The organism is Stenotrophomonas sp. GD03654, assembly GCF_029845105.1.
GTDB lineage: Bacteria > Pseudomonadota > Gammaproteobacteria > Xanthomonadales > Xanthomonadaceae > Stenotrophomonas > Stenotrophomonas africana.
This window is the reverse complement of the sequence record NZ_JAOCLC010000002.1, coordinates 1-56,092: the sequence shown is the minus strand read 5'-3', so window position 1 is coordinate 56,092 and position 56,092 is coordinate 1. Positions and strand designations below refer to the sequence as shown.

The window sequence follows — 56,092 nt, the reverse complement described above, 5'->3', positions numbered from 1 at the left end:
TCGCACCACTGGTGCAGCGCTTGGCCGACCAGTTCACCCTGCATCTGGTCGACCTTCCCGGCCATGGCCACAGCCGCGAGGACACCACGCCGCTGCGCCTGCCGTTCGTGGTCAATGCCATTGCCGCGGCCACGCCACCGGCGGTGTGGTGCGGCTGGTCGATGGGTGGCCTGTTCGCACTGCATGCGGCGGCGACGCTGCCGAAGGTGCGCGGGCTGGCGATGATCGCCGCCACGCCGCGCTTCGTACGTGGCGAGGACTGGCCGCATGCGGTGGAACCGGCCGTGTTCGAGCAGTTCGGTCGCGAGTTGGCCACCGACTTCGCCGGCACCCTGGAACGCTTCCTCGCGCTGGACGTGATGGGCTCGGCGCACGCCCGCGAGGAGCTGCGCACGCTGCGCCAGCGCCTGGTCGAGCGCGGTGCGCCCACCGAACGCGCACTGCTGGAAGGCCTGCGCCTGCTGGAAAGCACCGACCTGCGCGGCGCACTGCCGACCCTGGGCAAACCCAGCCTATGGATCGCCGGCCAGCGTGACCGGCTGGTGTCTCCTGCGGCGATGCAGGCCGCCGCGGCACTCGCCCCGGGCGCGCAGGCGCTGACCATCGCCCACGGCGGCCATGCGCCCTTCCTCGGTCATGCCGACGAAGTGGCCACCGCGCTGCAACACTTCGTTGCCGGCCTGTCACCGGCCGTTGGCGGACAATGAGCGCCTTCCGAATTCCGCAGGACTGACGCATGGATCTGGGTATCAACGGCCGCTGGGCACTGGTCTGCGGCGCAAGCAAGGGGTTGGGCCTGGGTTGCGCGCGTGCGCTGGTGCGTGAGGGCGTCAACGTAGTGATCGTGGCCCGTGGTGACGCTGCGCTGCAGGCTGCCGCCGAAGAGCTGCGCGCACTGGCCGGCGCCGCCGAGGTGCGTGCAGTCGCCGCCGATGTCACCACCGAGACCGGCCGCACGGCGGCACTGGCCGCATGCCCGCAGGTGGACATCCTGGTCAACAACGCCGGTGGTCCGCCGCCCGGTGATTTCCGCAATTTCGAGCGCGACGACTGGATCGCCGCGCTGGACGCCAACATGCTGGCGCCGATCGCGCTGATCCGCGCCACCGTCGACGCGATGATCGAGCGCGGCTTCGGCCGCATCGTCAATATCACCTCGTCGGCAGTAAAGGCCCCGATCGACATCCTGGCGCTGTCCAATGGCGCGCGCAGCGGCCTGACCGGGTTCGTCGCCGGCCTGTCGCGCCGCACCGTGGCCCACAATGTCACGATCAACAACCTGCTGCCCGGCCAGTTCGACACCGACCGCCTGCGCGCCAACTTCGCCCACAGCGCGGGCAAGGACGGCGACGCCGGCGAAGTGGCCGAGCGCCGCCGCCAGCAGATTCCCGCCGGCCGCTTCGGCACGCCGGACGAATTCGGCGCCGCCTGCGCCTTCCTGTGCAGTGCGCAGGCCGGTTACCTCACCGGGCAGAACCTGCTGATCGACGGCGGCGCCTACCCCGGTACGTTCTAAGAGACTTTCGCAATGCCGTCCCACTTCGATGCCCGCCACGTCCGCCGCGCGTTCGCGCGTGCCGCCAGCAGCTACGACGCCGCCTCCGCCCTGCAGCGCGAGGTGCAGTCGCGGCTGATCGAATCGCTGGACTACCTGGAGGCGCGCAAGCCCGAGGTGGTGCTGGACATCGGCGCGGGTACCGGCCATGCCAGTGCGTTGATGAAGAAGCGCTGGCCGAAGGCGCAGGTGATCGCGCTGGACGTGGCGCTTCCGATGCTGGACCAGGCCAAGCGCCAGGCCGGCTGGTGGAAGCCGTTCCAGCGCCTGTGCGGCGACGCCGCTGCGCTGCCGCTGGCCGACAACAGCGTGGACGTGATCTTCAGCAACCTGTGCCTGCAGTGGCTGGACGACCTGCCGGCGGTATTTGCCGGGTTCCGCCGTGTGCTCAAGCCTGGTGGCCTGCTGCTGTGCTCGACCTTCGGCCCGGAGACTCTGGTCGAACTCAACGAGGCGTTCGCGGCCGCCGATGACCGCCCGCACGTGAGCCGCTTCGCGCAGATCGCCCAGTTCGGCGATGCGCTGATGATGGCCGGCTTCCGCGACCCGGTACTGGATCGCGATCTGTTCACCCTGACCTACGACGACCTGCCGTCGCTGATGCGCGAACTGCGTGCGATGGGCGCCACCAATGCGCGGGTGGACCGCCGCCACACCCTGACCGGGCGTAGCCGTTTCGCGGCGGCGGCGGCGGCATACGAGCCGATGCGCCGTGCCGACGGCAAGCTGCCCAGCAGTTGGGAAGTGATCTATGCGCATGCCTGGGCACCGGACCCGGGCGCACCGATCCGCGAAGGCGGACATGACGTGGCCTCGGTGCCGGTGTCGGCGATTCCGATCCGGCGCAAGCAGAGCTGATCGTCCGTTCGCAGGTCATGCGCCGACCAAGGTCGGCAACTACCGATTCATGCACGGAACCCGCTCTGGTAGGTGCCGACCTTGGTCGGCACAGTGCCGGCGGCATCGCGATCTGACAGGTTGTGCCAACCAAGGTTGGCACCCACCAAATGCAGGCCGCCCTCAGGTATTGGCCGGCGAGCTCAGCGGCGGGCGCACCAGGTCTCGGTGGAAGAAATAGATTTCCTGCACCAGGAAGCGCCAGCTGGTGTGGAAGCTGCGGAAGCGCGTGCTGGGCGTGGACGAGGCCAGCGCGTCGATGCCCAGTGCCTTGCTCAGGCGCAGCGCGCGCGCCATGTGCAGCGGGTCGCTGACGATGATCACCCGGTGCAGGTCACGCTGGTCCATCAGCCGCTTGGCTTCGACCAGGTTCTGCACGGTGTTGCGCGAAGCGGTTTCGATCAGGATCGCATCGTCCGGCACGCCATGCTTCAGCGCGTAGCGCCGCGCCACCTGCGATTCGGAGAAGCGCGCGCCGGTGCCGCCATAGCCACCGGTGAATATCAGCAGTGGCGCGTACTGGGCCTCGTACAGATCCAGACCGTGGCGGATGCGTTCTTCGAACACCGGTGACGGTTTGGCGTCGTAGGCCGCTGCACCAAGCACGATGATGGCGTCGGCCTTGGCGGCCTGGTCACGTTCACCGACCCAGACAATCCAGGCGGTCACGCCCAGCAGCCAGATCACCAGCACCACGAACAGCCTCCACAGCCAGCCCAGCAGGCCGGTGCGATGCCGGTTGCGCTCGCGGCTCAAGGCGCGCCCCAGCGCAGTGCGGGCAGGTCGACGTTGCCACCGGACAGGACCAGGCCCACGCGCAGGCCGGCAAAACGCTGCGGCTGCGCCAGTACCGCGGCCAGCACGGTGGCCGAGGACGGCTCGACCACCTGCTTGAGGACTTCCCACAGCAAGCGCATCGCGGCCATCGTCGCCGCGTCATCAACCACGATCACCTCGGCACCGGCCGCGCGCAGCAGTTCGAAATTGGGCGCGCCGATCAGGGTACGCAGTCCATCGCAGATCGTGTCGGGGGTGAACGCCCCCTGGCGCGCGCCTGCGGCCAGTGATCGCGCGGTGTCATCAGCGCCGGCCGGCTCGGCCAGCACCAGCCGGGTCTGCGGGCTGGCATGCTGCAGCGCCAAGGCGGTACCGCTGGCCAGGCCGCCACCGCCCACCGGCACCACCAGCACATCAAACGGGCCGTCGCTGTGCAGCAATTCCAGGGCGGCGGTGCCCTGCCCGGCCATCACTGCCGGGTCGGCATAGGGATGGACGAGAGTCGCGCCGGTATCGACCTGTACCTTGGCGCAGGTGGCCTCACGGTCGGCAATGGTCGGCGGGCAGCGCCAGAGCGTCGCGCCATGGCGGGCAATGTTGGCCAGCTTGGCCGCCACTGCGCCTTCGGGCACCACCACGTGGCAGGGAATGCCACGGGTGCGTGCGGCCAGTGCCAGTGCGGCGCCGTGATTGCCGGAGGAGTGGGTGACCACGCCGGCACTGGCGCGATCGGCCTCCAGTGACCACACCGCGTTGCAGGCACCACGGAACTTGAATGCGCCACCGCGCTGCAGGTGCTCGGCCTTGAACGCCAGGCTCGCGCCGGCCAGCGCATCGAGCGTGCGCGAGCGCAGCACCGGCGTCACGCTGGCGTGCGGGGCGATCCTCGCGGCAGCAAGCAGGACGTCGTCGGCGCGGGGCAACAGTGAATCGCTCATGACGCAAGATTAACGTATGGCTTCGCGCTGGCGACCGGGACAAGGTCATGCCAGCATGTAACCCTACGCCTCCATTCATCCTGGCCGGCGGAATTAAGGGTCGATTCAATGCTGGCGCCCGAAGCTGACTGCACACCCGTCCTCTGGGGGGACCCACCATGAAAACGCGCCTGATGCTTGCCGGTGGCCTGTTGCTGGCCCTGACCGGCTGCACCACCTACGACTATGTCGGCGGCGGCCGCAGCGGCAGCTACTACCACGGTGCGCCGTCGGTGGAATACCGCTACCCGGCCGGTTATCCCTACAACTACGGCCCCTACTACGGTGGCTATGGCGGCTATTACGGCGGCTACGGCAACCCGTATTACTCGCGCCCGATCTACCGCCCGCCGCACAACCACCGCCCACCGCCGCGCCCGGGCAATGGAGGGGAGAACCGTCCGCCACCGCCGTCGCGGCCGTCGTACAACGGGGGTTCGCCATGGCGGAACATGGACTCGATGCGCCGCCCGCCGCAGTCCGGCGTGCGGCCTTCGGCCCCTCCGCCGCAGGCCCGTCCGGCGCCGGCGCCGAGCGCGCCGAGGATGAACGGTTCCCCCTGGCGCAACATGGATCGTGCGACGCAGCGCACAGTTGAGCGCTGAACCATCTTGCATTTCACACGGTCTAAGCCCCAATCTACGCGGACAGTGACGGCCCGCGTCACAAAGTGACAAAAGCGACACGGGTCGCCGCAAAAAGCTCTACGTCGATATCCGACAGGAACATCTGGATCCCCCCTGTTCCGGCCCTGTCGGATGTCGGCACCTCTGAAGGCAAACGGCCCCGCAATGCGGGGCCGTCTGTTTTGTTGGGTCGCCAACCGACGAGGGCCCCGGCTTCAGTAGATCCACGCCATGCGTGGATGGCGCCTTCCCGACAGCCGCAAAAAAAACAGGGCCGGACAGTCCCCCGACTGCCGGCCCTCTGCTCCCCCACCGTGCGCCTGTACCGGCCCCTGTTCCAATTCCGGTCACGGGCGCCTACGGCGCCAGCCACGGTGGGTGCTATTGGGTTATCTGCAAAAATCCTGCCAACTTTAGGGCTGATTTCGACGCCGGCCAGTGGACGCCGACGCCCCGGCCCCGAATGGCGCTAAAATCGCCACCCCGGCGCCGCCCCAGCCGCGCCCGCCCCCAGCTGAACAACCCCCATGAACCCGTCCTTCCATCGTTACGACGTCATCGTCATCGGCGGTGGCCACGCCGGCACCGAAGCCGCGCTGGCCGCGGCCCGCACCGGCGTGCGCACCCTACTGCTGACCCACAACATCGAAACGGTGGGCGCAATGAGCTGCAACCCGGCCATCGGCGGCATCGGCAAGGGCCACCTGGTCAAGGAGATCGACGCCTTGGGCGGTGCGATGGCGCATGCCGCCGACCGCGCCGGTATCCAGTGGCGCACGTTGAACGCCTCCAAGGGCCCGGCCGTGCGCGCCACCCGCTGCCAGGCCGACCGCAACCTGTACCGCATGGCGATCCGCGCCATCGTCGAAGGCCAGGCCAACCTGACCGTGTTCCAGGCGGCGGTGGATGACCTGGTCATCGAGGGCGACCACGTGCGCGGGGTCATCACCCAGACCGGCCTGCGCTTCGACGCGGAAGCCGTGGTGCTCACCGCCGGCACCTTCCTGGCCGGCAAGATCCACGTCGGCCCGACCCAGTACGCCGCCGGCCGCATGGGCGACCCGCCGGCCACCACGCTGGCTGCGCGCCTGCGCGAACGCCCGTTCCAGGTGGATCGCCTGAAGACCGGCACGCCGCCGCGCATCGACGGCCGCTCGCTGGACTACAGCGTGATGGATGAGCAGCCCGGCGATTCGCCGCGGCCGGTGATGTCCTTCCTCGGCTCGGTGGACGAGCATCCGCAGCAGGTCAGCTGCTGGATCACCCACACCACCGAACAGACCCACCAGATCATCCGCGACGCGCTGCACCGCTCACCGCTGTACAGCGGCCAGATCGAAGGCATCGGCCCGCGCTACTGCCCGTCCATCGAGGACAAGGTGGTGCGCTTCGCCGAGAAGGCCAGCCACCAGATCTTCGTGGAACCCGAGGGCCTGGGCATCGTCGAGATCTACCCCAACGGCATCTCCACCTCGCTGCCGTTCGACGTGCAGCTGGAGATGGTGCGCAGCATCCGCGGGTTCGAGAACGCGCACATCACCCGCCCCGGCTATGCGATCGAGTACGACTTCTTCGACCCGCGCGGGCTGAAGGCCTCGCTGGAAACCAAGCTGGTCAACGGCCTGTTCTTCGCCGGCCAGATCAACGGCACCACCGGCTATGAAGAAGCGGCCGCGCAGGGCCTGCTGGCCGGCCTCAACGCCGCGCGCCAGGTGCGCGGGCTGGACGGCTGGTGCCCGCGCCGCGACGAGGCGTACCTGGGCGTGCTGGTCGATGACCTGATCACCCACGGCACCAACGAGCCGTACCGCATGTTCACCAGCCGCGCGGAGTACCGCCTGCAGCTGCGCGAGGACAACGCCGACCAGCGCCTGACCCCGGCCGGCCGCGAGATGGGCCTGGTGGATGACCGCCGCTGGAGCGCGTTCGAGACCAAGCAGGCAGCCGTCGCTGCCGAGCGCGCACGTCTGGGCGCGCTGTGGGCAACCCCGGCCAATGCACTGGGCCGCGAGGTACAGGACATGCTGGGTGTAACGGTCAGCCGCGAAACCAATGTGCTGGACCTGATCAAGCGCCCCGAGCTGGATTACGCGCAGCTGATGCAGGTGCCGTCGCTGGGCCCGGCCGTGGCCGACGCCAAGGTGGCCGAGCAGGTGGAGATCGGCGTGAAGTACGCCGGCTACCTGGACCGCCAGCGCGAGGAGATCGAGCGCCAGCAACGGCATGAAGCCACGCCGATCGCTGAAGCCTTCGACTACGCGACGGTGCGCGGGCTGTCGGCCGAAGCCCTGCAGAAACTGGAGCGCGTACGCCCGCAGACCATCGGCCAGGCGCAGCGGATTCCCGGCATGACGCCGGCAGCGATCTCACTGCTGCTGGTGCATCTGGAGCGCGCACGCCGGGGCCGCGTGGCGTAAGCGGTCGCACCTGCTTCTGGTGGCTGCCGACCTTGGTCGGCACATGAATCTGCCCTGGTGGGTGCCGACGTTGGTCGGCACGAATCATCAGATCGCGACACTCCATGCTTCCGTGCCGACCAAGGTCGGCACCTACCAGAGCAGATCGCGTTACCGCGCGTCGGCGCCGCCGCCCAATACCTTGAACAAGGTCACCCGGTTGCCCGCTTCCTGCTGCTGCAGCGCGATCAGGTCCTGCTGCGCGGCATACAGGCTGCGCTGTGCATCCAGCGACTGCAGGTAGCCATCCAGCCCGGTGCGGTAGCGCGCATCGGCCAGTGTGTAGCTGCGCTGGCTGGCAGCCACCAGCGCGCGTTGGGCGTCCATCTGTGCGGTCAGGTGGTCACGCGTGGCCAGCGCATCGGCCACTTCACTGAAGGCCTGCTGGATCGCTTTCTCGTACTGCGCGATGCCGATGTCCTTGCCGATCTTCGAGGCGTCCAACGAGGCCTTCAGTGCGCCGGCATGGAAGATCGGCGCGGTGATGCTGGGTGCGAACGACCAGCCACGGGTGCCGGCCGAGAACAGCGTCGACAACGCGGTGGAGCTGTGGCCGTAGTTGGCGGTCAGCGTCAGCGTGGGGAAGAACGCAGCGCGCGCGGCACCGATATCGGCATTGGCCGCCTGCAGTGCGTGTTCGGCGGACAACACGTCCGGGCGCTGCAGCAGCACGCTGGACGGAAGGTTGGCCGGCAGCGGCGCCAGTGCCACGCTGCCATCCAGCGCCTGCGTGGTTGGCAGCAGGGCCGGATCCAGCGGCGCCCCTACCAACAGCTGCAATGCATCGCGATCCTGCGCCTGCTGCGTCTGCAGCTTGGCCAGCGCACCGCGCGCGGCGTCCACGCTGGTCTGTACCTGCGACAGGTCCAGGCCCGAGGCCAGGCCCTGTGCATGGCGGGCCTCGGTGCGCTGCAGGGTCTGCTGCTGGCTGTCCAGGGTCTGTTGCGTGAATGCCAACGACTGCCCATCGGCCGCCAACGCGAGCCACGCCGTTGCCACTTCGGCGACCAGGCTGGTGCGTGCGGCACGCTGGTTCTCGGCGCTGGCCAACCAGTTCTGCAGGGCCTCGTTCTTCAGGCTGCGGATGCGCCCGAACAGGTCCAGTTCCCAGCTGCTGATGCCGACCTGCACCGCGTCGGACTCGGTCACCTGGGTGGCACCGGTCTCGCTGTTGGCATCGCTCACCCGCGAGCGGGTGACACTGCCGCTGGCATCCACCGACGGCAGCAGCGCTGCGCGCTGGATGCGGTACTGCGCGCGTTCCTTCTCCACCTGCAGCACCGCCACGCGCAGGTCGCGGTTGTTCTGCAGCGCCAGCGCGATGACCTGCTGCAGGCGCGGTTCCAGGAACACCTCACGCCAGGCCGGCATCGCCACTGCCGGCTCGGCCTGGCCGGCAGCGGCATTGCCGAACTGCGCCGGTACCGGCGCCTCGGGGCGCTGGTAATGAGGCGCCATGCTCACGCAGCCGCCCAGCAGGGTGGTCATCGTCGCGGCCGCCAGGGCGCGCAGCAGCATCGGCTTCATGGGCGTGCCTCCGGGGCAGTGGCGTCGGCCGGCGCGTGGCCCGGGAACATGCGGCGCACCAGCAGGTAGAACAACGGCACGAAGAACATGCCCAGCACCATCGAGGCGACCGTACCGCCGGCCACGCCGGTACCCAGCGAACGGCGCGCGGCCGAACCGGCGCCGGTGGCGAACACCAGCGGCAACACGCCCATCAGGAACGCCAGCGAGGTCATCACGATCGGCCGCAGCCGCAGATAGACCGCCTGCAGGATCGCCTCACGGGTGCTCTTGCCCTGCTGTTCAAGGATGCGCGCGAACTCGACGATCAGGATGCCGTTCTTCGCCGCCAGACCAATCGTGGTCAGCAGGCCGACCTGGAAGTACACATCGTTGTTGAGGCCACGCAGGTTCATCATCAGCACGGCACCGAACACGCCCACCGGCACCGCCAGCATCACCGCGAACGGCACCGCCCAGCTTTCATACAGCGCGGCCAGGCACAGGAACACGAACAGCAGCGAGATGGCGTACAGCATTGGCGCCTGGTTGCCCGACAGCTGTTCCTGGTAGGCCATGTCCGACCAGGCATGGCTGAAGCCTTCCGGCAGTGTGTCGGCCAGCCGCGCGATCTCGGCCATCGCCTCGCCGGAGCTGACGCCCGGCGCCGGCTGTCCGGTGATTTCCATCGCTGATACGCCGTTGTAGCGCTGCAGTGCGGCCGGCGCGCTGGTCCAATGCGTGCTGATCAGCGACGACAGCGGCACCATCTGCCCGGCCTGGTTGCGTACGCTCCAGCGCTCGATGTCCTGCGGCTGCATGCGTGCTTCGGCGGTGCCCTGGATGAACACCTTCTTGATGCGGCCCTTGTAGATGAAGTTGTTGACGAAGTCGCCGCCCAACGCCGCGTTCAAGGTGTCATTGACGTCCTGCGGGTTCACGCCCATGGCCTGCGCCTTGGCGTCGTCCACCTTCACGGCGTATACCGGCGCGTCTTCCAGGCTGGCGTAGCGCACGTTGACCAGCTTCGGGTCCTTGGCGGCTTCCTTCAGCAGCGTGTTGCGCGCGGCCACGGCGGCGGCATGGCCGGCACCGCCTTCGTCCTGCAGCTCCAGGGTGAAGCCACCCGCATCACCCAGCCCGAGGATGGCCGGCGGCGAGGTGATGAATACCTGCGCATCGGGCACGCTGGCCATCGCCCGCGTCAACCGTGCGGCGATGGTAGCGGCATCGTCCTTGCGGTCATCCCAGTCCTTGAGCCGGATGAAGGCCTGGCCAACATTCTGGCCGCTGCCGGTAACACTGAAACCGGCGGTGGCCTGGATCGAGAGCACGCCGTCGTCCTTCACCGCGACGGCACTCAGACGATCCATCACCGCCCGCGTCTGCTCCAGCGTGGAACCGGCCGGCAGCTTCACCAGCGCGTTGAGCATGCCCTGATCCTCATCGGGCAGGAATGCGCCCGGCAGGTGCCACAGCAGCAGGCCGGTGGCCACGCTCAGCACCAGGTAGAACAGCACCCCCAGCGTACGCCGGCCGAGGAAGCCATCCACGCGATGGCGCAGGCCATTGGAGGTGCGCTCGAAGCGGTGGTTGAACCAGATGAAGAACTTGCCCAGCAGGCTCGGCTCGCCCGCGTGGTCGCCATGCGGATGGCCGCCCTTGGGAATCTGGTGCAGGATGCTGCCGCACAGCGCCGGAGTGATGGTCATCGCCACCAGCACCGACAGGATCATCGCAGCGGCGATCGTCACCGAGAACTGGCGATAGATCACGCCGGTGACACCGCTGAAGAACGCCATCGGCAGGAACACCGCGGTCAGCACCAGCACGATGCCGACCAGCGCGCCGGTGATCTGGCCCATCGCCTTCAGCGTGGCCGGCTTCGGTGCCAGCCCTTCGAAGGTCATCACCCGCTCCACGTTCTCCACCACCACGATGGCGTCGTCCACCAGCAGGCCGATGGCCAGCACCAGCGCGAACATGGTCAGGGTGTTGATCGAGTACCCGAACGCGGCCAGCACGCCGAAGGTGCCCAGCAGCACCACCGGCACCGCGATGGTCGGGATCAACGTGGCCCGCCAGTTCTGCAGGAACAGGTACATCACCAGCACCACCAGGATGATGGCTTCGATCAGGGTGATCACCACTTCCTTCAGCGAGATGGTCACGAACGGCGTGGTGGTGAACGCCACGTGGGCGGTATAGCCGTGCGGCCAGTACTTCTGCAGCTGCTGAAGCCGTGCATCGATGGCCTTGGAGACGGCGATCGCGTTGGCACCGGCATTGAGCTCGATGCCCAGCGAGGCCGACGGCTTGCCGTTGAAGGTGCTGATGCTGTCGTAGCTCTCCGGCCCCAGGCCGATCGTCGCCACGTCACCCAGGTGCACCACGCTGCCGTTGGCATCGGCCTTCAGCACCACCTGCGCGAACTGTTCGGGCGTGTGCAGGCGGCTGCGCGCGGTCACCGTGGCGTCGAGCTGCTGGCCCTTCAGCGCCGGCTGGCCACCGAGTTCACCGGCCGACACATCGGTGTTCTGCGCCTGCAGTGCGGTCTCGATGTCCGAGGGCATCAGCGCGTACTGGCGCATCTTTTCCGGATCCAGCCAGATGCGCATGGCGTATTCCTGGCCGATCGGCTGGATGTTGCCGACGCCGCTGACACGGCTGATCTGGTCGTCGATGCGCGCTTCCATGAAGTTGGCAACATCGAAGTTGTCCATGCTGCCGTCTTCGCTGGTGAACGACAGCACCTCGAAGATGGAACCACTGGACTTGGTGATGGTCAGGCCGTTCTGCTGCACCGCCTGCGGCAACGTGGCCATGGCGGCCTGCAGCTGGTTCTGCACCTGTACCTGCGCGGTGTCCGGGTTGGTGCCGGTGGCGAACACCAGGTTCACCTGCGCCGAGCCATCGGAGGCACTGGTGGAGGTCATGTACATCAGGTGGTCCAGGCTCTGCTGGGACTGCTCGATGACCTGGGTGACTGCATTTTCCACGGTCTGCGACGAGGCACCGGTGTAGGTGGCGCGGATGGTGATGGTGGGCGGGGCGATCTGCGGGTAGCGGTCCACCGGCAGGATCAGGATCGCGAGCAGGCCGAGCAGGCTGACCGCGATGGCGATCACCCAGGCGAAGATCGGCCGGTCGATGAAGAAACGAACCATGCGCGGCGGGCCTCAGTGCGACTTTTCGTCGGTGTTGCCGTTCGGGTCGATCGCCGGCATGGCGGCCAGCTGCGCCGTGGTGGCTGCTACTGCCTTCACCTGCTGGCCGAGCGAAACCGCACTGCCGTTGCTGACGATCACCCGCTCGCCGGCCTTCAGGCCCTGCGTGATCTGCCACTGGTTGCCCACCACCTGACCGGTACTGACCCGGCGTTCCACCACGTGGTCCTTGGCATCGAGCAGGCGCAGCAGCGGCTCTCCACGTTCATTGCGCAGCACCGCCTTCTGCGGCACCAGCAGGGCACGCGCGTCGGTGGCCATCGGCAGCACCGCCTTCAGGTACATGCCCGGCAGCAGCAGGCCGTCCGGGTTCGGAATGACCGCGCGCAGCACCACGTTGCCGGTGCCCGGATCGACCGCGCTGCCGACGAACTCCAGCGTGCCTTCATGCGCATAGGTGCTGCCGTCCTCCAGCAGCACCTTCACCTGTGCCTTGCCATCGATGGCCTTCACCAGGCCGGCATCGAGCTGCTTGCGCAGTGCCAGCATCTGCGTGCTGGACTGGGTGACATCCAGATAGATCGGGTCCAACCGCTGAATGGTCGCCAGCGCCGCATCCTGGCCAGCAGCGACCAGCGCACCGGCGGTGACGCTGGAGGTACCGATGCGGCCCTCGATCGGTGCGGTCACCCGGGTGTAATCGAGGTTGATGCGCGCGGCCTGCAATGCGGCGCGCGCGGCGATCACATTGGCCTGCGCCTGCTTCAGCGCCGAGGTGGCATCGTCGGCGTCCTGTTTGCTGGCCGCGTCCATGTCCAGCAGCGTGCGGGTGCGCTCGGCTTTCGGCTGCGCCGACAGCACGGTGGCCTCGGCCTGCGCGAGCTGCCCGCGCGCGGTATCGAAGGCCGCCTGGTACGGTGCCGGATCGACCTGGTACAGCAGCTGGCCGGCCTTGACCTGCTGGCCTTCGGTGAACAACCGCTGGCGGATCAGCCCACCGATCTGCGGCCGCACCTCGGACACCTCGAACGGCACCGCCCGGCCGGGCAGGGTCTGCTGCAGTGCCAGCGGCTGCGCGCTGGCGGTGATGACGCCCACTTCGGGGGTGGCCGGGGCTTCGGTCCTGCCCGCCGAGCAGGCGGCCAGGGCCAGCAGCAGGGGCAGCAACAGCGGACGGGAAGAACGGGACAGCGGGCGCACGAATGACATGGGGGCGTGGGGGGCCTTGCGTTGACCCGTGCACGCTGCCGTGAAACTGTGCAGAGAATATGGAGATTGTGCGACCGGCTCAGCCGGCGCTTGCTTTCGGCGCCACATGCGCCGCTAATGGCCCCCGCGATGGCGAAGATTCGACTCAAATTCGGCCTGACCGCGAAGACCTTCCTCGCGATCTTCACCGCCTGCCTGCTGGTGCTGGCAGTGAACGGCATTGCCAGCCGCGTGGCGTTCCAGACCGGCTTCCTGGACTACCTCAACGACCAGGGCGATCTGCGCATGCAGCGGCTGATGCCACACCTGCAGCGTGAGTACAGCGCGCACGGCGGCTGGGAGCATCTGCGCGGTGACAGTGACCGCTGGGCGCGACTGCTGCGCCCGGACCTGTCCCATGGCCACGAGGGGCCGGTGCCGCCGCTGTCCGACCAGACTGGCGTGCCGTCGCGGCTGGGCCTGTTCGATGCGCAGCACCGCTTCGTGGCCGGCAACCCCGATGCCACCAGCGATGACGAGCCGCATCCGGTGCAGCTGGACGGGCACACCGTCGGCTGGCTGGGCATGGTGCCGTTCCAGACCGTCATCGCCACCAACGACCTGAACTTCTATAACACCCAGGTGCGCGCGTGGTGGGTGATCGGCATCTCGCTGCTGCTGGTGACGGTGTTGCTGGCCTGGCTGGTGTCGCGCGCGCTGCGCCAGCGCCTGGCCAAGCTGGCCGCGGCCACCCACCGGCTCGCCGCCGGTGACTATGCCACCCGCATCGAACGCACCAGCGATGACGAGCTGGATGCACTGGTCAACGACTTCAACCGGATGGCGCAGGCGCTGGACGACACCGAGCGAAACCGCCGCGCCTTCATCGCCGACATCTCGCATGAGCTGCGCACGCCGCTGGCGGTGGTGCGCGCCGAGCTGGAGGCGATCGAGGACGGCATCCGCCCGCTGGACCGCGCCAACCTCGGTGCACTGCAGGGCGAGATACGCCAGCTGGGCAAACTCATCGACGATCTGCACCACCTGTCGATGACCCAGTCCGGCGGCCTGGCCTACCGCTTCGCACCGCTGGACCTGGCGGCGCTGCTGCGCAGCGAGCTCACTGGCATGCGCGTGCGCTTCGCCACGGCGGGGCTGGCATTGGAAGAAAACCTGCCCACTACTCCGCTGCAGGTTTCCGGTGACGAGCGGCGCCTGCAGCAGGTGCTGGCCAACCTGCTGGAGAATGCGCTGCGCTATACCCATACCGGCGGCCGTGTACGTGTGCAGGCAGCGCGTGTATCTGCCGGGGTGCAGCTGATCGTGGAAGACACCGCACCGGGCGTGCCGGCCGACAAGTGTGCATTGCTGTTCGAGCGCTTCTACCGGGTGGAGAGCTCGCGCAACCGGGCCAGCGGTGGCAGCGGGCTGGGTCTGGCCATCAGCCACAACATCATCCTCGCCCACCACGGCCACATCCACGCCGAGCCTTCGGCGCTGGGCGGCCTGCGCGTGGTCATCACCCTGCCGGAGCCTGCATGAGCACGTCCCCCGCCACGTCCGCGAAGATCCTGATCGTCGAGGACGAGCCACGCCTGGCCTCGGTACTGCGCGACTACCTGGCCGCCGCCGGCATGGCCAGCGAATGGGTGGACGATGGTGGTCAGGTGATCGACGCGTTCGCGCGCTACCAGCCCGATCTGGTGCTGCTGGACCTGATGCTGCCGCAGCGCGATGGCGTCGACCTGTGCCGCGAACTGCGTGCCAGCAGTGACGTGCCGGTGATCATGGTCACCGCGCGGGTGGAAGAGATCGATCGCCTGCTCGGTCTGGAGATCGGTGCCGACGACTACATCTGCAAGCCGTTCAGTCCGCGCGAGGTGGTCGCGCGGGTGGTCGCAGTGCTGCGCCGCTACCGCCCGGACCCATCGGCGCGTGCCAACGACGGCCTGCACATCGACGAGCCGGCCGCGCGCGCTACCTGGAACGGCAAGGGGCTGGATCTGACGCCGGTGGAATACCGCCTGCTGCGCACCCTGCTGGCTACGCCAGGCCGGATCTGGGCGCGCGATGAACTGCTCGACCGGCTGTACCTGGACCATCGCGTGGTGGTCGACCGCACCGTCGACAGCCATGTGCGGAACCTGCGCCGCAAGCTGGCCGACGCCGGCATGGAAGGCGAGCCGATCCGTTCGGTCTACGGCATGGGTTACAGCTACGAACCCTGAGCTCCCTGTAGAGCCGAGACCATGCTCGGCTGCGCAGGGAGCCGAGGATGGGCTCGGCTCTACAACGCACCACGCAGGTATCATCGTCGCGAACGCCCTGATTTCCGGAGACATCGATGAACCCGCTGCGCCCCTTCCGCGACAAGATGCCCGTCCTCGGCGAGCGCGTGTACATCGATCCGGCCTGCACCCTCATCGGTGATGTGGAACTGGCCGACGACGTGTCGGTGTGGCCGGGCACGATCATCCGCGGTGACGTCAACTACGTGCGCATCGGCGCACGCACCAACGTGCAGGACGGCACCATCATCCACGTCAGCCACCACAGCCCGTACAACAAGGCCGGCTACCCGACCCTGATCGGCGAAGGCGTGACCGTTGGTCATGGCTGCATCATCCATGCCTGCACCATCGGCGATTACAGCCTGATCGGCATGGGTGCCTGCATCCTCGACGGCGCGCGGGTCGAGCGCCATGGCTTCGTCGGCGCCGGTGCGGTGGTCGGCCCGGGCAAGGTGGTCGGCGAAGGCGAGCTGTGGGTGGGCAACCCGGCCCGCCCGGCGCGCACGCTGAGCGACAAGGAGATCGAGTCGCTGCACTACTCGGCCGACCACTACGTGCGGCTGAAGGACGAGTACCTGGGCTGAACGGCCAACGCCGCCATGCGGCTCTGCTAAAGTCTGGGCCCGACCAGGACCTGTCGAGACCCCCATGCCTGTGGCTGCCTGCCGGAGAGGACTCCGCCGCCCACAACCAAGGCCATCGCACTGATGGCCGCGCCGATGCTCGATACCTACCGCGAGGTGGTGACGCCGGAGGGTGTGCTGCTGCAGTTGCCGGCCGCCGGCCCGCTGCCGCGGGCGATGGCCTGGCTGGTGGATCTCGGTGTGCGCATCGCGGTGCTGGTGCTGATGTCGATCCCGCTGGCACTGCTGGACAAGTTCGGCTCCGGCCTCTACCTGGTGCTGATGTTCCTGGTCTACTGGGCCTACCCGATCATCTGCGAGGCACTGTGGGGCCGTACCCTCGGCAAGCGCGCACTGGGCCTGCGCGTGCTGTCGCGCGATGGCGCACCGGTGGGCTGGATGGCTTCGATCACCCGTAACCTGCTGCGTACCGTGGACATGCTGCCGTTCGGCTATGCATTGGGCCTGATCAGCAGCCTGTTCGACCCGCATGGCCGCCGCCTGGGTGACCTGGTGGCCGGCACCGTGGTGGTGCACGCGCCTGCACTGTACCTGCCGCCGCCACCCACCATCGACAGCGTGCTGGCCCCGCCGCAGGCGCTGCGCCCGGATGAACAGGCGGCGCTGATGGCCTTTGCCGAGCGCGCGCCCCGCTTGTCGGCGGCGCGCCAGCAGGAGCTGGCCGGCATTGCCGAGCCCCTCACCGGCACCCACGGCCAGGTCGCCGTGCTGCGCCTGTATGCCATGGCCAACTGGCTGCTGGGGCGGCGATGAAGCAGGAACAGTTCGTCGCCCGGTACCAGCAGGAATGGCAGGACCTGGAGCACTGGCTGCTGCTGCGCGCCGGTGCTTCGCGCCGCACGCGGCGCAAGGCCAGCGGGCTGGCACTGGACGACACCGCCGTTCCGCAGCGCTACCGCCGCCTGTGTCAGCAGCTGGCGCTGGCCCGTGAGCGCGGCTACAGCCCACAGCTGGTGCAGCGCCTGCAGCAGCTGATGCAGCAGGGCCACAGTGTGCTGTACCGCACGCGGCCAACGCGCTGGCGCGCGGCACTGGAATTCCTGGTGGCCGACTTCCCGCTGCTGGTGCGCAGCCAGGCACGCAGCATGTGGGTGGCACTGCTGATGTTCGCGTTGCCAGCAGTGGCCTGCTTCGTGCTGGTGCAGGTCTATCCGGACCTGATCCACATGCTGATGGACAACCGCCAGATCGCCGAGATGGAGCGCATGTACGACCCCGCGGCCGAGCGCCTGGGGCGCGACAGCGGCACCGACTGGATGATGTTCGGCCACTACGTCATGAACAATATCAGTATCGCCCTGCGCACCTTCGCCAGCGGCCTGCTGGCCGGGCTGGGCACGCTGCTGGTACTGCTGTTCAACGGCGTGACCATCGGTGCGGTGGCCGGCCACCTGCAGCACATCGGCCACGGCAGCCCGTTCTGGCGCTTCGTGGTCGGCCATGGCGCTTTCGAGCTGACTGCGATCGTGATCGCCGGCGGTGCCGGCCTGCAGCTGGGCATGAAGCTGCTGGCCCCCGGCCGGCGCAGCCGCCTGGATGCACTGGTCGACGGTGGCCGCATCGGCGCGCGGCTGTGCCTCGGGGTCGCCTTCATGCTGTTGGTCGCCGCCTTCATCGAAGCCTTCTGGTCATCAATCGCCGAAGTACCCGCATGGGGCAAGTTCAGCGTGGCCGGCGTGCTCTGGGTCGGCGTGCTGTTGTGGCTGTGGCGCGGCGGACGCGGAGGCGGCGATGCGCATTGACCGTCTGGACGTGGTGCTGCGCGCGCGCAGCGGCTGGGAAGCGATGGAGCTGGGCAGTGCCCTCACCCGCCGGCACGCACGTGCGGTATGGGGCAGCTGGCTGCTGGCCAGCGCTCCGCTGTTCGTGATCTTCAATGCACTGGGCTGGTGGCTGGATGCCTTCGGCTGGGCGTGGCTGGCGATGTGGTGGTGCAAGCCACTGTTCGAGCGTGCGCCGCTGTACGTGCTGTCGCGCGGCATCTTCGGCGAACCGGTCGGCACGCTGGCGGCGCTGCGCGCGCAGGGTCACTGGGGCAACAGCGGCTTCTGGGGCTACCTGGGCTGGCGCCGCTTCAGCGTGCTGCGCAGCCTGTGCCTGCCGGTGAACCTGTTGGAAGGCAACACGCCTGGCCAGCGCGGTCCACGCCGACGCGCGGTGGCGGCCGGCGCCGCAGGTGCGGCAATGGTGCTGACACTGACCTGCATGGCGTTCGAAGCGGTGCTGGTGTCAGGCGGGATCGGTGCGGTGTTCATGTTCATGCCGCTGGAGCTGATGTCCGAATCCTGGCGCGCCGCATGGGACATGATCGGCCAGGACACACCCGCATGGGCGCGGGCGGGCTTCAATCTGGCGTGCTGGCTGGCCTCGGTGCTGATCGGACCGTTCTACGTCGGCGCCGGCTTCGGCCTGTACTTGAACCGGCGTACGCAGATGGAAGCGTGGGACGTGGAGATCGCCCTGCGCCGCCTGCGCGATCGCCTGCTGCCGGCGGCGTCGACGCTGGCGCTGCTGCTGTGCCTTGCCCTGCCGCTGGCCTCCGCGCCGGTTCATGCGCAGCAGGCGCAGACGGTCGCTGAGCAGGCCGACGATGCCGAGGTGGACGAGGACAGCGCGGAAGAACCGGCCACTGCAGCCAACGACCCGGCCAATACCCCGGCCATGATCTTCGGCGGTACGCCGGTGGACACCGCCGGTTTCCGTCAGGCAGTGAACCGCGCCTATGAAGACCCGCTGCAGCGCCCGACCCGCCAGGTCACGCGCTGGAAGCCGATCGAGCAGGCCGAGGAAAAGAAGAAGGAAGACAAGCAGCTGCAGCGTGACACCAACAGCAAAGGTGAACGCAAAGCGCGCAAGGATGGCATCGCCTGGCTGGCGCGGCTGGCCGAATGGGGCCTGTGGGGCCTGCTCGGCATCCTGCTGCTGGTGTTGTTGCTGACCGCGCGGCTGTGGCTGCCGTGGCTGCGGGGCAGTGGCCGGCGCAAGGCCGAGGCAGCACCGCAGGTGCTGGAGGAACAGGTGGAACTGCCGGTGGTTCTGCCGCCGGACGTGGCCACCCAGGCCGGCCTGCTGTGGGACCAGGGCCGGCCGCGGCAGGCGCTGGCCCTGCTGTACCGCGCCAGCGTGCGCACGGTGGGCGAGCGCAGCGGTATCGCGCTTCCACCCGGTGCCACCGAAGCGCAATGCCTGCGCGCTTCGCGGCGCATGCCCGAGGCCAGTGACCGCGACCTGTTCGCACGCATCGTGCGCATGTGGCAGTACGCCGCCTACGGTGGCCGCCTGCCCAGTCGTGCCGATTTCGATGCATTGGCCGATACCCTGCGCCAGCAGTTCGGGTGGCAGGCATGAGTCCGCGCCTGTTCTGGTCGCTGCTGCTCGGTGCACTGGTGCTGTTCGGCGTACCGCTGACCATCCTCTACCTGCGCACGCACGAGCGGGTGACCGAGACGATCCGGCTGCCGCCACAGGGCGAGGCCGCCTACAACCCGCTGTATGTACTCGGCCACGCCCTGCGCGCCGATGGCATCCAGGTGCACTCACGGCCGCGTCTGGAACTGCGGCAGATGACGCTGGGGCGCCATGACACGGTGGTGCTGCTGCAGGACAGCAGCGAACTGCCGGTGCCGGCGGTGAAACAGCTGCTGGACTGGGTGGACCAGGGCGGCCACTTGCTGGTGCGTACACCGCCACCGGCCGAGGACGATGCCAGCAGCACGCAGGGCCCCCTGCTGGACCAGTTGGGCGTGGACAGCCTGTTCCAGCGCAGCGACTGCCAGGCCTTCCATGTCGACGACGATCCGGGCCACGTCGAATTCTGTGGTGGGCGCCGCTTCACCCTGGGGTTTGCGGCCAGTGCGCAGGCCGAACGCCGCTGGGGCACGGATCGCGACCTGGTGTTCGCGCGCCTGCACCACGGCCAGGGCAGAGTGAGCGTGCTAGCCGACATGGAGTTCATGCGCGGCGAAGTGGACTCACCGGCGGCGCGCCTGGCCTCTGCCGCAGGCAAGGCCAGCGACGGCCTGCACGATCCTGCCCATCGCGACCTGACCCGCTACCTGCTCGATCCGAACTACGGCAAGGGTGCGGTCTGGCTGGTCTATGCCAGCCGCCCGCCGTCGCTATGGTCGCGCATGTTCTATCAGGGCTGGCCGCTGTGGGCACCGCTGCTGCTGGCCCTGCTGGGTTGGCTGTGGAGCCGCTCGCAGCGCTTCGGCAGCCTGCTGCCGTCACCGGTGCTGGAACGCCGTTCGCTGCTGGAGCACGTGCGCGCCAGTGGCGAACTGCTGCTGCGCTTCGGTCACGGCATACGCCTGTACGAGGCCGTGCTCGCTCTGTTCCTGCACCGCCTGCGCCTGCGCGCACCGATTGCCGCCGCACTGGAGGGTGCGCCACGCGATCAGGCCATCGCCGAGCTGCTGAAGTGGCCGCAGGCCCGCGTCGCCAGCGCGCTCACGCCCCCTCCGCCACACGATTCCTCCGCCCTGCGCGAGCGCATCCGCTTGCTGCTCCAGATGAGATCCCTGCTATGACCGAAGTCCCCGAGCTGCCGGCGGCCGCCAACGCCCGCCTGATTGAACGCGTCGATGCCATCCGCGATGCCATCGGCCACGCCTTCATCGGCCAGGCCGAAGTGCTGGACCAGATCCTGGTGGCCCTGCTGGCCGGTGGCCACGTGCTGATCGAGGGCGTGCCCGGGCTGGGCAAGACCCTGCTGGTGCGCGCACTCGCACAGGCCCTGGATCTGGACTATGGCCGCGTACAGTTCACCCCCGACCTGATGCCCAGCGACGTCAGTGGCCACGCGGTGTACGACCCGAAAAGCGAGAGCTTCAAGATCCGCCGCGGCCCGGTGTTCACCAACCTGCTGCTGGCCGACGAAATCAATCGTGCACCGGCCAAGACCCAGTCGGCACTGCTGGAAGTGATGCAGGAAGGCCAGGTGACCATCGAAGGCAAGGCCTTCACCCTGGCGCCGCCCTTCATGGCGCTGGCCACGCAGAACCCGCTGGAGCAGGAAGGTACCTACCCGCTGCCGGAAGCACAGCTGGACCGCTTCCTGCTGAAGGTGCTGATCGACTACCCGCAGCTGGAGGACGAGAAGCGCATGGTGACCGCGATCACCAGTGGTCGTGCCGCCAGCGATTTCGACCTGAGCCGGGTGCCACGCGTGCTCGGTGCCGGCGAACTGCTGGAGTTGCAGCGTGCCACCGCGGCGATCACCGTCGATGACGAAGTGATCGACTACGCGGTACGCATCGTCGCGGCGACCCGCCAGTGGCCGGGCATCGCGGTCGGCGCTGGCCCGCGCGGCAGCATCGCGCTGGTGCGTGCCTCGCGCGCGCAGGCGGTGCTGGCCGGCCGCGACTTCGTCACGCCGGACGACGTGCGCGACATTGCGCGCCCGGCGCTGCGCCACCGCATTGCGCTGGCCCCGGAACTGCAGATCGAAGGCCAGGACGCCGACGACGTGCTGGGCGCGCTGCTGGCCAAGGTGGAAGCACCGCGCCGATGAGGCCGGCCCCGCTGCTGTTGGCGCTGCTGCTGGCCTGGGCTGCCCTGGGCGGTCTGGTGCTGGGCGGGTTGCTGCCGCGCTGGAGCTGGGCGCTGGCGGCGCTGGCGATTGCCGTGCCGGCGTTGATGGATCTGTGGCGGCAGTCGCGGCGTCCGTCGCCGCAGGTGCAGCGCGAACTGCCCGAAGCGCTGGCACTGGGCGTGCGCCGCGAGGCTGCACTGCGGTTGCAGGCAGACGCGTCGATGACGGTGCAGGTGTTCGACCTGGTGCCCGGCGGTTGGCCGCTGGAATCGCTGCCACAACGCGTGCACCTGCAGGCGGGCACCGCTGCCACCCTGCGCTACCATCTGCAGCCGCTGCAGCGCGGGCATTTCCGCTTCGAGGGCGTGCACCTGCGCATGCGCTCGCCGTGGCGCCTGTGGTGGCAGCAACGCACGCTGCCCCCCGCGCTGGACGTGCGTGTCTATCCGAACTTCGTGCCGCTCACCCGCTTTGCGTTGTTCAGTGCCGACCAGGCCTCGCGGCTGGTCGGTGCGCACGTGAAGCGCCGCCGGGGTGAAGGCACCGACTTCCACCAGATGCGCGAGTACCGCATCGGCGACAGCCGGCGCCAGCTGGACTGGAAGGCCACCGCACGTGCGCGCAAGCTGATCTCGCGCGAATACCAGGACGAGAAGAACCAGCAGCTGCTGCTGATGCTCGACAGTGGCCGGCGCATGCTGGCCAGCGAAGGCCGGCTCTCGCACTTCGACCACGCGTTGAACGCCTCGCTGGTGGTGGCCTACCTGGCGCTGCGCCAGGGCGATGCCGCCGGCCTGTTCGCCGCCGGCGGCGAACGCCGCTGGGTGGCGCCGCAGCGCGGCATGGGCACGGTCGAGCACCTGCTGCGCGCCAGCTACGACCTGCAGCCGCGTGCGGTGGCCACCGATTATCTGGCCGCCGCCACCGAAGTGTCGCTGCGCCAGCGCCGGCGTGCGCTGGTGATGCTGGTCAGCAACGTGCGCGACGAGGACATCGAAGACCTGCTGGCGGCGGTGCGCCTGCTGCAGCGGCGCCACCTGGTATGCGTGGCCAGCCTGCGCGAGCGCGAGCTGGACGGCGCACTGGAGGGCGAAGTGCAGACGCTGGAGGATGCCACCCAGGTCGGTGCAGCAGCGCTGTACCTGCAGCAGCGCGCGAAGGCGCACGACGCGCTGCGCAGCGAAAAGGTCATGGTGCTCGACGTGACCGCCGATGCCCTGCCGGGCGCACTGGTGGAGCGCTACCTGGCGGTGAAGCGCGAAGGGCTGCTTTGATACCAGTGATCGCTCTGGTGGGTGCCAACCTTGGTTGGCACGAAACCCACAGCGCCGACCAAGGTCGGCATCCAGCAACACCGGTTGCCGGCCAGCGGCCGGCATTACCCCTGCAACAACCGCCGCTGCAACCGCTCCACCGCACGCTGCAGCAGCACCCGGTTGCGGGCCAGCTTCATCCACTGCGGCAGGCGCGAAAACATCGAGCCATTGGTGACGCCCGCGCGCTCGCGCAGAGGCGCGGCAGCGTAATCGTGCAGTGCCTGCAGATGGGCCTCGTTGTAGGCCCACAGCACGCCCGCCGCGGTCTTTTCGATCAACCGCAGCGGCATGCCGAAGTGCGGGTCGATCGCCTCATTGCCACGCCACCGCGACAGCGTGACCTCCACCTCGCTGCTGCGTCCGCACTGACTGCAGTCCGCCGCCAGCGTCCGCAACGGCGACGTTGCACGCGCGCGGTGCAGCTCGACGCGGACCCATTTGTGCCCACAGTATCCGCAGGGACGATAGCCGCTGTAGCGCACTGGTCCGACCCAGTCGCCCGCAACACAGCAACCACAGCTGCATCCACTGTCGAGAGATGCGCTGCAGCCCAGGCAGCGGAAACGTCGCGATTCCGACGTCCCCACCACCCAGCCGGGCGTATCGCAGCGATGGCAGCGCACCGCGATCCGGTCCGAATAGCGCCACAGGGCGTGGCCGTCATCCAGATGCCGACCCGGCAGTGGCGCAGGCCGCAGGTCGCGATTGCGCCGCACCGCCATCAGACGTAGATCCGCGTCGGCGCCTCATCGACGATCGCGTGCGGCACGAAGCGCGCACTGTCGCGGGTGATCGCGCTGTCGTCCTCACGGATGCCGATGCCGCAGGCGTGGTCACCGATCACCCAGCTGCCGATCAGCGGGTAGCCGCCTTCGAAGCGGGTGAGCGGATGCGCGCGCTGGATGATCGCCGGGCCGTCGTAGGGACCGTCACTGCGCTGGGTGCTGCCATCGGCCAGATGCATCTCGATGTTCGCGCCTTCGCGCGAGAACAGCGGCTTGCGCACCCAGCCCGACGCCAGCGTGCTGCCGTCATCGAAATGCGCTTCCAGCAGGTTCGGATGGCCCACGTTGCGCTGCCACAGCAGCGGCAGGATGCCCTTGTTGCTCAGCACCGCCTTCCAGGCCGGCTCCAGCAGCTGCACGCCCGAGCCGGGCAGCGCGCGGCCGAATTCCTCGGCCATCAGGTCTTCCAGTGGATACAGCTTGAACAGGGTGCCGATCACCGAATCATCCAGCGCGGTGAAGCGTCCGTCCTTGGACAGGCCGATATCCTCGATGGCGATGGCCTGGCCATGCAGGCCGGCCTGCGAGGCGCAGTCGCGCAGGTAGTCGACCGTGCCGCGGTCTTCTTCGGAACTGCCCACCGCGCTGAAATACAGCGGCGGTGGCAGCTGCGTGGCCAGTTCGCCGAAACGCTCGACCAACGCCTCGTGGATGGCGTTGAACTGGTCGGCATGCTGCGGCAGGCGACCGGCGTTGCGCTGGTCTTCCAGCCACTGCCACTGGAAGAAACTGGCCTCGAACAGCGAGGTCGGCGTGTCGTAGTTCAGTTCGTACAGCTTGGCCGGGCCGGTGCCGTCATAGGCCAGGTCCAGGCGGCCGTAGAGGTGTGGCTGGCGCTGGCGCCAGCTGTCGGCGATCCAGTCGCGGTAGTGCGACGGAATCGCCAGCTGGTCCATCAGCCGTTCGCTGGCGATGACATCGCCGACCAGGTCCAGCGCCATCTGGTGCAGCTCGGTGCTGGGGTCTTCGATGTCCTGCTCGATCTGGCGCAGGGTGAACGCGTAGTACGCGCTTTCATCCCAGTACGGCTGGCCGTCGATGGTGTGGAAGCGGAAACCCGCCTCTTCCGCGCGCGCCCGCCATTGGGCACGCTCGGCAATCCGGATGCGCTGCATGGGTCGATCAGCCGCCGTAGCTGCCGCTGGTGCTGCGGCGCGCGCTGGTGTTGCCGAAGCCACCACGGCTGGCAGTGACCGCACGGTTCGGCTCGCTGGTGACCGGGGCCAGGCCGGCCTTGCCGGCGCCGATGCCGCTGGCGGTGTTCAGGCCGCCGCTGCCGCCCGGAGCCGGGCGCGCCCAGCCGGCGCTCTTGTCCTGGTAGGCCGGCGACGCCGCCGGCGCCTGCGGGGCCAGGCCACCGCGGTTGCTCAGCATCTGCGACATGAAGAAGCCCATCATCATCGGGCCGATGAACGAGGTACCGGCCGAGGTGTGCTGCTGCACGCACTGTTCCGGCTTGTAGTCCTTCTCGCAGGCTTCCTTGCTGGCGTACTTCGGCGCGGCATCGGCGGCCTGCTTCTGCGCTTCGGCAAAGGCATTGCGGCACGACGACGGATCGCCGGTGGCCTCGGTGCAGGCCTCAACCGAGGTGTACAGGCCTTCCTGCACCTTCACCTCCGGCTCCTTCTGGCAGGCGGTGAACAGCAGCGGCGCGGCGCTCATCAGCAGCAGCGCGGTGGTGCGGGAACGTTTCATGGCCTCATGCCCTGTCGACGGATCAATGCCCCAATGATGCCAAATCCTGACCAGCAACCGGAATCGGCAAAGTCCGAAAGATGAACGGACTTTCATTTTCGTCATTCCCCATCATCCACGCATGGCGTGGATCTACCGTGTCGACCAAGGTCGACACCTACCAGGAGCAGAGCGCCGGCCCCGACAGATCGCAGGAAACTGTCGAAGGCGGGGTGGGTCCGGTTGCGGGGGCGTGATCCGGTGGTTGCAGCAGCAACCGAAAAAATTGGCCATGATCAGGCGACCCCCACGTCGTACGGCCCGCCCGTTCCGCCAGCCATGCCCGAATACCGTTCCCGCACCTCCACCGCCGGCCGCAACATGGCCGGCGCCCGCGCCCTGTGGCGTGCCACCGGCATGAAGGATGGCGACTTCCACAAGCCGATCATCGCCATCGCCAACTCCTTCACCCAGTTCGTGCCTGGCCACGTGCACCTGAAGGACCTCGGCCAGCTGGTCGCGCGCGAGATCGAGCAGGTCGGTGGCGTCGCCAAGGAATTCAACACCATCGCCGTGGACGACGGCATCGCGATGGGCCACGACGGCATGCTGTATTCGCTGCCCAGCCGCGAGATCATTGCCGACGCCGTGGAGTACATGGTCAACGCGCATTGCGCCGACGCACTGGTGTGCATCAGCAACTGCGACAAGATCACCCCTGGCATGCTGATGGCCGCGCTGCGCCTGAACATCCCGGTGGTGTTCGTCTCCGGCGGGCCGATGGAAGCGGGCAAGACCAGGCTGTCCGAGCACAAGCTGGATCTGGTCGATGCGATGGTGGTGGCCGCCGATGACAGCGCCTCCGACGAGAAGGTCGCGGCGTTCGAGCGCAGCGCCTGCCCCACCTGCGGTTCCTGCTCGGGCATGTTCACCGCCAACTCGATGAACTGCCTGACCGAAGCGCTGGGCCTGTCGCTGCCCGGTAACGGCACCACGCTGGCCACCCATGCCGACCGCGAAGCGCTGTTCCGCCGCGCCGGCCGCCTTATCGTCGAACTCTGCCACCGCTGGTATGGCGGCGAGGATCCGACGGCACTGCCGCGCGGCATCGCCACCCAGGCCGCGTTCGCCAATGCAATGACCCTGGATATCGCCATGGGCGGCTCCACCAACACCATCCTGCATCTGCTGGCCGCCGCACAGGAAGCGGAGGTCGACTTCGACCTGACCCACATCGACGCGCTGTCGCGGCGCGTACCGCAGCTCTGCAAGGTGGCGCCGAACACGCCGAAGTACCACATCGAGGACGTGCACCGCGCCGGTGGTGTGTTCGGCATCCTGGGTGAACTGGACCGTGCCGGCCTGCTCGATACCACGGTGCCGACCGTGCACAGCGCCAGCCTGGCCGACGCACTGGAACGCTGGGACGTGGTGCGCAGTGACAACGACACCCTGCATACGTTCTTCAAGGCTGGCCCGGCCGGCATCCCCACCCAGGAGGCCTTCAGCCAGGCCACGCGCTGGCCGACGCTGGACGTGGACCGCGCCGAGGGCTGCATCCGCTCGCTGCAGCATGCGTATTCGCTGGAAGGCGGGCTGGCCGTGCTGCGCGGCAACCTGGCCGTGGATGGCTGCGTGGTGAAGACCGCCGGCGTGGACGAGTCGATCCACGTGTTCGAAGGCCCCGCGCGCGTCTACGAAAGCCAGGACGCCGCCGTCGCCGGCATCCTCGCCGACGAGGTGCAGCCGGGCGAGGTGGTGGTGATCCGCTACGAAGGTCCGAAGGGCGGCCCCGGCATGCAGGAAATGCTCTATCCGACCAGCTACCTGAAGTCGAAGGGACTGGGCAAGCAGTGCGCGCTGCTCACCGACGGCCGCTTCTCCGGCGGCACCTCGGGCCTGTCGATCGGCCACGTCTCACCGGAAGCGGCCAGTGGCGGTGTCATCGGCCTTGTGGAAGATGGCGACCGCATCCGCATCGACATCCCCGCCCGCCGCATCGATCTGCTGCTGGACGAGGCCACGCTGGCCCAACGCCGCGCCGACGCTGATGCACGCGGCTGGAAACCGCGTGCGCCGCGCCCGCGCAAGGTCACCAGCGCATTGAAGGCCTACGCCCTGCTCGCCACCAGCGCCGACAAGGGCGCCGTACGCAACACCGCGCTGCTCGGCGATTGATGCCGATCCGGTAGCGCCGGCCGCTGGCCGGCATCTGGAAAAGGGGACGGAGGGGATTAAGTCGTTTGAGGCACAAACGACTTAATCCCCTCCGTCCCCTTTTCTCAGCCGATCACGCGCTTGAACGGGGGCAGCGCGTCGATGATGCGCTTGCCGTAGCGGCGGGTCAGCAGCCGCGAATCGAGGATGATCACGCGGCCGGTGTCGGTGGAAGTGCGGATCAGGCGGCCGGCGAACTGGGTCAGCGTGCGCAGCGCATGCGGAATGGCGATCAGGTTGAAGGCATTCAACCCGCGCCCTTCGAACCACTCGCTGAGGGTGGCGGTCTGCGGGTCGGTCGGCACTGCGAACGGCACCTGGGTGATCACCACCGTGGTGCAGGCTTCGCCGGGCAGGTCGAGGCCTTCGCCGAACGAGTTCAGCCCGAACAGCACCGAGCCCTCACCTGAGGCCACGCGGCGCAGATGCTCGTCGATCAGCCGGGTCTTGGACATCTCGCCCTGCACCAGCACCTGCTTGCGGCGCGGGGCCGACATCAGCCCGGCCACCTTCTCCATCTTCCAGCGCGAGGTGAACAGCACCATCGAGCCTTTGGCCCAGTCCAGCTCGGTATCGAGGTAGCGCGCCACTTCGCGCGGGTGGCCTTCGCGGTCGTCCGGGGTGACCGGGAACTTCGGCACGATCAGCTCGGCCTGGTTGGCCAGGTCGAACGGCGACGACAGCGAGACCATCTCGGCCTCTTCGGGGATGCCGTTGTCGATCGCCAGCGACTGGAAGTCGCCACCGCCGGTCAGCGTCGCCGAGGTCATCACCACCGAGTCCACTTCATCCCACAGCAGCTTGCGCAGCACGTGCGCGGCCGATACCGGCGAGCCGTGCAGCACCAGGTCGCCATCGCGGGTAGCGGTGACCCAGCGCGCCATCGGCGGCGCGCCGTCCTTGTCCTCACGGCGCCAGGCCTGCCACAGGTTGTACTGCTGCTCGATCATTTCCAGCGCCATGCCCAGGTTGCGCTGCAGGCGCTCGCGCGCGGCATCGTCCGGCTTGCCCTTGGCCACCTGCGCGGTGGCGGCGTGCGCCCAGTTGTAGAGGCTGCGGGTATCGTCGGCGAGGGCCTCGATCGGCTCGCGCCAGGCCTCGGGCAGGCGCCCGTTGGCCGCGCGCCACATCGGCTCTTCGTCCGCCGGTGCCGGCATCCACACCCGCTCGATGTGATCGCGGAACGCGCGCAGCTGCTTGGCCACGTTGCTGGCGACTTCGATCGCTTCGTTCGGCAACAGGTTGCCGAGGCGATCCTTGTCGACCGCGCGGTAGGCACCGGCGATCAGGATCTGCAGGCGGCCGGTGCGCTTGGCCATCTCGTCCAGCGCCAGGCTGGCCGCGCCCTGGTCGATCGCCACGTTGCCGATGTGATGGCCTTCGTCCAGCACCAGCAGCATGTCCGACGGCGGCGCGATCAACGGTTGGCCGTTGTCGCTGTCGCCGATCGACAGCGCCGACAGCAGCAGCGCGTGGTTGGTGACCACGATCTGTGCGTCGCGCACCGTGTTGCGTGAGCGCAGCACCGCGCACTGCGCCGAATAGGCACAACGACGCCCCGCGCAGCCCGAAGCCGGCGTGGTGATGCGGCTGCGCAGGCCGGGGCTGATGGTCTCCGGTGCGTTGTCGATGTCGCCGTCCCAGCTGCCGCCGGTGAAGGCGTCAGTCAGGCGCTTGGCGATGTCCATCTCGATCGGCGCCAGCGGCCGGTCGAACAGTGGCGCGTCATCCTCGAACATGCCGCCCTGCGATCCCTCGCCCTGCGCCTCGGCGGCATTGCGCGTGCACAGGTAGCGGGTACGGCCCTTGGCCAGCGCCACGGTCGCTTCCAGGCCGGTGGCTTTGAGAAAATTCGGGATATCGCGCTCGACCAGCTGCGACTGCAGGGCCACGGTGCCGGTGCTGATCACCAGCTTCTTCTTGGTGGCCAGCGCGATCGGTACACCTGCGGTGAGGTAGCCCAGGCTCTTGCCGACACCGGTGGGCGCCTCGACCACGCCGACGCCACCGCTTTTCGACAGCGCGCGCGACACCACACCGATCATCTGGCTCTGCGAGCGGCGGGTGGAGAAGCCGGGTGTATTGGCCTGCAGCGTCGTGTACGCCTTGCGGATCGCGTCCTTCAAGGCGTCATCAAGCGTGCGCGGAGCGGCGACGGTTTCGGTCACGCCGGGAATTACCGTGGCTGGATCAGGCCGGTCATTGTCGCATGGCCGGCCACGTTCACTGCTGCTGGCACCCTGAACGGGCCAGCGACGACGCCCGCTGGCGGTCCCGGTCCAGTGGCCGGACCATCCCAGGGGCAGATACGCCGGGCATGGCCCGGCGCTGCCGCTCAGGTGGCCGGGATCGTACGGCTACGCAGCAGGCGCACCAGTGCCCAGACCAGCAGCACCACGCCGATGGCCTCGACCATCGCCAGGGCGAAATGCAGCACGCCGAGGATGGTGCCCATGCCTGAGATGGCGCTGAAGTTGCCACTGCTGACCAGCCACATCGGCAGGACACCCGCCGCCAGGCCGCCCAGGCTGGACAGCAGCAACAGCACCAGGCCGACCAGGGCGCCGGTGCGGGTGGCATCGCGCGGTGCGCCGACCACCCAGACCAGGCCGATGCACAGCGCGATCAGCACCGGCAGGCGCACGCCGACCATGCTCAGCACGGTCACCATCAACGTTGTGCTGTCCATCGATCAGTCCTCGCCGGCCAGCACCGCCGCGCCCTGGCGCAGCGACTGGTAGATCTCGTCGGTCTGAGGGCGCACGCCATGCCACTGCAGGAAGCTCTCGGCCGCCTGTTCGACCAGCATGCCCAGGCCATCCACGGTATTGCGGCAGTTCGCCGCACGCGCCCAGGCCAGGAAAGCGATGGCGGCCTCGCCGTAGTTCAGGTCGACGGCGGTGGTCATTGAATTGACCAGCGACAGCGGCAGCTTGAACTCGACGTCGCGGTCGCGGCCGGCCGAGGTGGCATTGACGATCAGCTCGAAGTCGCCCAGGTCACGCAGGTCTTCCCAGTAGCGGCTGATCGCGCGGCCCGGTTCGCCCATCGCGTCGATCAGTTCATCGGCGCGTTCCGGCGTGCGGTTGACCACCACCAGTTCGGTGATGCCGGCATCAAGGAAGGCCGGGGCGACGCTGCGCGCGGAGCCGCCGGCACCGATCAGCAGCATGCGGCGGCCGCGCAGGTCCAGGCCATGGCGGTCGGTCAGGTCACGCACCAGGCCGATGCCATCGGTGGTATCGCCATGCCAGCGGTCGCCCTTGCGCAGCAGCGTGTTGACCGAGCCGGCACGGCGCGCACGTGCGGTCAGGGTGGTGCACACCGAGAACGCGGCTTCCTTGTGCGGCGAGGTGATGTTGGCGCCGACACCGCCGTCGGCGGCGAAGGCTTCCAGGCCGGCCAGGAACGCATCCGGGACCAGGTCGATCGCACGGTAGTCGATGCTGATGCCTTCCTGGCGACCGAACGTCGCGTGGATCTGCGGCGACTTCGAGTGGGCAACGGGGTGTCCGAAGACGGCGTAACGGTCGGTCATGGAATCCTCAAGCTGGCTAGACTGATGCTCTTTCGTGCACGGACCCGGATGATGCGCATCACCCCGCCCCTGCTGGTGCTTGCCGCCAGTCTACTCTCTGCCCCCGTGGCGATGGCGTTGAACGAGTACGGCATCGAAGGCATGGGCGTGGTCTCGACCCGTGCCGACGAGGGCCGCGCCACGATCAGCGCCGATGGCCAGCGAATCGTTTTCGCCCGCCGCGGCGAAGATGGCTTGGGCCTGTGGGAGGCGCGCGTGGTCGACGGCCGATGGCAGCAGGCGCAGGCACTGCCGGTAGGCGTGGCCGGGGAGGCCCGTGATCCCTACTTCAGCCGTGACGGCCGCTGGCTGCTGTTCGCGGCCGGCCGCGAGGGCAAGCTGGCGCTGTACCGCGCCGCGCTGGCCGCCGATGGCCGGCTGGGCGGCGCGCAGATCCTGGCTGGCGATGGCGGGCGCCGGGAAGAGCGCGGGCCGGCCCTGAGCGCGGATGGTCAGCGGCTGTTGTTTGCGCGCCAGCAGGGCCGAGGCGCTGGCTGGGACCTGTTCGTGGCGACGCTGGATGCGCAGGGCCTGCGCGGCCCGGCCAGCGCACTGAGCGCGTTGAACAGCGCCGACGACGAGACCGACGGCGACTGGCTGGGCCAGGACGGCGCGGTGGTGTTCAGCCGCGGCAGCGGCACGAGCGCGCAGGTGTGGAGCAGCGGCTGTGCATGGAGCGGCGCGGCGCTGCAGCCGCTGGGGTTGTCGTTCAACCAGGCCGGCGGCTGGACCGGCGCGCCGGTGATCGACAACGCCAAGCCGGGCGAGATGATGGTGGCCAGCAGTGCAGCGAAAGCGCCACGTGCCGGTGGCGTGGATGTGTACCGGTTGGCGGTGCCGAAGGTGGCGGCGGTGCCCGGGTGTATCCGGTAGATCCACGCCATGCGTGGATAGCCGTTTGGTAGATGCCAACCTTGGTTGGCATACGTGAAAGCGCCAACCAAGGTTGGCGACTACCAGTAGATCCACGCCATGCGTGGATGAAACGCCCGGTCAGCGCGACAACACCTTGGCGCGCAACTGCTCGTACTCCACTTCGCTCAACTGGCCGTTGTCCTTGCGCTGGTTCAGCGCGGCCAGTTCGGCCTGCACGCTGTCCGGCAGGGCCTGCTCACGGGCCACGTGGCGGGCGGCGGAGAGCTGCTCCGGCGGGCGCTTGCCCGCGCGCCATGCGGCGATGAAGACACCGACGATGATGGCGCCGAACACCAGCGTACCGGTGCCCCAGATCAGCCATTGCATCCACCCCAGTTCGGGTCCCATCGCGCAGTCCTCCGTCTATCGTGGCGCTATTGTCAGCGCTCGCGCAGCCATCGCGCCACCTGCGGCGCGAAATAGGTCAGCACGCCATCGGCACCGGCCCGCTTGAAGCCCAGCAGCGACTCCAGTACGCAGGCGCGCTCGTCCAGCCAGCCGTTGGCGAAAGCGGCCTTCATCATCGCGTACTCGCCACTGACCTGATAGGCAAAGGTCGGCACGCCGAACGTCTCCTTCACCCGGCGCACCAGGTCCAGGTACGGCATGCCCGGCTTGACCATCACCATGTCGGCGCCCTCTTCCAGGTCCAGCGCGATCTCGCGCAGGGCCTCGTCGCCGTTGGCCGGGTCCATCTGGTAGGTCTTCTTGTCGGCCTTGCCGAGGCTGGCCGCGCTGCCCACCGCATCACGGAACGGGCCGTAGAACGCCGAGGCGTACTTGGCCGAGTAAGCCATGATGCGCACGTTGATGTGATTGTCGGCATCCAGCGCACGACGGATCGCGCCGATGCGGCCGTCCATCATGTCCGACGGCGAAACGATGTCGACTCCGGCCTCGGCGTGCGATACCGACTGCTTGACCAGCGCCTCGACGGTGATGTCGTTCAGCACATAGCCCTTGTCATCGATGATGCCGTCCTGGCCGTGGGTGGTGTACGGGTCCAGCGCCACGTCGGTCATCACCCCCAGCTCCGGGAAGCGCGACTTCAGCGCGCGGATCGCACGCTGCGCCAGGCCGTCCTCGGCCCACGCCGCCGATGCATCCAGCGACTTCAGCGACGGGTCGATCACCGGGAACAGGTCGATCACCGGAATGCCCAGCTCCAGCGCCTCTTCGGCCACCTTCAGCAGTTCTTCGATCGACAGCCGCTCCACGCCCGGCATCGACGGTACTGCGGTGCGGCCGGCCAGTTCGTGCACGAACACCGGGTAGATCAGGTCGTCGGTGGTCAGCGTGTTCTCGCGCATCAGGCGGCGTGAGAACTCGTCATGGCGCATGCGGCGCGGGCGGTAAAGCGGGTGGGACATGGCAGGCTCCGAGGAGAGGCTATTGCAACAGGTAACCCTGCGGCAGCAGGGGTTCGGGCAATGGGCGTTCGCCGAGCGCGTCGAGCTGGTCGATCTCGATCGTGCGCACCAGCGCGTCCAGCGGCAGGTCGTTCGGCTCCAGGCCGAACGGGTCTTCCATTTCTTCGCCCAGCTGGTCCAGGCCGAAGAAGGCATAGGCCAGTACCGCCGACAGCACCGGTGTGCCCCAGCCCAGCGAACTGGCCAGGCCGAACGGCAGCAGCACGCAGAACATCCACGCGCAGCGATGCAGCAGCAGGGTGTAGGCGAACGGCAGCGGGGTGGTGAGGATGCGCTCGCAGCCGGCCTGGATCGACGACATCGCGTGCAGGCGCTCTTCCAGCTGGGTGTAGAGGATCGGGTCGAGCTCACCGGCGCGCAGCGCCTGGGCCAGCTCGGCGGCGATCATCGAGAGCAGCGCGTCGGGCACGTTCTCGCGCTGGCCCAGCTGTTCGCGCTGGCGCTTGTCCAGCCACGGCAGGGCCATCAGCGCCACGATGCGCCCGCGCAGGCGCCCGGCCAGCGCGTGGGCGAACGCGGTGGTGAGGTAGGCGATGCGGCGACGGCGGCCGGTGTCATCGGCCAGCAGCAGGTTCACCTGGCGGGCCAGCGAACGCGATTCGTAGACCAGCTGGCCCCACAGCTTGCGGCCTTCCCACCAGCGCTCGTAGCAGGCGCTGTTGCGGAAGCTGAGGAAGATCGACAGCACCAGGCCGAGCAGGGTGAACGGCGTGACCGACACGCGTTCAATGCCGGTCGGCGGCGCCAGTTCCACCACCGCAGCCACGGCGATGGACAGGATCAGGATGGCCAGCACCTTGGGTGCGATCGCTTTGACGATCGAACCGCGCAGGATGTACAGCAGTTGCCAGCCGTGGGGACGGGGTCGGATGATCATGGGGCAGCCGCGCCGGGCGCGGATTCACAGGCACGCGGGGGGCTCGCGCAGCCATTCATTGTACGCCCCTGCCCGGCCATGGACCGTGCGCCTGCGACGCCCTGTCGCACCCGGGCGTGGGCTCAGATGACGCCACCACCCAGGCCGAGGCGGAGGATGCCCACCACCACCACGATGCCGTTCAGGACCAGACCGGCCCAGGCCCGGCCACGCTTGCTCGGGTGGGTGAACAGGATGCCCAGCGCGGCGATGACCGCGCCCACCGCAGCGAACGGGATCAGGAACCAGTTGCCCCAGCCGAGCAGTGGAATCAGCGCCAGGATCATCCACAACAGCGCCAGTACGCCCCACAACAGACTGATCACACCCATGCCGCTCTCCCGCAGTTGGTTCCTGCCCCAACCATAGACGTTCCCGCTGCCGCCGCCTACTGCCATTGGCGGGGCTGTCACCCGCACCGTGCTAGCGTGCTGCCGTGCGAGCCCTGGCCCGGGTGTTGGCGCCGATTCAGAGTGGCCCGCCGATGATCGCAACCAGTCCTACAGGGGTCGTGCCATGAACATCCGTTGGGCCGCGTTGGCGGCCATCCTGCTGGTCGCCGCTGGCTGTGCCAGCACCTCCAAGGTGATGCTGGGCCACGCCCGCGCACCGATCGATCCGGCGCTGGTGCAGATCTATTCGACTCCGCCGGCCGGTTCCCAGGAAATCGCCCAGCTGGAATCGGCGTCCGCCGTCGGCTTCGGCACCCAGGGCCAGACCGATGCCGCCGTGGCACGCCTGAAGCGTGAGGCCGCCGCGCTCGGCGCCAATGGCGTGGTGTTGATGGGCGTGGGCAGCAGTGGCTCGCCGGTGGGCATGTCGGTCGGCGCCGGTTCGTTCGGGTCGCACGTCGGTGGCGGCGTCGGCATCGGTATTCCGACCACGCAGAAGCGCGCCGCCGGCGTCGCGATCTGGGTGCCGAATCCGGCACCGCCGGCGCGGTTGCCGACACAGGTGATCACCCCGCAGCGGTGACGCAGCAGCGTCAAAGCGGGTAGTGCCGGCCGCTGGCCGGCACATCCCTGCAACAGCCAACACATCGCTCTGGTGGGTGCCAACCTTGGTTGGCACGAACCCACAGCGCCGACCAAGGTCGGCATCTACCAACACCGGTTGCCGGCCAGCGGCCGGCATTACCCGGTGATGCTCAGCGCCTGTACTTCGGCACGAACACCTTGTTCACCGCGTCGGCCAGCTGGTCCGGCGGCAGCAGGCCCTGGTCGAGCAGGAAGTTGTTGAAGGCCAGGCGGTCGAACTTCGCACCCAGCGCCAGCTCGGTCTGCATGCGCAGTTCGAGGATGCGGGTGTAGCCATAGAAGTAGCTGCCCGCCTGGCCGGGCATGCGCACCATGTAGCGGTCCAGTTCCTGGGTGGCCATCGCCTTGGACAGGCCGACCTGCTCCATCAGCACGCGCTCGCCATTGGCGCGGTCGGTGAGGCCGAGGTTGAGCATCGGGTCCAGCATCGCGCGCGCGGCCCGCAGCAGGCGGAACTGCAGGGCGATCATCTGCCCGTCCAGCGGCTCGTACGGCACCATCTCGGCCTCGGCATACAGCGCCCAGCCTTCCACGTTCACCGAATTGAACGCGAACATGGTGCGTGCCAGCGAGATGCCACGCTCGACCATGGCGGTGAACTGCAGCTCGTGGCCGGGGCGGCCTTCATGCGCGCTCAGCGTCCACGCCGCCGCACCGAAGTTGAAATCGTCGTACTGTGCGCCCGGGCCCGCCGCCGGGTTGCCCAGCGGCAGCACGAAGGTGCCCTGCTGCCCGGTGTTGTTGACCAGCGGCGCCGGCAGGAAATGCGGGGCCGGGCTGGCTGCACTCTCGGCAGCCGAACCTAGGCGCATCTGCATGGCGCGCTTGGGCACGTCGACGATGGCGTGCTCGCGGATCAGCGGGTCGATCGCATCGATCACCTTGCGGTAGTGGCCTTCCAGATGATCGTCGGCAATCTTGTCGGCCTTCAGTGCGCGGATCACCGCCACCGGGTCGCTCGGGTCGGCCACCTTCAGGCCCTTGTCCTTCACCACCAGCGGTGCCAGCTGCTGCATCGCCGAGCGGGTTTCCATGAACTCCAGCTGCGCGCGCTGCATCAGCAGCTTCGGGTCGATGTCGATGCCGACCTGCTTGAGCTGGTAGGCGTACAGCGGCGCCGGCAGGCGTGCGTCGGCGCGCGCCTTCGGCAGCACGGTGGTGCGCGTCCAGCTGGCGTAGTCCTTCATCTGCCCGGCCAGTGCCTTCATCGCCTCATCGGCGCCGGCGATCTGGTACTTCTTCAGCAGCGACTCGATGCCGGTGATGTAGGTCTCGACGTTGTCCAGCGACTGCTGCACTTCGATCTTCGTCGGCTGCAGCAGGCTGCTGTCCTTCAGGCGTTCTTCGTAGCGCTGGCGGGCCAGCGTGGTGAAGGCGGTGCCGCCCTGCTGCAGGCCCGCATAGGCCTTGAGGCGGTCGAGCGCCTTGGCCCGGCGCTCGGCCGGCACCTGGTCGGACAGCAGCAGGTTGAGGCCGCTGAACACGGTCTGCGGCGCATCGCTCCACGGCAGCAGGTACTTCTCGTTGAGCTCGCTGCCTTCGATGTTCTGGCTGGCGGCGTGAATCATGATCTCAAGGTCCTGGCGGACATTGGGATCCTTCTCGGTGGCCAGCTTCGCCTTCAGTTCGTCGCGGGCCTTGGCCATCGCAGCGCGGTAGCGCTTGCCGTTGTCCGGACCGAGGTCAGCCACCTTGTCGTCGTAGCCGGGCACGCCGAAGAAGCCGGTCTCTTCCGGCTGGAACGGCCCCTGCGCATCCAGCAGGATCTGCGCCAGCGCATTGCTGCGGGCGACCCAGGCCGGGCTGGCCGGTGTGGCAGCCTTCGCAGCCGGCGCGGCCAGGGCCGGCGGGGCGGACAGCAGCGGGGCGGCAGTCAGGGCCAGGGCAACGGCGAGCGCAATCGGCTTCATGGGACACTCCAGCAAAGGGTTGCCCGCACCCTACGCGCTCACGGCGATGGCGACAATCGGCGGGAAGTCATGGCGGGCTGGTTGTGCAGCCGGGGCTCCGCGGAAGCCTGCCGGCGTAGAGTCGACTGTCAGTCGACTATCGCGCGCAGCGCGGAGGTTTCGCTATCTGATCGAAGAGCAGTCAACTGACAGTCGACTCTACCCAGCCGACGTCCCGCAGTCGCCTGCCCGCGGAGGTCACAACGCGGCGGTCAGCGGGCATTCGCCGCGTTCGCGGCAGGCCTGCAGCTCGCACTCCTGCGCGGCTTCATCATCATCCAGCGCCGTCAGGTCGAAGGTCTGCTTGTTCTCGCCCAGCACGTACATCACCGGGTAATCCCAAACGTCGTCACTGCGGGTGCCCTTCACGAACAGCCGACCGTGCGCGTGCGGACCCTCCAGGGCCACGGTCAGGCCGACATCGCGCTGGCCGTTGATCGCGGTCTGCATGCTGCCCAGTGGCATCGATTCAATATGCAGCGGCTCGCCGAAGGCTTCCACCAGTTCGATGCTGCAGCCCGCGCGACGCAGCGCTTCGCGCATCGGCGGGCTCTCGCGTGCCGCCTCGCTCCAGCGCAACACGCTCCAGGTCACCACGCCACCTGCACCGCCCAGCACCAGCACCACCGTCAACGGCATCGCCCAGCGCCAATGACGGCACCACCAACCGGCTGGCGTCTGTCGGTGGGCGGGAATCGGGGGTGGCAGGGTCATCGGCGGGCTCCTTCCCGGCTGCGGATCAGGGTTTCAGGCAACGTCCCAGGAAGGCTTCGGCCACGCGGTAGCGATGCAGGGCATCGGCGCCGGACAGGCCATGCTTGGCACCCGGGTAGGTCATCAACTCGAACGGCTGCGCACGCTTCTGCAACGCGCTCATCAGGCTGGTTGAATTGGTGAACAGCACGTTGTCGTCGGCCATGCCGTGGATCAGCAGCAGCGGCGAGCGCAGGCCGTCGATATGGGTCAGCACGCGCGCTTCGCGGTAACCCGCTTCATTGCGCGCCGGCAGATCCATGTAGCGTTCGGTGTAGTGGCTGTCGTACAGGCCCCAGTCGGTGACCGGCGCACCGGCCACGCCACAGGCGTACTGGTTCGAGGCCTTGGCCAGCAGCATCAGGGTCATGTAGCCACCGTTGGACCAGCCCTGCACACCGATGCGCGCCGGGTCCACCCACGGTTGCTGCTTCAGCCAGGTCACGCCGCGCAGCTGGTCGGTCACTTCCACCGTGCCCTGCTTGCCGTACAACGCGCCACCGAAGTCGCGGCCACGTCGCGGGGTGCCACGGTTGTCCAGCGAGAACACCACGTAGCCCTGCTGGGCCAGGTACTGGTTGAACAGGTGGTCACCACGGCCGGGCCAGCTGTTGGTAACGGTCTGGCTGGCCGGACCGCCGTAGACGTACACGGCCACCGGGTAGCGCTTGGACGGATCGAAGCCGGCCGGCTTGATCAGGCTGTAGTTCAGCGGAGTCTTGCCATCGGCAGCCATCAACGTGCCGAACTCGACCGGGCGCTGCGCATCGCGGTAGCGCGCATACGGATGCTTGGGATCGGCCAGGTCGTTCTCGAGCAGGGTGGCGATCTTCTCGCCATTGGCGCGGAACAGTTCGATCTGCGGCGGCGTGGTGCTGTTGGACCAGCTGTCCACATAGACGCTTGCATTGCGGGCGAAGCTGGCGCTGTGCATGCCCGGTGCCTTCGACAGGCGCTGCGGCTCACCGCCCTGCAGCGATACCGCGTAGATCTGGCTTTCGCGCGAGGTCTCGATGCCAGCGCGGAAGTAGGCCTTGCCGGCCTTTTCATCGACCGCCAGCAGCTCGTCCACCGGCCAGTTGCCATGGGTCAACGCGGTGGTCTTGCCCTTGCTGTCGATGCGGTACAGGTGCTGGAAGCCGGTGCGCTCGGATGACCACAGCACGCTGCCGTCTTCAAGGAAGCGCAGGCTGTTGTGCAGCGGCACCCAGGTCGGGCTGGTCTCGTGGGCGAGCACGCGCTGGCGGTTGGAATCGAGCGCCACTTCCACCAGGTCCAGCTGCCTCTGGTCGCGCGACTGGCGCTGGAAGCTCAGGTGCTGCGCATCGCGCCAATCGACGCGGGCCAGATAGATGTCCTGTTCCTTGCCGAGGTCGACCCAACGCGGCTGCGCATCGGCGGCCGGTGCGATCACGCCCAGCTGCACGCGCACGTTGGCATCGCCGGCGGCCGGGTAACGCTGTTCGATCACGTCGGTGCGGTCTGCATAGACCTCGTAGCGCTTCTGCACCGGTACCGGGGATTCGTCGATGCGGGCAAAGGCAATCGCCGAATCGTCCGGCGCCCACCAGTAACCGGTGTGGCGATCCATTTCCTCGTCGGCGACGAACTCGGCCACGCCGTTGCCGATGGTGGTGCTGCCGTCGCGGGTCAGCTGCAGCTGCTGGCCACTGGCCAGGTCGATCACCCACAGGTTGCGGCCGCGGATGAAGCTGACGAAGCCGCCCTTGGGCGACAGCTTGGCGTCGGTGGCGAAGCCTTCACCGTGGGTCAGCTGGCGTACTGCGGCCTGGCCCTGCTGCTTGAGGTCGTACAGGTACAGCTCGCCGCCCAACGGGAACAGCAGGCGCTGCGCGTCCGGCGACCACTGGTAATCGACGATGCCGGTCATCGCGGCGATGCGCTGGCGTTCGCGGCGTGCCTTTTCCTCATCGCTGAGGGTCTCGGTGCCGGGCAGCACTACCTTGGAATCGACCAGCAGGCGGGTCTGACCGCTGCCGATGTCGTAGGTCCACAGGTCCAGCTGGTTGCGGTCGCTGTCCTTGCCGCGCAGGAAACTGACCTGCGAACCGTCCGGCGCCACCTTCGGCTTCATCAGGGTCGGGCCGGACAACGGCAGCGGGCCGGTGATGGCTTCCAGGGTCAGCTTTTCAGCGTGGGCGGCGGTTGTGGTGGCGAGCATGAGGGCGAGCGAAGCGAACAGGTGGCGCATGGAGGATCCCGGCAAACGGCAGGTCCACCCCGGCTCGGGGCACGGGGTGGTCGTTCCCCATCCTAACCAAGCCCGTGCAGGAAGGCAGCATGACCTTCTGCCCATACGCGGTGCCGACCGACGGTCGGCACCCATCTTCAGCTGCCCGGGTCAACGCTGGCCGAACAGGTGCCTGCGCTCTTCGTCGCTGAGCGGCTTGCCGGCGTTCGGGTTCACCTGCTGGCGCAGGGCATACGCGCGCTGGGTGGCCGGGCGCGCGGCAATCGTCTCGTGCCAGCGCTTGAGGTTCGGGAAGGCGGCGAAGTCCACCGGCAGCTTGTCGTAGGCCCCGACCCACGGGTAGCTGGCCATGTCGGCGATGGTGTATTCGTCACCGGCCAGGAAGGCATGCTGGGCCAGTCGCTTGTCCATCACGCCGTGCAGGCGGCGCACTTCGTTGTCGTAGCGCTCGATGGCGTACGGGATCTTCTCCGGCGCGTAGACGTTGAAGTGGCCCATCTGGCCGCTCATGGGACCTAGGCCCGCCATCTGCCAGAACAGCCATTCCAGCGTGGTGACGCGGCCGCGCGGGTCGCTGGGCAGGAACTGGCCGGTCTTTTCGGCCAGGTACAGCAGGATCGCGCCGGACTCGAACACGCTCTGCGAGGCGCCGCCATCGGCCGGGGCATGGTCGACGATGGCCGGCATCTTGTTGTTGGGGGAGATGGCGAGGAATTCCGGCTTGAACTGGTCGCCCGAGCCGATGTTGACCGGGTGGATGCGGTAGTCCAGGCCGGTTTCCTCCAGCAGCAGGGTCACTTTGTGGCCGTTCGGGGTGGGCCAGTAATACAGGTCGATCATGGCGTCGGCTCGAGGTGCGGAAAGGAACCTGAAGTCTAGTGCGTGAGTTGGGTTGGCACCGTCATGGCGGGCCGGTAACCTCGCCTCTCCCCCGCAACGCAGCATCCCTCGCATGAGTGCAAACCGCCCGCCGCTCTCCCCCTTGTCCACGCTGATCTTCGCCTCGCGCTGGCTGCAGCTGCCGCTGTACCTGGGCCTGATCGTGGCGCAGTGCGTCTATGTGTTCCTGTTCGGCAAGGAACTGTGGCACCTGATCTCGCATTCGGTGTCGATGGGCGAGCAGCAGATCATGCTGATCGTGCTGGGCCTGATCGACGTGGTGATGATCTCCAACCTGCTGGTGATGGTGATCGTCGGTGGCTACGAAACCTTCGTCTCGCGCCTGCGCCTGGAAGGCCACCCGGACCAGCCGGAATGGCTGAGCCACGTCAATGCCAGCGTGCTGAAGGTGAAGCTGGCGATGGCGATCATCGGCATCTCCTCGATCCACCTGCTGAAGACCTTCATCGCCAGCGGTGCGCTGGGCGGTATTCCGCTGTGCACGCCGGAGCAGATGAGCGTGGCCGCGGCCAACATCGGTGTCGCTCGCTGCTCGATGCTGACCCAGGACGGCGTGCTGTGGCAGACCATCATCCACTGCGTGTTCATCCTGTCGGCGATCGGCATTGCCTGGACCGACAAGCTGATGTCCAACAGCCACAGCAGATCGCACGACAAGGCGCACGACCACTGAGGTCGGCGCCACCAGCGGCTTGACCGCCGCTGCGCCGTCCCGGCCCCTGCCCCTTGTACGCGGCGGTGGCCGGGATGCTAGATTGCACCCTCGCCGTTGCCGGCGGTGGCGTCGGGAAACGTCACCCTGCCGTGCCCGGACCGCAGGTCCCGGCCATGCATATCAATGATTTACGTCACGTCGTCTTCTAGAGGGGAGCAGGATGTCGCACGTCTCAACGATCACCGCAGCGCGCCGGTGGCTGCCCGTTGCCCTGGCACTGGCACTGGCCGCCTGCTCGGGCAAGGAAGAAACCGCAGCACCGGCCCCGGCCGCCGCACCCACCGCCGCTGCACCGGCCGCACCGGTGGTCGCCGCCAAGGTGCAGTCGATGGGCACCGAGCAGCTGCGTGAGTCGGCCAGCCAGGCCCTGCGCGAGAACCGCATGTACGCGCCGGCCGGCGACAACGCCATCGAGTACTACCTCGCCCTGCGCGACAAGACCCCGGACGATGCCTCGGTGAAGAGCGCGCTGACCGACCTGCTGCCCTACACCCTGATCGCCGCCGAACAGCACCTGGGCCGCGAGGACTACACCGAAGCGCAGCGCCTGGTGGCACTGATCGAGAAGGTGGATGCCTCCGCGCCGGCGCTGCCGCGCCTGAAGGATGGCCTGGCCAAGGGCGTGCAGAACGCGGCCAAGCGCACCGAAGCCGAAGCCGAGAAGGCGAAGAAGGACGCCGAGGACCGCAGCAAGCAGCAGACCGAGCAGCAGCGCCTGACCGAGCAGCGCGCCAAGGAAGCCGACGCCGCCAAGCAGATTGCCGCGCAGCAGGATGCCGCGCGCCGCGACAACGAGCGCCAGGAGGCCGAGCGCCAGGCCGCCGCCCGTCGTGAGGCCGAGCAGAAGCAGCAGCAGGCCGCCGCGCAGCAGGCCAGCGCCGCACGCCAGGCCGCCGCACCCGCAGCGCCCACCCTGCGCCCGGTCAGCACACCGGCGCCGCGCTATCCGGGCGAAGCCCTGCGTTCGGGAACCTCCGGCGAAGTACTGGTGGAGATCACCGTCGGCACTGACGGCTCGGTGGTGAACGCTCGCGTGCTGCGCGCGACGCCGGGACGCGTGTTCGACCGTGAAGCCCTGAACGCGGTCAAGCGCTGGCGCTTCGAGCCGGTCAGCGCGCCGGTGACCACCCGCCGTACGCTGGTGTTCGCGCCGGGCAACAACTGAACGAAAAAGGGGACGGAGGGGATTAAGTCGTTTCTGCCCCTGCAATGACGCCAAGGCCCGGCATGTCCGGGCCTTGTCCGTTTCAGGCCGCTCCATCGATCAGGCGTTGCAGTGCCGGATCACGCGCTGTCAGCACCTGGAACAGACCCAACGCATGCAGGCCCGGCAGCAGCGCACGCAGGTCGGCTTCGGCAGTGGCGCGCGTGGCGGGATCGCTGGCCGGATCCTGCCAGTCACGAACGCTGGCGAGGAAAGCACCCACACTGCCCTTGCGCACGGTGAGGCCGTTCACCTGCACGTCGTTCTGATGGTCGGGAAGAATGTCCTGTGGCTGCATGGGGAAGCGCTCCGTTGAGGTGGGCTCCAGTTTCGGGGCACGGACGCGACGCTTCTGCCGTATAACTGCCAATGGATATGGCAGATCAGACAACTCCTCCATTGCTCGACCCCGCGTTGGCCGATGCCGCCGACGGGCCGGTGGTGCTGGCGGCCCGGCTGCACCAGCTCGGCAAGCGTCGCACGGCCCGCCACCGGCATGCCCGTGGGCAGCTGCTGGGTGCGCATCAGGGGCTGCTGCGGATCGCCGCCGACGACCTGCACTGGCTGCTGCCCGCAGGTCACGTCGCCTGGATACCGCCATTGCTACCCCACGCACTGCTGGGCGCAGACGGGTTCGATGGCTGGAGCCTGTACTTCAACGCCGAGGCCTGCCTGGGTCTGCCCACCACACCGCGCATTTTCCAGCCCGATGCACTGCTGCAGGCGGCAACAACACGTGCGCTGCGGTGGCCCCACCCGCCACTGGATGCTGCGCAGGCACGACTGGCCGGTGTGATCGCCGATGAGATTGCCGCCAGCACGCCCCTGCCGCTTGCCCTGCCACAACCGCGTGACCGGCGACTGCAGAAGATCGCTTCGGTGCTGGTGCGTTGGCCGGACGACCTGCGCGGTGTCGAGGCGTGGGCGGCCACCAGCGGGCTGTCCAGCCGCAGTCTCGCCCGCCGTTGGCAGGCCGAAACAGGCATGACCTTGAGCCAGTGGCGGCAACGCCTACGCGTACTGCTGGCACTGCCACGCCTGCTGGCGGGTGAGCCGGTGATCAGCGTCGCCCTGTCGATGGGCTACGAGACGCCCAGTTCCTTCATCAACGTGTTCAAGCGTGAGATGGGAGTGACGCCTGCGCGGTATGGAAAAGGGGACGGAGGGGATTAAGTCGCTTCTGCCCTACCCCACACCTTCTCGCGGCATCACCTGATGTCCACCGCAGCCACGTTGGCGGCAGGCTGGTGGTTCCTTGAATCCCTGAACTCCCATGCCTCGACAAGCACGCCTGATGTTGGCCGGCCAGCCGTACCACGTGACCCAGCGCGGTGTGAACAAGGGGGCGATCTTCGTTGACGATATCGACCGCCAGCTGTTTCTGCACCTGTTGCACAGTGCGTTTCTGAAGCATCAGGTCGCGCTACATGCCTACGTATTGATGAGCAATCACGTCCATCTGTTGGCCACACCTTCCACGGGTGTGGGCCTAGCCAATGCGATGCGGATGCAGGGCAACAACTACGTCCAGGCCTTCAATCAGCGACATGGGCGCAGCGGACCGCTCTGGCAGGGCCGCTTCCATTCTTCAATGGTGGACAGCGACGCCTATCTGCTCAGCGTCTATCGCTACATCGAACTCAATCCGGTTCGTGCAGGGATGACAGCCGGCCCGGAAGATCACCCATGGTCGAGCGTGCACGGAAACCTGCAGCGACGGCACGATCCGATGCTGACAGAGCACCCTGCGTTTCAGGCACTGGCCGCGAGCAAGCGACAGCGGGCGACGCTCTATGGGCAGTTCCTGCGGGATCTGAATGCGTCCGCTGACCTGCAGGCAATCCGTGCTCACAGTGCTGCGCAGCATCCATTGGGAAGTACATCGTACCTGCGGATGGTGGAGCAGACACTTGGACGACCTGCGATGCTGCGCAAGCGGGGGCGCCCGCGCAAAGAGGGGACGGGAGGGCTGGAAACGACTTAATCCCCTCCGTCCCCTTTTTTGCATGTCAGCCAGAGATGGCCAGACGCTCGTTGTGATAACGGCGCACGGCGGCGAACCACAGCACGGCGGCCAGGCCGAGGCTGGCGCCGAGGTAGATGGCCCAGACCGCCGGTGTGATGGTCTCGTGGCGGATCACCTTCAGCAGCATCTGGTTCTGCGACAGGAACGGCACGGCGTACTGCCACAGCTGGCTCTTCACCGGGTAGGCAATCAGCGCATAGCCCGGCAGCATCGGCAGCAGCATCAACCAGGTCATGTGGCTCTGCGCTTCCTTCATGCTCTTGGCGGCTGCGGCCAGGAAGGTCAGCAGCGAGGTGCCGATCAGCAGCATCGGCAGCATCACCAGCAGCATCTGCACCATCGCCATGATGTTCATGTTGAGCTGGCGGCCGATGTTGCCGGGGGCGATCTGCGCGCTCACCTTGAACGCGGCCAGGGTCAACAGCAGCGACGCAAAGCCGACCATGCAGGCGGCGGCGATCTTGCCGCTGACAATGGCGCTGCGCGACCCCGGCGTGGCCAGCAGCGGCTCCAGCGACTGCCGCTCACGCTCGCCGGCGGTGGTGTCCATCACCAGGTAGGCACCCCCGAGGAACGAGGTGAGGGTCAGCAGGATCGGCAACAACGCCGACAGCATCAGGCCACGCTTGGCTTCGGCACTGGCCATGTCCTGGCTGGCCACGTCCAGTGGCCGTGCGACCTGGGCGTCGATGCCCCGCGCCATCAGCCGCAGCGCCCCCACCTGCCCGTTGTATGTGGCCAACGCCGCCTGCAGGCGCGCAGTGGGCACCTCGGCGGCGCGTCGTGTGCTGTCACTGATCACCTCCACCAGCGCCGGCTTGCCATCGGCCCAGTCCCTGCCGAAGTCCGGGCTGATGCGCAGCGCCACGTCGATGTCCTGCGAACGGATGGCCTCGGCCAGGTCCTTCGGCGCAGCAGCGGCATTCAGGCCCTGGGCAGCCAGGAAGCGCACCAGGTTCGGCGCATGTTCGGCGCCGATGGTGGAAATCTGCAGCGGCTGCTCGATCTGCGTGCGCACGCGGCTTTCGGACAGCTTGCCCATGCCCAGGATCAGCAGCGGATACAGCAGCGGCCCGAACAGCAGGGTCAGCGCCAGCGTACGGCGGTCGCGCGACAGGTCACGCAGCTCCTTGCGCATCACCGTCATCAGGGTCGACATCATGCTCATGCGTGCAGGCCCTCTTCGCTGCCGATCAGTTTCACGAACGCATCCTCCAGGTTGGATTCGCCGGACTGCGTGCGCAGCTCATCGGCGCTGCCGGCGGCCATCACCGTGCCTTTGGCGATGATCACGATGTGATCGCACAGCGCGGCCACCTCCTGCATGATGTGGCTGGACAGGATCACGCAGCGGCCTTCTTCGCGCAGACCCAGCAGGAAGCGGCGCAGTGCGCGCGTGGTCATCACGTCCAGGCCGTTGGTCGGTTCATCGAGAATGACGTTGCGCGGGTCGTGCACCAGCGCGCGGGCAATCGCGGTCTTGGTGCGCTGGCCCTGCGAGAAGCCATCGGTCTGGCGGTCGAGGATGTCACCCATGTCCAGCGCGTGCGACAGCACCTCGATGCGCTCTCGGATGCGCTCGGCCGAAAGTCCATGCAGTTCGCCGAAGTAAGCGATGTTCTCGCGCGCGGTCAGGCGCTTGTAGACGCCACGCGCATCGGGCAGCACGCCGAGATGGCGACGCACTTCCACCGGATTGCGCGCAGCGTCCACACCATCGACGCTGATGCTGCCCTGGTCGGGCGTCATCAGCGTGTACAGCATGCGCATGGTGGTGGTCTTGCCGGCGCCATTGGGCCCCAGCAGACCGGTGATGCGACCATCCTCGGCGCGGAAGCCAACGTTGGCGACCGCCTGGATGCGGCCCGTGCGGGTGTCGAAGGCCTTGTGCAGGTTGTCGGCGACGATCATGGTTCCCATCCGTTGAACGAGGTGAACGCCGGCACGTAGCTCAGCGTGTCCAGGCAGCCGGCATCCAGCGCCCTGGCATCGGTCGTGTCGATGAACTGGCCGAGCAGGCGCGGCATGCAACCGGCGGTCAGCGTGCCGTGGCCCTGGCCACGGGCGACCAGCGCGCGTCCATTGGGCAGGCCCTTGAGGACCTGCTCGGCATAGCGCGGCGGGGTCACCGGGTCCAGTTCACCAGACAACAGCAGCGCCGGTACGTCACTGCGCAGCGGCACGGCATTGGCTGCCGGTGCCGGCCGGTGCGGCCATGCCGGGCAGGCGGCAAAGAAGGAACTTGCCACGTCGTTGCCGAACAGGCGCCCGGGGTCCTCGGCCGGCGCCTGGTAGCGCGGCGCATCTTCGCTGCAGATCACCGACCAATGCATGCCACGGTTGATCTGGAAATCCATGCTGCGGTTCGCACCGCGCGCCAGCGAGGCGAGCGGTGCGTAGCGGCCGTGCGCGGCTTCATCAAGAACCAGCGGCAGCAATGAGGCGTATTGGGGTACATAGGAAAACGCAAAAGCCAGGCCCACAACGCTGTCCGGTGTCAGCACATCCTTCCGGGTGTCGTAGGTGCCGGGATCGCGATACTCGACCGGAACCGGTGCACGGCGCAGGGTCTCGACCACGCTGCGCAGCTGCGCACGGGTATCGGTCGGGAAGCGCTTGCTGCAGGCAGCGTCCTTGCGGCACTGCGCCGACTGCAGGGCGATCGCGTCTTCGAACGTCCTGGCGAAATCGCCGCCCACCACCAGCTCATTCGGCACCACGCCATCGATGACGATGCTGCGGGTGTGCTGTGGATAGGTACCCGCATAGCGCTGGGCCACGCGGGTACCGTAGGACGCACCGATCAGATTGACCCGGTCCACGCCCAAGGCCTGGCGGACCGCGTCCAGGTCGGCAATGGCTTCGGTGGTGGTGTAGAAGCGTGCGTCCGCACGTCCCTGCAGGGAAGCCGCGCATCGCTGGGCATAGTCGCGCAGCAAGGCCTCGGAGGGCGCCGCGTCCTCGTCCATCGGCAGTTCCTTTCCGTCCGCGCCGAGGCAGCTGAGCGGGTTGGAGCCGCCGGTGCCGCGCTGGTCGACCAGGAAGATGTCCCGCTGCTTGCGCACCTGGCGCAGCGCGGTATCGACAATGACGGCCACTTCGCTGGCGGCCTGGCCGGGGCCACCGGCCAGGAAGAACACCGGGTCGGGCTGGCTGGAGCCGCTGCTGCCCGACTCCAGCCAGGCGATGCGCAGGCCGATGCGCCGGCCAGCGGGCTGGGCCCGGTCCTCCGGCACCTGCAGGGTGGCGCACTGCGCTTCCACGTTGGCATTGGCACCTACCGTGGACAGCGTGCAGGGCTGGAAGTCGATCGTGCCGAAACGGCGGCTGGGTGCATCGCTGGCGCCTTCGGCGCCGGGTGACGGTGACTGGCTGCAACCGGCAAGCATCAGGCTGGCCAACACTGCGGCCAACGCGAGGTGGTGTCTTTGCATCGTGCTCGTTTCCCCTGGAGGACGTTCCTGGCAACCACGACGGGCTGCCGCGGAAGATGTGACTCAACTTACACGGGCACGGCGTCGTCGGCGATGGGCAGACGCGAAATCTCCGCCGGCGTGGCGCAGGCCAGGCGATCGCGGCCCGCGGCCTTGGCCCGGTACAGCGCCGCGTCCGCCGCTGCCAGCAGCGTGGACAGCTCGCCCTGGCCGTCGTCCATCGCCAGGCCGATGCTGGCAGTGAACGTCACCGGCCCGGTGGCCAGCCGCGCCGGGTTCTGCTGCAGGGCGGTACGGATCGTCGCAGCCCGCGCCATCGCTTCAGCCTGCGTGCTTCCGGCCAGCACCAGCACGAACTCCTCGCCACCATAGCGGCCCAGCAACGTGTCACGGCCCTGCAAACCGTGCTGCAGCACCGCAGCGAAGTGGCGCAGTACCTCGTCTCCGGCCAGATGGCCCCAGCGGTCGTTGATCTGCTTGAAGTGATCGACGTCGATCAGCAGCAGGGCCAGTGGCCGGCCCTGCCGGCGCAGCCGCTGCAACTGCACCTGGCCATCGGCCAGCACCGCGCTGCGGTTGAGCAGCCCGGTCAGGCCGTCTGTGCGCGCCGCACGCCGCAGATCGACCAGCATGCGTTCGACCAGCAGCAGCACCATCGCAAAGCATCGCGCCAGTTCCAGCATCACACCGGCAATGTAGGTGACGAACATCGGCGTGCCGGTGCGCATGATGTCCTCACCGGCATCGGGTGCCACCGGCAGGAACAGGCGCACCGCGTACAGGGCCGCCTCGGCCAGGAACACCACCGCCGCCAGACGGCAGCTGGTGCGCTGCTGCACGGGGGCATGCCGCAGCAGCAGCCACGCGATCCAGCCATCAACCAGCAGCGTGAACACACTGAACACCTGCAGGCGCACGCCCAGGTCCGGCCACAGCACCAGGAAGGCGAAGATGCAGGCCATGAACACGGCTGCCATCAGCAACGGCCGCCACAGCGGCAGCGGTTGTTCCAGATGCAGCGCCACGCCACGCAGCATCAGCAGCGCGCAGCCGGCCATCGCCGCATTCCCGGCCAGTATGGCCGGCGCCAACGGCAGGTAGGGTCGCAGCGCCAGCAGGGTCACGCCCAGGGTCAGCAGCCACAGGCTTGCGGTCCACAGGCGCAGCACCGGTTGCCCGCGCAACACCACCAGCAACAACGAGAACCCCACGGCAATGCCGATGCAGAGCAGGAAGCCAAGCACGGTGAGGGTGGGGAAATCCAGGGACATGCGACGCTCATCGGCTGGGGCGGCGCGCGCATCTTAGCGCCTTGTGCTGCGGTTCCCGTGGCGCTGCCTGGCCCGATGAAGATGCGGGGTCCGAAAACGGCGAGCACGGCGGCCGGCGCATGCGCAGAATCCTCGGAAAACCAAGGAGACGCCCATGCATGCGTGGTACCTCGGTGGCATCGACCACCGCCCGTTCCTGCACCTGTTCGAGAAGAGCGACACCGCGCTGGCCGCGCTGGGCATCCAGCGTCGCTGGGCCGGCGAAACAGGAGGACACCCCTGCCGGGTCAGCCTGAGCGATCCACCCAGTGGCAGCGAGCTGCTGCTGTTGTCCCATGTGCACCTGCCCCTGCACTCGCCGTATCACGCCTCGGGCCCGATCTTCGTACAGCGTGGCGTGACCCGTTGCGTGCTGCCGCCAGGCGAGGTGCCCCCGTATGTGCAGCGCCGGATGATCTCGTTGCGCGCCTATGACCAGGCTGCATTGATGCTGGCCGCCGAGATCAGTGCAGGCACGGATGTCGGCGCTCGGCTGGACGCGCTGTTTGCCGACCCTGCCGTGGCCTTCGTGCAGCTGCACAACGCGGCCCACGGCTGCTTCTCATGCCAGGCGGATCGCGTCGGCATGGCGCCGACATAGCCGGATCTCCACGACGTGATCGTTGCCACGCCGAACACGTGATCGCCAGCGCATCCGTTCAGTCCCACGTGAAGCCCGCGGGAAGGGCTTCACACCCACAGTCACGGATCAGCATTTCCATGGTTCCGCACCCGGCATCGCAACTCGATACTCGCCATGGTGCCGCCGAAAGTCCGCCGCGCAGCGCAACTCTGCGGTCACCGCTCTCTTTCGACGACCACAAGGAAGCGCCATGTCATTCCAATCCACACCGCTGCTGCTGGCTACTTCATTGGCCGCCGCTGGCCTGTTGCTGGCCGGCGATGCTTTTGCCCACGGCACCATGACCACGCCGGTCAGCCGCGTCTATGCCTGTTTCCAGGGCAATCCCGAGAACCCGACGAACCCGGCCTGTGCAGCCGCCAAGGCTGTCGGCGGATCGCAGGCGTTCTACGACTGGAACGGCATCAACCAGGCCAATGCCAACGGCAACCACCAGGCCGTGGTGCCCGACGGCAAGCTGTGCAGCGGCAACAACCCGACCTTCCGCGGCCTGGACGTGAACCGCAGTGACTGGCAGACCACGCCGATCCAGGCCGATGCCAATGGCAAGTTCACCTTCGTGTTCAAGGCGACCGCGCCGCACGCCACGCGCGACTGGCGCTTCTTCGTCACCCGCGACGGCTGGCAACCAGGCAGCCCGTTGCGTTGGGCCGACCTGCAGGAGTTCTGCACGCTGGGCAATACACCGCTCTCTGCCGATGGCACCTACAAGCTGCAGTGCACGCTGCCGCAGCGCACCGGCCAGCATGTGATCTACAACACCTGGCAGCGCTCAGATTCGACCGAAGCGTTCTACACCTGCATGGACGTACGCTTTGAAGGCGGCGGCGGTGGTACGACGCCGGCACCGCAATGGCAGGATGCCGGCCCGATCACCGCCCGCGGTGAATTGCCGGTGGGTACGACGCTGGCACTGCGCGTGTTCAATGCCAACGGCAACGATGTCGAACGTGTGGAAGCGACGCTGGCCAGCGGCCAGACCTCGGCCGCGCAGTGGCCCTTGGCGCTGGCGCGCAAGGTCAATGCCAGTGCCCAGCATGCGCGCGTGGGCGTGCTTGCCAATGGCGTGATCACGCCGTCGGCGTCGGCCACCGACAATCGCGTGTACTTGAAGGACGGCAACCGCTTCCAGCTCGACACCAAGGTGCCGGACCCGGGTACGCCATCGCCGGGCGGTGATTTCGACCACGTGTACCCGACGGGCATCGGCAGCTATGTGCCGGGCCAGACCGTGGTGAAGAGCAGCGACGGCAAGCTGTATGCCTGCCGCCCGTTCCCGGAAGGTGCGTGGTGCAACGTCAATGCCGAGGCGTACCGCCCGGGTGTGGGTGCGGCCTGGCGCGATGCGTGGGTGCCGTATTGAGATGCCATGCCGGGAACGGCGGAAGAACGCCGTTCCCGGCACAGTGTGAGTTTCATCTCAGCAAGGCAAACGCACTTTCCCCTTTCAAACTATTCCTATGGCGATAGGGGGGCACGTTCCGAAACTCCGAGGGGTTCCATCACCCTCAGGAGATTCTCCATGCATTTGTCCCGGCGAGCCGTCCTCGCACTCTCCGTTGTCGCAGGCGTAGCCGTTTCTGGCGGTGCTTTCGCACACGGCACTCTGTCCAAGCCGTCCAGCCGCGTCTATGCCTGTTACCAGGGCAACCCCGAGAACCCGACCAATCCGGCGTGTGCCGCCGCCAAGGCCATCGGTGGCGCACAGCCGTTCTATGACTGGGCCGGCGTCAACCAGGCCAACGCCAACGGCAACCATCAAGCGGTGGTTCCAGATGGCGAGCTGTGCAGCGGCGGCAACAGCAAGTACCGCGGCCTCGATCTGAACCGCAGTGACTGGCCGACCTCGCCGATCCGCGCCGATTCGCGCGGGCGCTACACCTTCGAGTTCAAGTCGCCGGCCCCGCATGCCACCCGCGAGTGGAAGTTCTACGTCACCCGAGACGGTTGGCAGCCGGGCAGCCCGCTGCGCTGGGCCGACCTGCAGGAATTCTGCACGCTGGGCAACGTGCCGGTCTCCGGCGACGTCTACAAGCTGGATTGCCCGCTGCCCAAGCGCAGTGGCCAGCACGTGATCTACAACACCTGGCAGCGCTCGGATTCCGGTGAGGCGTTCTACACCTGCGCGGACGTGCGCTTCGAAGGCGGTGGTGGCATCGAACCGCCGCCGCAGTGGCAGGATGCCGGCCCGGTCACCGCCCGCGGTGCATTGGAAGAAGGCACTACCCTGACGCTGCGCGTGTTCAACGCCCAGGGCAATGATCTGGAGCGCCCGGAGATCACCCTGGCCGCAGGTCAGACCGCTGCGAACCAGTGGCCGCTGGCGCTGGCCCGCAAGGTCAACGCCAGTGCACAGCAGGCGCGCGTGGGCGTGATGAAGAACGGCGTGATCACGCCGGTCGCCTCGGCCACCGAGAACCGTGTCTACCTGAAGCCGGGCAACCTGTTCCAGATCGATACCCGCCTGCCGGATCCGGTCGATCCGCCGCCGGGTGACGACTACGACTTCGTGTATCCGGCGGGTATCGGCAGCTACGCGCCGGGCGAAACCGTGGTCAAGGGCACCGACGGCAAGCTCTACGCCTGCCGCCCGTTCCCGGAGGGTGCATGGTGCAACGTCAACGCCGAACCCTATCGCCCGGGCACCGGCTCCGCCTGGCGCGACGCCTGGATCGCGTACTGAGGCAGGCGACCGGGGGCGGCGTGATGCCGCCTCTGGTTCTTGGAGTTGCCGGCCAGCGGCCGGCACTACCCGGGCCTACTTGCTGCTGACGTACTTCTCGCGGCGGATCTGCGGGTTGCCCAGGCCGGCAGCCTTCAGCAGGTCGGCACAGGCATCGACCATGTCCGGGTTGCCGCACAGGTAGGCGATGTCGGTGGCCGGGTCCGGCGTGAAGCCGGCCAGCGCCTGCTGCACGTAGCCGTGCTGTACGTCCGGGTGCGGATCAGCCGGCAACTCGCGCGACAGGCACGGAACATAGCGGAAGTTCGGGTGCTTTTCGGCGAAGCTGTAGAAATCTTCGCTGTACAGCAGCTCGCCCGGGCTGCGCGCGCCCTGCAGCAGCACGATCTGCACACCGCGTTCGGCCATGGCCTTTTCCAGCAGCGGCAGCATCGAGCGGTACGGGGTAACGCCGGTACCGGTGGCGATCAGCAGGTAACGCGCATTGTGATCACCGGGGTTCAGGCAGAACCGGCCATAGGGGCCGGACGCACTGATCTGGCCGCCCTGCTCCAGCGCCTCGAACAGGGCCGTGGCGGCGCCGCCGGGCACGAAACTGACCGCGATATCCACCGCCTCGCCCGGGCCCAGCGCGTGGTCGTGAATGGTCGCCAGCGAGTAGCTGCGCTTGGTTTCGGTGCCGTCGGCGTAGCTGAAATGGACCTGGATGAACTGGCCGGGCTGGAAATCCAGCGGCTGTCCATCGTCACGCACGAACTGGTAGTGGCCGACGGTCGGGGCCAGCATGCGGCAGCCGACCAGCTTGAGGGGGAATTGAACAGGCACGACTTTTCGGGACAGTGTGTAGCCGGGGCAAGCCCTCGGGGTCTTCTATAATAGCCCCTCCCCGCCCCTCTCCAGCGCCAGCCCATGGGCGCGAAGGCTTCGAGCTTGGCATCCCAGAACGATACGGCGCCCGCCCTGCGCGTGCGCGACCTGCGCAAGACCTACGACAACGGCACCCAGGCCCTGAAGGGGGTTTCCCTGGAAGTGGCCCCGGGCGACTTCTTCGCCCTTCTCGGCCCCAACGGCGCCGGCAAGTCGACCCTGATCGGCATCATCAGCTCCCTGGTCAACCTCAGCGAGGGCCAGGTCGAAGTGTTCGGCAGCGACCTGGTGCGCAACCGCAGCGCCACCATGCGCCTGATCGGGCTGGTGCCTCAGGAAATCAACTTCAACCTGTTCGAGAAGCCCTTCGACATCCTGGTGAACTACGCCGGCTTCTATGGCGTACCGCGCGAGGAAGCCGAGCAGCGCGCCGAAGAGGAACTGAAGCGCGCGCACCTGTGGGAAAAGGCACAGGTGATGAGCCGCACGCTGTCCGGCGGCATGAAGCGGCGGCTGATGATCGCCCGCGCGATGATGACCCGCCCGCGCCTGCTGATCCTGGACGAGCCGACCGCCGGCGTGGACATCGAAATCCGCCGCGACATGTGGCGCGTGCTGAAGGAGATCAATGCCGCAGGCACCACGATCATCCTTACCACGCACTACCTGGAAGAAGCCGAGTACCTGTGCCGCCACCTGGCGATCATCAACCATGGCCAGATCGTCGAGCAGGGGCCGATGCGCACCCTGCTGGCCAAGCTGGACGTGGAGGGCTTCCTGCTGGACATCGACGGTGACCTGCCGGCGCAGCTGCCGGTGATCGAAGGTGCGACGCTGACCGCGCCGGACCCGCACACGCTGGACATCGACATGCCGCGCGCAATGGACCTCAACCGCGTGTTCGCCACGCTCAACGAGGCCGGTATCCGCGTGCGTTCGATGCGTACCAAGAGCAACCGCCTGGAGGAGCTGTTCGTGCGCCTCACCGGCAACCTGGAGAAGCCTGCATGAGCACCACCGAGCTGACCGACGGCCAGCGCAACCGCGTCGCACTGATGACCATCGTGCGCCGCGAAGTCGCCCGCATCATGCGCATCTGGGGCCAGACCCTGGTGCCGCCAGCGATCACCATGACCCTGTACTTCCTGATCTTCGGTAACCTGATCGGGTCGCGCGTGGGGGACATGGGCGGCTACACCTACATGCAGTTCATCGTGCCGGGCCTGGTGATGATGAGCGTGATCCAGAACAGCTACGGCAACATCAGTTCCTCGTTCTTTGGCGCCAAGTTCGGCCGTCACGTGGAAGAACTGCTGGTCAGTCCGATGCCGAACTGGGTGATCCTGTGGGGCTACGTGGCCGGCGCCGTGCTGCGCGGCCTGATGGTGGGCGTGATCGTGCTGATCATCGCGATGTTCTTCACCCCGGTGCGCATCCCGCACCCGCTGGTGATGCTGACGACGGTGATCCTGGGCGCGACGATCTTCTCGCTGGCCGGCTTCATCAACGCGGTGTATGCGAAGAAGTTCGACGACGTGGCGATCGTGCCGACCTTCATCCTGACCCCGCTGACCTACCTGGGTGGCGTGTTCTATTCGGTGAAGCTGCTGCCGGGCTGGGCCGAAGCGGCCACGCATGCGAATCCGATCTTCTACATGGTCAATGCGTTCCGCTATGGCCTGCTGGGCAGCAGTGACGTACCGCTGCCGGTGGCCTACGGCCTGATGATCGGATTCGTGGTGGTGCTGACGGCGCTGGCGCTGTGGCTGCTGCGTCGCGGCGTGGGCATGCGCAGCTGAGGGTGGCCTGCAGGGCCTGCAGCCCTGCACCCGCCGAATCAACGTCAACGTCAACGTCAACTTCAACGGCAAAAGCTGACTATCCGCGGGATGGCGGGGTGGGTCCGGTTGCG

The 56,092-nt window shown here is 67.8% G+C and carries 51 protein-coding genes (1 of these 51 cut by a window edge); 26 read left to right on the top strand and 25 right to left on the bottom strand.

Annotated elements, in window-relative coordinates; translation table 11 throughout:
- The 3 genes in view from bioH to bioC are tightly spaced (at most 29 nt apart) and all read left to right on the top strand, a layout consistent with a single transcriptional unit that may run on beyond the window.
- Positions 1-707, top strand: the 3' portion of a protein-coding gene (gene bioH / locus N5J73_RS01380; RefSeq protein WP_049444271.1) for a pimeloyl-ACP methyl ester esterase BioH. The gene continues 73 nt to the left of window position 1, outside the view; only the last 707 of its 780 coding nucleotides appear in the window; the start codon falls outside the window, past its left edge; the stop codon is at positions 705-707.
- 29 nt (positions 708-736) lie between these two features.
- Positions 737-1,516 carry an SDR family oxidoreductase gene (locus N5J73_RS01375; protein WP_049444268.1) on the top strand — a complete coding sequence of 260 codons (780 nt, stop codon included), beginning with the start codon at positions 737-739 and terminating at the stop codon, positions 1,514-1,516.
- Between the two features lie 12 nt (positions 1,517-1,528).
- Positions 1,529-2,413, top strand: a complete 885-nt coding sequence (gene bioC, locus N5J73_RS01370; RefSeq protein ID WP_049444266.1) for a malonyl-ACP O-methyltransferase BioC — start codon at positions 1,529-1,531, stop codon at positions 2,411-2,413.
- 162 nt (positions 2,414-2,575) lie between these two features.
- On the opposite strand, the gene N5J73_RS01365 is transcribed toward bioC, so the two are convergent.
- Together N5J73_RS01365 and N5J73_RS01360 are read right to left on the bottom strand one after the other, a co-directional pair.
- Positions 2,576-3,220, bottom strand: a complete 645-nt coding sequence (locus N5J73_RS01365) for a YdcF family protein (RefSeq protein ID WP_049444371.1) — start codon at positions 3,218-3,220, stop codon at positions 2,576-2,578.
- Complete coding sequence (locus N5J73_RS01360; protein ID WP_049444264.1) at positions 3,205-4,167, bottom strand: pyridoxal-phosphate dependent enzyme; 963 nt, start codon at positions 4,165-4,167, stop codon at positions 3,205-3,207. Before N5J73_RS01360 ends, N5J73_RS01365 begins: the two co-directional genes overlap by 16 nt.
- A 158-nt stretch (positions 4,168-4,325) precedes the next feature.
- Between N5J73_RS01360 and N5J73_RS01355 the strand changes: the two genes are divergently transcribed.
- Complete coding sequence (locus N5J73_RS01355; protein WP_049444263.1) at positions 4,326-4,811, top strand: hypothetical protein; 486 nt, start codon at positions 4,326-4,328, stop codon at positions 4,809-4,811.
- 548 nt (positions 4,812-5,359) lie between these two features.
- Positions 5,360-7,249 (top strand): tRNA uridine-5-carboxymethylaminomethyl(34) synthesis enzyme MnmG, encoded by a 1,890-nt coding sequence (gene mnmG / locus N5J73_RS01350; protein WP_049444261.1) that lies wholly within the window; start codon positions 5,360-5,362, stop codon positions 7,247-7,249.
- Positions 7,250-7,399: 150 nt separating this feature from the next.
- Here mnmG and smeC read toward each other — a convergent pair whose 3' ends face one another.
- Genes smeC through smeA form a run of 3 tightly spaced genes read right to left on the bottom strand, consistent with a single transcriptional unit; the run spans position 7,400 to position 13,170 of the window.
- Positions 7,400-8,815: a multidrug efflux transporter outer membrane subunit SmeC gene (gene smeC / locus N5J73_RS01345; protein ID WP_049444259.1), complete on the bottom strand. Its 1,416-nt coding sequence runs from the start codon at positions 8,813-8,815 to the stop codon at positions 7,400-7,402.
- Positions 8,812-11,961, bottom strand: coding sequence for a multidrug efflux RND transporter permease subunit SmeB (gene smeB, locus N5J73_RS01340; protein WP_049444257.1), 3,150 nt, complete (start codon positions 11,959-11,961; stop codon positions 8,812-8,814). Before smeB ends, smeC begins: the two co-directional genes overlap by 4 nt.
- A 12-nt stretch (positions 11,962-11,973) precedes the next feature.
- Positions 11,974-13,170 carry a multidrug efflux RND transporter periplasmic adaptor subunit SmeA gene (gene smeA / locus N5J73_RS01335; protein WP_049444255.1) on the bottom strand — a complete coding sequence of 399 codons (1,197 nt, stop codon included), beginning with the start codon at positions 13,168-13,170 and terminating at the stop codon, positions 11,974-11,976.
- A gap of 117 nt (positions 13,171-13,287) precedes the next feature.
- Between smeA and baeS the strand changes: the two genes are divergently transcribed.
- The 9 genes from baeS (at position 13,288) to N5J73_RS01290 (ending at position 22,891) form a co-directional block, all read left to right on the top strand.
- A complete protein-coding gene (gene baeS / locus N5J73_RS01330) occupies positions 13,288-14,691 on the top strand; it encodes a sensor histidine kinase efflux regulator BaeS (protein ID WP_164078552.1) in 1,404 nt (467 codons plus the stop codon).
- Complete coding sequence (locus N5J73_RS01325) at positions 14,688-15,377, top strand: response regulator (protein WP_088479491.1); 690 nt, start codon at positions 14,688-14,690, stop codon at positions 15,375-15,377. Before baeS ends, N5J73_RS01325 begins: the two co-directional genes overlap by 4 nt.
- A gap of 116 nt (positions 15,378-15,493) precedes the next feature.
- Positions 15,494-16,024, top strand: a complete 531-nt coding sequence (locus tag N5J73_RS01320; protein ID WP_049444249.1) for a gamma carbonic anhydrase family protein — start codon at positions 15,494-15,496, stop codon at positions 16,022-16,024.
- A 123-nt stretch (positions 16,025-16,147) separates the two neighbouring features.
- Positions 16,148-16,837 (top strand): RDD family protein, encoded by a 690-nt coding sequence (locus N5J73_RS01315; protein ID WP_164078551.1) that lies wholly within the window; start codon positions 16,148-16,150, stop codon positions 16,835-16,837.
- Positions 16,834-17,826 carry a stage II sporulation protein M gene (locus N5J73_RS01310; protein WP_049444246.1) on the top strand — a complete coding sequence of 331 codons (993 nt, stop codon included), beginning with the start codon at positions 16,834-16,836 and terminating at the stop codon, positions 17,824-17,826. Before N5J73_RS01315 ends, N5J73_RS01310 begins: the two co-directional genes overlap by 4 nt.
- A complete protein-coding gene (locus N5J73_RS01305; RefSeq protein ID WP_164078550.1) occupies positions 17,816-19,432 on the top strand; it encodes a DUF4129 domain-containing protein in 1,617 nt (538 codons plus the stop codon). The genes N5J73_RS01310 and N5J73_RS01305 overlap by 11 nt, the downstream gene beginning before the upstream one ends.
- Positions 19,429-20,613 (top strand): DUF4350 domain-containing protein, encoded by a 1,185-nt coding sequence (locus tag N5J73_RS01300; protein WP_164078549.1) that lies wholly within the window; start codon positions 19,429-19,431, stop codon positions 20,611-20,613. Before N5J73_RS01305 ends, N5J73_RS01300 begins: the two co-directional genes overlap by 4 nt.
- Complete coding sequence (locus tag N5J73_RS01295; RefSeq protein ID WP_164078548.1) at positions 20,610-21,596, top strand: MoxR family ATPase; 987 nt, start codon at positions 20,610-20,612, stop codon at positions 21,594-21,596. Before N5J73_RS01300 ends, N5J73_RS01295 begins: the two co-directional genes overlap by 4 nt.
- Entirely contained in the window at positions 21,593-22,891 is a 1,299-nt protein-coding gene (locus N5J73_RS01290; RefSeq protein WP_279940471.1) for a DUF58 domain-containing protein, read from the top strand. The genes N5J73_RS01295 and N5J73_RS01290 overlap by 4 nt, the downstream gene beginning before the upstream one ends.
- Before the next feature lie 104 nt (positions 22,892-22,995).
- On the opposite strand, the gene N5J73_RS24185 is transcribed toward N5J73_RS01290, so the two are convergent.
- From N5J73_RS24185 to N5J73_RS01275, 3 genes are all read right to left on the bottom strand, one after another.
- Positions 22,996-23,280: a hypothetical protein gene (locus tag N5J73_RS24185; protein ID WP_306789582.1), complete on the bottom strand. Its 285-nt coding sequence runs from the start codon at positions 23,278-23,280 to the stop codon at positions 22,996-22,998.
- 374 nt (positions 23,281-23,654) lie between these two features.
- Positions 23,655-24,833: a glutathionylspermidine synthase family protein gene (locus N5J73_RS01280; protein ID WP_049444233.1), complete on the bottom strand. Its 1,179-nt coding sequence runs from the start codon at positions 24,831-24,833 to the stop codon at positions 23,655-23,657.
- Positions 24,834-24,840: 7 nt separating this feature from the next.
- A complete protein-coding gene (locus N5J73_RS01275; RefSeq protein ID WP_014038869.1) occupies positions 24,841-25,413 on the bottom strand; it encodes a DUF1190 domain-containing protein in 573 nt (190 codons plus the stop codon).
- A gap of 318 nt (positions 25,414-25,731) precedes the next feature.
- Between N5J73_RS01275 and ilvD the strand changes: the two genes are divergently transcribed.
- Positions 25,732-27,570, top strand: coding sequence for a dihydroxy-acid dehydratase (ilvD, locus tag N5J73_RS01270; protein WP_049445070.1), 1,839 nt, complete (start codon positions 25,732-25,734; stop codon positions 27,568-27,570).
- Positions 27,571-27,674: 104 nt separating this feature from the next.
- Here ilvD and dinG read toward each other — a convergent pair whose 3' ends face one another.
- The 3 genes from dinG to aroE form a co-directional block, all read right to left on the bottom strand.
- Positions 27,675-29,777 carry an ATP-dependent DNA helicase DinG gene (dinG, locus tag N5J73_RS01265; RefSeq protein ID WP_049445072.1) on the bottom strand — a complete coding sequence of 701 codons (2,103 nt, stop codon included), beginning with the start codon at positions 29,775-29,777 and terminating at the stop codon, positions 27,675-27,677.
- 167 nt (positions 29,778-29,944) lie between these two features.
- A complete protein-coding gene (locus N5J73_RS01260) occupies positions 29,945-30,298 on the bottom strand; it encodes a hypothetical protein (protein WP_049445074.1) in 354 nt (117 codons plus the stop codon).
- Positions 30,299-30,301: 3 nt separating this feature from the next.
- Positions 30,302-31,147, bottom strand: a complete 846-nt coding sequence (gene aroE / locus N5J73_RS01255) for a shikimate dehydrogenase (protein WP_049445076.1) — start codon at positions 31,145-31,147, stop codon at positions 30,302-30,304.
- A gap of 48 nt (positions 31,148-31,195) precedes the next feature.
- Between aroE and N5J73_RS01250 the strand changes: the two genes are divergently transcribed.
- On the top strand, positions 31,196-32,059 hold the full coding sequence (locus N5J73_RS01250; protein WP_049445077.1) for a PD40 domain-containing protein: 864 nt from the start codon (positions 31,196-31,198) through the stop codon (positions 32,057-32,059).
- Between the two features lie 120 nt (positions 32,060-32,179).
- On the opposite strand, the gene N5J73_RS01245 is transcribed toward N5J73_RS01250, so the two are convergent.
- The 4 genes from N5J73_RS01245 to N5J73_RS01230 form a co-directional block, all read right to left on the bottom strand.
- Positions 32,180-32,449: an SHOCT domain-containing protein gene (locus N5J73_RS01245; RefSeq protein ID WP_049445080.1), complete on the bottom strand. Its 270-nt coding sequence runs from the start codon at positions 32,447-32,449 to the stop codon at positions 32,180-32,182.
- 32 nt (positions 32,450-32,481) lie between these two features.
- The gene (hemB, locus tag N5J73_RS01240) at positions 32,482-33,471 is read right to left on the bottom strand and encodes a porphobilinogen synthase (RefSeq protein ID WP_006400669.1); all 990 of its coding nucleotides are present in this window, start codon (positions 33,469-33,471) and stop codon (positions 32,482-32,484) included.
- 19 nt (positions 33,472-33,490) lie between these two features.
- Positions 33,491-34,408 (bottom strand): bestrophin family ion channel, encoded by a 918-nt coding sequence (locus N5J73_RS01235; RefSeq protein ID WP_049445081.1) that lies wholly within the window; start codon positions 34,406-34,408, stop codon positions 33,491-33,493.
- Between the two features lie 122 nt (positions 34,409-34,530).
- Complete coding sequence (locus N5J73_RS01230; protein WP_006475755.1) at positions 34,531-34,779, bottom strand: hypothetical protein; 249 nt, start codon at positions 34,777-34,779, stop codon at positions 34,531-34,533.
- Between the two features lie 184 nt (positions 34,780-34,963).
- Here N5J73_RS01230 and N5J73_RS01225 point away from each other — a divergent pair, with 184 nt between their 5' ends.
- Positions 34,964-35,422, top strand: coding sequence for a hypothetical protein (locus N5J73_RS01225; RefSeq protein ID WP_049445084.1), 459 nt, complete (start codon positions 34,964-34,966; stop codon positions 35,420-35,422).
- Between the two features lie 172 nt (positions 35,423-35,594).
- Here the strand turns inward: N5J73_RS01225 and N5J73_RS01220 are convergent, their stop codons facing one another.
- From N5J73_RS01220 to N5J73_RS01205, 4 genes are all read right to left on the bottom strand, one after another.
- The gene (locus N5J73_RS01220) at positions 35,595-37,394 is read right to left on the bottom strand and encodes a DUF885 domain-containing protein (protein WP_049445085.1); all 1,800 of its coding nucleotides are present in this window, start codon (positions 37,392-37,394) and stop codon (positions 35,595-35,597) included.
- Between the two features lie 237 nt (positions 37,395-37,631).
- Positions 37,632-38,147: a cytochrome c oxidase assembly factor Coa1 family protein gene (locus N5J73_RS01215; RefSeq protein ID WP_049445087.1), complete on the bottom strand. Its 516-nt coding sequence runs from the start codon at positions 38,145-38,147 to the stop codon at positions 37,632-37,634.
- A gap of 25 nt (positions 38,148-38,172) precedes the next feature.
- On the bottom strand, positions 38,173-40,398 hold the full coding sequence (locus N5J73_RS01210; RefSeq protein WP_049445089.1) for a S9 family peptidase: 2,226 nt from the start codon (positions 40,396-40,398) through the stop codon (positions 38,173-38,175).
- 150 nt (positions 40,399-40,548) lie between these two features.
- A complete protein-coding gene (locus tag N5J73_RS01205; RefSeq protein ID WP_049445091.1) occupies positions 40,549-41,238 on the bottom strand; it encodes a glutathione binding-like protein in 690 nt (229 codons plus the stop codon).
- Positions 41,239-41,350: 112 nt separating this feature from the next.
- On the opposite strand from N5J73_RS01205, the gene N5J73_RS01200 reads away from it, so the two are divergent.
- Together N5J73_RS01200 and N5J73_RS01195 are read left to right on the top strand one after the other, a co-directional pair.
- Positions 41,351-41,971: a TIGR00645 family protein gene (locus tag N5J73_RS01200; protein WP_012481561.1), complete on the top strand. Its 621-nt coding sequence runs from the start codon at positions 41,351-41,353 to the stop codon at positions 41,969-41,971.
- Positions 41,972-42,173: 202 nt separating this feature from the next.
- Positions 42,174-43,178: an energy transducer TonB gene (locus N5J73_RS01195; RefSeq protein ID WP_049445093.1), complete on the top strand. Its 1,005-nt coding sequence runs from the start codon at positions 42,174-42,176 to the stop codon at positions 43,176-43,178.
- Positions 43,179-43,260: 82 nt separating this feature from the next.
- Here the strand turns inward: N5J73_RS01195 and N5J73_RS01190 are convergent, their stop codons facing one another.
- Positions 43,261-43,515 (bottom strand): hypothetical protein, encoded by a 255-nt coding sequence (locus N5J73_RS01190; protein ID WP_049445097.1) that lies wholly within the window; start codon positions 43,513-43,515, stop codon positions 43,261-43,263.
- Between the two features lie 77 nt (positions 43,516-43,592).
- On the opposite strand from N5J73_RS01190, the gene N5J73_RS01185 reads away from it, so the two are divergent.
- Both N5J73_RS01185 and N5J73_RS01180 read left to right on the top strand, forming a co-directional pair.
- On the top strand, positions 43,593-44,390 hold the full coding sequence (locus N5J73_RS01185) for a helix-turn-helix transcriptional regulator (protein WP_049445100.1): 798 nt from the start codon (positions 43,593-43,595) through the stop codon (positions 44,388-44,390).
- Between the two features lie 100 nt (positions 44,391-44,490).
- A complete protein-coding gene (locus tag N5J73_RS01180; RefSeq protein ID WP_049445103.1) occupies positions 44,491-45,201 on the top strand; it encodes a transposase in 711 nt (236 codons plus the stop codon).
- A 25-nt stretch (positions 45,202-45,226) separates the two neighbouring features.
- On the opposite strand, the gene N5J73_RS01175 is transcribed toward N5J73_RS01180, so the two are convergent.
- The 4 genes from N5J73_RS01175 to N5J73_RS01160 form a co-directional block, all read right to left on the bottom strand.
- Entirely contained in the window at positions 45,227-46,411 is a 1,185-nt protein-coding gene (locus tag N5J73_RS01175) for an ABC transporter permease (RefSeq protein ID WP_049445106.1), read from the bottom strand.
- Positions 46,408-47,154 (bottom strand): ATP-binding cassette domain-containing protein, encoded by a 747-nt coding sequence (locus N5J73_RS01170; RefSeq protein ID WP_049445108.1) that lies wholly within the window; start codon positions 47,152-47,154, stop codon positions 46,408-46,410. Before N5J73_RS01170 ends, N5J73_RS01175 begins: the two co-directional genes overlap by 4 nt.
- Positions 47,151-48,677 (bottom strand): alpha/beta fold hydrolase, encoded by a 1,527-nt coding sequence (locus N5J73_RS01165; RefSeq protein ID WP_049445111.1) that lies wholly within the window; start codon positions 48,675-48,677, stop codon positions 47,151-47,153. The genes N5J73_RS01170 and N5J73_RS01165 overlap by 4 nt, the downstream gene beginning before the upstream one ends.
- Positions 48,678-48,745: 68 nt before the next feature.
- Entirely contained in the window at positions 48,746-49,948 is a 1,203-nt protein-coding gene (locus N5J73_RS01160) for a GGDEF domain-containing protein (protein WP_049445113.1), read from the bottom strand.
- 154 nt (positions 49,949-50,102) lie between these two features.
- Between N5J73_RS01160 and N5J73_RS01155 the strand changes: the two genes are divergently transcribed.
- From N5J73_RS01155 to N5J73_RS01145, 3 genes are all read left to right on the top strand, one after another.
- A complete protein-coding gene (locus N5J73_RS01155) occupies positions 50,103-50,588 on the top strand; it encodes a DUF1203 domain-containing protein (protein WP_049445117.1) in 486 nt (161 codons plus the stop codon).
- A 232-nt stretch (positions 50,589-50,820) separates the two neighbouring features.
- On the top strand, positions 50,821-51,993 hold the full coding sequence (locus N5J73_RS01150) for a lytic polysaccharide monooxygenase (protein WP_049445120.1): 1,173 nt from the start codon (positions 50,821-50,823) through the stop codon (positions 51,991-51,993).
- A gap of 159 nt (positions 51,994-52,152) precedes the next feature.
- Positions 52,153-53,313, top strand: a complete 1,161-nt coding sequence (locus N5J73_RS01145; RefSeq protein ID WP_049445125.1) for a lytic polysaccharide monooxygenase — start codon at positions 52,153-52,155, stop codon at positions 53,311-53,313.
- A gap of 75 nt (positions 53,314-53,388) precedes the next feature.
- Here the strand turns inward: N5J73_RS01145 and N5J73_RS01140 are convergent, their stop codons facing one another.
- Complete coding sequence (locus tag N5J73_RS01140) at positions 53,389-54,138, bottom strand: ferredoxin--NADP reductase (RefSeq protein ID WP_080354817.1); 750 nt, start codon at positions 54,136-54,138, stop codon at positions 53,389-53,391.
- A gap of 84 nt (positions 54,139-54,222) precedes the next feature.
- Between N5J73_RS01140 and N5J73_RS01135 the strand changes: the two genes are divergently transcribed.
- Together N5J73_RS01135 and N5J73_RS01130 are read left to right on the top strand one after the other, a co-directional pair.
- A complete protein-coding gene (locus N5J73_RS01135) occupies positions 54,223-55,191 on the top strand; it encodes an ABC transporter ATP-binding protein (RefSeq protein WP_005411567.1) in 969 nt (322 codons plus the stop codon).
- Positions 55,188-55,979 (top strand): ABC transporter permease, encoded by a 792-nt coding sequence (locus N5J73_RS01130; RefSeq protein WP_010482250.1) that lies wholly within the window; start codon positions 55,188-55,190, stop codon positions 55,977-55,979. The genes N5J73_RS01135 and N5J73_RS01130 overlap by 4 nt, the downstream gene beginning before the upstream one ends.
- Positions 55,980-56,092 lie beyond the last annotated feature (113 nt).

What these genes read in the sequence shown, in the direction of transcription:
- N5J73_RS01375 (WP_049444268.1), top strand. Translation starts at nt 737, where the DNA reads ATGGATCTGGGTATCAACGGCCGCTGGGCACTGGTCTGCGGCGCAAGC.
- bioC (WP_049444266.1), top strand. Translation starts at nt 1,529, where the DNA reads ATGCCGTCCCACTTCGATGCCCGCCACGTCCGCCGCGCGTTCGCGCGT.
- N5J73_RS01360 (WP_049444264.1), bottom strand. Translation starts at nt 4,167, where the DNA reads ATGAGCGATTCACTGTTGCCCCGCGCCGACGACGTCCTGCTTGCTGCC.
- N5J73_RS01355 (WP_049444263.1), top strand. Translation starts at nt 4,326, where the DNA reads ATGAAAACGCGCCTGATGCTTGCCGGTGGCCTGTTGCTGGCCCTGACC.
- mnmG (WP_049444261.1), top strand. Translation starts at nt 5,360, where the DNA reads ATGAACCCGTCCTTCCATCGTTACGACGTCATCGTCATCGGCGGTGGC.
- smeC (WP_049444259.1), bottom strand. Translation starts at nt 8,815, where the DNA reads ATGAAGCCGATGCTGCTGCGCGCCCTGGCGGCCGCGACGATGACCACC.
- smeB (WP_049444257.1), bottom strand. Translation starts at nt 11,961, where the DNA reads ATGGTTCGTTTCTTCATCGACCGGCCGATCTTCGCCTGGGTGATCGCC.
- smeA (WP_049444255.1), bottom strand. Translation starts at nt 13,170, where the DNA reads ATGTCATTCGTGCGCCCGCTGTCCCGTTCTTCCCGTCCGCTGTTGCTG.
- baeS (WP_164078552.1), top strand. Translation starts at nt 13,288, where the DNA reads ATGGCCCCCGCGATGGCGAAGATTCGACTCAAATTCGGCCTGACCGCG.
- N5J73_RS01325 (WP_088479491.1), top strand. Translation starts at nt 14,688, where the DNA reads ATGAGCACGTCCCCCGCCACGTCCGCGAAGATCCTGATCGTCGAGGAC.
- N5J73_RS01320 (WP_049444249.1), top strand. Translation starts at nt 15,494, where the DNA reads ATGAACCCGCTGCGCCCCTTCCGCGACAAGATGCCCGTCCTCGGCGAG.
- N5J73_RS01315 (WP_164078551.1), top strand. Translation starts at nt 16,148, where the DNA reads ATGGCCGCGCCGATGCTCGATACCTACCGCGAGGTGGTGACGCCGGAG.
- N5J73_RS01310 (WP_049444246.1), top strand. Translation starts at nt 16,834, where the DNA reads ATGAAGCAGGAACAGTTCGTCGCCCGGTACCAGCAGGAATGGCAGGAC.
- N5J73_RS01305 (WP_164078550.1), top strand. Translation starts at nt 17,816, where the DNA reads ATGCGCATTGACCGTCTGGACGTGGTGCTGCGCGCGCGCAGCGGCTGG.
- N5J73_RS01300 (WP_164078549.1), top strand. Translation starts at nt 19,429, where the DNA reads ATGAGTCCGCGCCTGTTCTGGTCGCTGCTGCTCGGTGCACTGGTGCTG.
- N5J73_RS01295 (WP_164078548.1), top strand. Translation starts at nt 20,610, where the DNA reads ATGACCGAAGTCCCCGAGCTGCCGGCGGCCGCCAACGCCCGCCTGATT.
- N5J73_RS01290 (WP_279940471.1), top strand. Translation starts at nt 21,593, where the DNA reads ATGAGGCCGGCCCCGCTGCTGTTGGCGCTGCTGCTGGCCTGGGCTGCC.
- N5J73_RS01280 (WP_049444233.1), bottom strand. Translation starts at nt 24,833, where the DNA reads ATGCAGCGCATCCGGATTGCCGAGCGTGCCCAATGGCGGGCGCGCGCG.
- N5J73_RS01275 (WP_014038869.1), bottom strand. Translation starts at nt 25,413, where the DNA reads ATGAAACGTTCCCGCACCACCGCGCTGCTGCTGATGAGCGCCGCGCCG.
- ilvD (WP_049445070.1), top strand. Translation starts at nt 25,732, where the DNA reads ATGCCCGAATACCGTTCCCGCACCTCCACCGCCGGCCGCAACATGGCC.
- N5J73_RS01260 (WP_049445074.1), bottom strand. Translation starts at nt 30,298, where the DNA reads ATGGACAGCACAACGTTGATGGTGACCGTGCTGAGCATGGTCGGCGTG.
- aroE (WP_049445076.1), bottom strand. Translation starts at nt 31,147, where the DNA reads ATGACCGACCGTTACGCCGTCTTCGGACACCCCGTTGCCCACTCGAAG.
- N5J73_RS01250 (WP_049445077.1), top strand. Translation starts at nt 31,196, where the DNA reads ATGATGCGCATCACCCCGCCCCTGCTGGTGCTTGCCGCCAGTCTACTC.
- N5J73_RS01245 (WP_049445080.1), bottom strand. Translation starts at nt 32,449, where the DNA reads ATGGGACCCGAACTGGGGTGGATGCAATGGCTGATCTGGGGCACCGGT.
- hemB (WP_006400669.1), bottom strand. Translation starts at nt 33,471, where the DNA reads ATGTCCCACCCGCTTTACCGCCCGCGCCGCATGCGCCATGACGAGTTC.
- N5J73_RS01235 (WP_049445081.1), bottom strand. Translation starts at nt 34,408, where the DNA reads ATGATCATCCGACCCCGTCCCCACGGCTGGCAACTGCTGTACATCCTG.
- N5J73_RS01230 (WP_006475755.1), bottom strand. Translation starts at nt 34,779, where the DNA reads ATGGGTGTGATCAGTCTGTTGTGGGGCGTACTGGCGCTGTTGTGGATG.
- N5J73_RS01225 (WP_049445084.1), top strand. Translation starts at nt 34,964, where the DNA reads ATGAACATCCGTTGGGCCGCGTTGGCGGCCATCCTGCTGGTCGCCGCT.
- N5J73_RS01220 (WP_049445085.1), bottom strand. Translation starts at nt 37,394, where the DNA reads ATGAAGCCGATTGCGCTCGCCGTTGCCCTGGCCCTGACTGCCGCCCCG.
- N5J73_RS01215 (WP_049445087.1), bottom strand. Translation starts at nt 38,147, where the DNA reads ATGACCCTGCCACCCCCGATTCCCGCCCACCGACAGACGCCAGCCGGT.
- N5J73_RS01210 (WP_049445089.1), bottom strand. Translation starts at nt 40,398, where the DNA reads ATGCGCCACCTGTTCGCTTCGCTCGCCCTCATGCTCGCCACCACAACC.
- N5J73_RS01205 (WP_049445091.1), bottom strand. Translation starts at nt 41,238, where the DNA reads ATGATCGACCTGTATTACTGGCCCACCCCGAACGGCCACAAAGTGACC.
- N5J73_RS01200 (WP_012481561.1), top strand. Translation starts at nt 41,351, where the DNA reads ATGAGTGCAAACCGCCCGCCGCTCTCCCCCTTGTCCACGCTGATCTTC.
- N5J73_RS01195 (WP_049445093.1), top strand. Translation starts at nt 42,174, where the DNA reads ATGTCGCACGTCTCAACGATCACCGCAGCGCGCCGGTGGCTGCCCGTT.
- N5J73_RS01190 (WP_049445097.1), bottom strand. Translation starts at nt 43,515, where the DNA reads ATGCAGCCACAGGACATTCTTCCCGACCATCAGAACGACGTGCAGGTG.
- N5J73_RS01185 (WP_049445100.1), top strand. Translation starts at nt 43,593, where the DNA reads ATGGCAGATCAGACAACTCCTCCATTGCTCGACCCCGCGTTGGCCGAT.
- N5J73_RS01180 (WP_049445103.1), top strand. Translation starts at nt 44,491, where the DNA reads ATGCCTCGACAAGCACGCCTGATGTTGGCCGGCCAGCCGTACCACGTG.
- N5J73_RS01175 (WP_049445106.1), bottom strand. Translation starts at nt 46,411, where the DNA reads ATGAGCATGATGTCGACCCTGATGACGGTGATGCGCAAGGAGCTGCGT.
- N5J73_RS01170 (WP_049445108.1), bottom strand. Translation starts at nt 47,154, where the DNA reads ATGATCGTCGCCGACAACCTGCACAAGGCCTTCGACACCCGCACGGGC.
- N5J73_RS01165 (WP_049445111.1), bottom strand. Translation starts at nt 48,677, where the DNA reads ATGCAAAGACACCACCTCGCGTTGGCCGCAGTGTTGGCCAGCCTGATG.
- N5J73_RS01160 (WP_049445113.1), bottom strand. Translation starts at nt 49,948, where the DNA reads ATGTCCCTGGATTTCCCCACCCTCACCGTGCTTGGCTTCCTGCTCTGC.
- N5J73_RS01155 (WP_049445117.1), top strand. Translation starts at nt 50,103, where the DNA reads ATGCATGCGTGGTACCTCGGTGGCATCGACCACCGCCCGTTCCTGCAC.
- N5J73_RS01150 (WP_049445120.1), top strand. Translation starts at nt 50,821, where the DNA reads ATGTCATTCCAATCCACACCGCTGCTGCTGGCTACTTCATTGGCCGCC.
- N5J73_RS01145 (WP_049445125.1), top strand. Translation starts at nt 52,153, where the DNA reads ATGCATTTGTCCCGGCGAGCCGTCCTCGCACTCTCCGTTGTCGCAGGC.
- N5J73_RS01135 (WP_005411567.1), top strand. Translation starts at nt 54,223, where the DNA reads ATGGGCGCGAAGGCTTCGAGCTTGGCATCCCAGAACGATACGGCGCCC.
- N5J73_RS01130 (WP_010482250.1), top strand. Translation starts at nt 55,188, where the DNA reads ATGAGCACCACCGAGCTGACCGACGGCCAGCGCAACCGCGTCGCACTG.